The sequence below is a fragment of the Capnocytophaga sp. H4358 genome (assembly GCF_002302515.1).
Classification (GTDB): Bacteria; Bacteroidota; Bacteroidia; order Flavobacteriales; family Flavobacteriaceae; genus Capnocytophaga; species Capnocytophaga canis.
In genome coordinates this window covers 2,444,730-2,502,400 of record NZ_CP022380.1, presented here as the reverse complement: position 1 = coordinate 2,502,400, position 57,671 = coordinate 2,444,730, and the positions used below count along the sequence as shown (strand labels likewise).

Annotated in this window: 54 protein-coding genes and 3 tRNA genes (2 of these 57 cut by a window edge); 23 read left to right on the top strand and 34 right to left on the bottom strand. The window is 35.1% G+C overall.

Annotated elements, in window-relative coordinates:
* From CGC49_RS10530 to CGC49_RS10480, 12 genes are all read right to left on the bottom strand, one after another.
* Positions 1 to 1,185, bottom strand: the 5' portion of a protein-coding gene (locus CGC49_RS10530; RefSeq protein WP_042344391.1) for an ATP-dependent Clp protease ATP-binding subunit. It extends 1,326 nt beyond the left edge of the window; the window shows 1,185 of its 2,511 coding nt (coding positions 1-1,185); its start codon is at positions 1,183 to 1,185; its stop codon lies beyond the left edge, outside the window.
* Between the two features lie 105 nt (positions 1,186 to 1,290).
* Entirely contained in the window at positions 1,291 to 2,622 is a 1,332-nt protein-coding gene (gene ffh, locus CGC49_RS10525; RefSeq protein WP_042005644.1) for a signal recognition particle protein, read from the bottom strand.
* Between the two features lie 304 nt (positions 2,623 to 2,926).
* Positions 2,927 to 4,339, bottom strand: a complete 1,413-nt coding sequence (locus tag CGC49_RS10520) for a CCA tRNA nucleotidyltransferase (RefSeq protein ID WP_042005647.1) — start codon at positions 4,337 to 4,339, stop codon at positions 2,927 to 2,929.
* Between the two features lie 113 nt (positions 4,340 to 4,452).
* Positions 4,453 to 5,259, bottom strand: a complete 807-nt coding sequence (gene kdsA, locus CGC49_RS10515; protein WP_042005650.1) for a 3-deoxy-8-phosphooctulonate synthase — start codon at positions 5,257 to 5,259, stop codon at positions 4,453 to 4,455.
* A 4-nt stretch (positions 5,260 to 5,263) separates the two neighbouring features.
* On the bottom strand, positions 5,264 to 5,449 hold the full coding sequence (locus CGC49_RS10510) for a hypothetical protein (RefSeq protein ID WP_042005653.1): 186 nt from the start codon (positions 5,447 to 5,449) through the stop codon (positions 5,264 to 5,266).
* Between the two features lie 11 nt (positions 5,450 to 5,460).
* The gene (locus tag CGC49_RS10505; RefSeq protein ID WP_042005655.1) at positions 5,461 to 6,060 is read right to left on the bottom strand and encodes a MarC family protein; all 600 of its coding nucleotides are present in this window, start codon (positions 6,058 to 6,060) and stop codon (positions 5,461 to 5,463) included.
* Between the two features lie 794 nt (positions 6,061 to 6,854).
* Positions 6,855 to 7,007 (bottom strand): hypothetical protein, encoded by a 153-nt coding sequence (locus CGC49_RS11260; RefSeq protein WP_198540629.1) that lies wholly within the window; start codon positions 7,005 to 7,007, stop codon positions 6,855 to 6,857.
* Between the two features lie 11 nt (positions 7,008 to 7,018).
* A complete protein-coding gene (locus CGC49_RS10500) occupies positions 7,019 to 7,699 on the bottom strand; it encodes an ABC transporter ATP-binding protein (RefSeq protein WP_042005658.1) in 681 nt (226 codons plus the stop codon).
* 188 nt (positions 7,700 to 7,887) lie between these two features.
* Complete coding sequence (locus CGC49_RS10495; RefSeq protein WP_042005660.1) at positions 7,888 to 8,724, bottom strand: outer membrane beta-barrel protein; 837 nt, start codon at positions 8,722 to 8,724, stop codon at positions 7,888 to 7,890.
* Between the two features lie 94 nt (positions 8,725 to 8,818).
* The gene (locus CGC49_RS10490; protein ID WP_042005661.1) at positions 8,819 to 9,640 is read right to left on the bottom strand and encodes a Cof-type HAD-IIB family hydrolase; all 822 of its coding nucleotides are present in this window, start codon (positions 9,638 to 9,640) and stop codon (positions 8,819 to 8,821) included.
* A gap of 158 nt (positions 9,641 to 9,798) precedes the next feature.
* Positions 9,799 to 10,497: a 4-hydroxy-tetrahydrodipicolinate reductase gene (gene dapB / locus CGC49_RS10485; protein WP_095912585.1), complete on the bottom strand. Its 699-nt coding sequence runs from the start codon at positions 10,495 to 10,497 to the stop codon at positions 9,799 to 9,801.
* Positions 10,498 to 10,581: 84 nt separating this feature from the next.
* Positions 10,582 to 13,302, bottom strand: a complete 2,721-nt coding sequence (locus CGC49_RS10480; RefSeq protein ID WP_095912584.1) for a hypothetical protein — start codon at positions 13,300 to 13,302, stop codon at positions 10,582 to 10,584.
* A 191-nt stretch (positions 13,303 to 13,493) separates the two neighbouring features.
* Here CGC49_RS10480 and CGC49_RS10475 point away from each other — a divergent pair, with 191 nt between their 5' ends.
* The 3 genes from CGC49_RS10475 to CGC49_RS10465 all read left to right on the top strand — a co-directional run bounded on the left by CGC49_RS10475 (position 13,494) and on the right by CGC49_RS10465 (position 15,636).
* Positions 13,494 to 14,195: an IS1 family transposase gene (locus CGC49_RS10475; protein WP_095911610.1), complete on the top strand. Its 702-nt coding sequence runs from the start codon at positions 13,494 to 13,496 to the stop codon at positions 14,193 to 14,195.
* Positions 14,196 to 14,381: 186 nt separating this feature from the next.
* Positions 14,382 to 14,765 (top strand): START-like domain-containing protein, encoded by a 384-nt coding sequence (locus CGC49_RS10470; protein WP_042005667.1) that lies wholly within the window; start codon positions 14,382 to 14,384, stop codon positions 14,763 to 14,765.
* 16 nt (positions 14,766 to 14,781) lie between these two features.
* On the top strand, positions 14,782 to 15,636 hold the full coding sequence (locus CGC49_RS10465; protein ID WP_095912583.1) for an aminotransferase class IV: 855 nt from the start codon (positions 14,782 to 14,784) through the stop codon (positions 15,634 to 15,636).
* Between the two features lie 92 nt (positions 15,637 to 15,728).
* Here CGC49_RS10465 and CGC49_RS10460 read toward each other — a convergent pair whose 3' ends face one another.
* The 9 genes from CGC49_RS10460 to CGC49_RS10425 all read right to left on the bottom strand — a co-directional run bounded on the left by CGC49_RS10460 (position 15,729) and on the right by CGC49_RS10425 (position 21,681).
* Positions 15,729 to 15,944, bottom strand: coding sequence for a hypothetical protein (locus tag CGC49_RS10460; RefSeq protein ID WP_042005672.1), 216 nt, complete (start codon positions 15,942 to 15,944; stop codon positions 15,729 to 15,731).
* 58 nt (positions 15,945 to 16,002) lie between these two features.
* Entirely contained in the window at positions 16,003 to 16,956 is a 954-nt protein-coding gene (locus CGC49_RS10455) for a transketolase family protein (protein WP_095912582.1), read from the bottom strand.
* Between the two features lie 6 nt (positions 16,957 to 16,962).
* Positions 16,963 to 17,304: a DUF86 domain-containing protein gene (locus CGC49_RS10450; RefSeq protein WP_095894331.1), complete on the bottom strand. Its 342-nt coding sequence runs from the start codon at positions 17,302 to 17,304 to the stop codon at positions 16,963 to 16,965.
* Positions 17,288 to 17,599 carry a nucleotidyltransferase family protein gene (locus CGC49_RS10445; RefSeq protein WP_018279063.1) on the bottom strand — a complete coding sequence of 104 codons (312 nt, stop codon included), beginning with the start codon at positions 17,597 to 17,599 and terminating at the stop codon, positions 17,288 to 17,290. Before CGC49_RS10445 ends, CGC49_RS10450 begins: the two co-directional genes overlap by 17 nt.
* An 82-nt stretch (positions 17,600 to 17,681) precedes the next feature.
* Positions 17,682 to 17,846, bottom strand: coding sequence for a hypothetical protein (locus tag CGC49_RS11255; protein WP_172919842.1), 165 nt, complete (start codon positions 17,844 to 17,846; stop codon positions 17,682 to 17,684).
* A 212-nt stretch (positions 17,847 to 18,058) separates the two neighbouring features.
* On the bottom strand, positions 18,059 to 18,448 hold the full coding sequence (locus CGC49_RS10440; protein ID WP_095912581.1) for an HU family DNA-binding protein: 390 nt from the start codon (positions 18,446 to 18,448) through the stop codon (positions 18,059 to 18,061).
* Positions 18,449 to 18,585: 137 nt separating this feature from the next.
* Positions 18,586 to 19,839, bottom strand: coding sequence for a pyridoxal phosphate-dependent aminotransferase (locus CGC49_RS10435; RefSeq protein ID WP_095912580.1), 1,254 nt, complete (start codon positions 19,837 to 19,839; stop codon positions 18,586 to 18,588).
* Between the two features lie 79 nt (positions 19,840 to 19,918).
* On the bottom strand, positions 19,919 to 20,800 hold the full coding sequence (locus tag CGC49_RS10430; RefSeq protein WP_042344409.1) for a mechanosensitive ion channel family protein: 882 nt from the start codon (positions 20,798 to 20,800) through the stop codon (positions 19,919 to 19,921).
* Positions 20,801 to 20,835: 35 nt separating this feature from the next.
* Complete coding sequence (locus CGC49_RS10425; protein WP_095912579.1) at positions 20,836 to 21,681, bottom strand: transketolase; 846 nt, start codon at positions 21,679 to 21,681, stop codon at positions 20,836 to 20,838.
* Between the two features lie 428 nt (positions 21,682 to 22,109).
* On the opposite strand from CGC49_RS10425, the gene CGC49_RS10420 reads away from it, so the two are divergent.
* The 5 genes from CGC49_RS10420 to CGC49_RS10400 all read left to right on the top strand — a co-directional run bounded on the left by CGC49_RS10420 (position 22,110) and on the right by CGC49_RS10400 (position 28,069).
* Positions 22,110 to 23,879 carry an alpha-amylase family glycosyl hydrolase gene (locus CGC49_RS10420; protein WP_095912758.1) on the top strand — a complete coding sequence of 590 codons (1,770 nt, stop codon included), beginning with the start codon at positions 22,110 to 22,112 and terminating at the stop codon, positions 23,877 to 23,879.
* A 117-nt stretch (positions 23,880 to 23,996) separates the two neighbouring features.
* Positions 23,997 to 25,337, top strand: coding sequence for an MFS transporter (locus CGC49_RS10415; protein WP_095912578.1), 1,341 nt, complete (start codon positions 23,997 to 23,999; stop codon positions 25,335 to 25,337).
* A gap of 183 nt (positions 25,338 to 25,520) precedes the next feature.
* Positions 25,521 to 25,832 (top strand): NVEALA domain-containing protein, encoded by a 312-nt coding sequence (locus CGC49_RS11410; protein ID WP_095912577.1) that lies wholly within the window; start codon positions 25,521 to 25,523, stop codon positions 25,830 to 25,832.
* Between the two features lie 43 nt (positions 25,833 to 25,875).
* Positions 25,876 to 26,880, top strand: a complete 1,005-nt coding sequence (locus tag CGC49_RS10405) for a hypothetical protein (protein ID WP_095912576.1) — start codon at positions 25,876 to 25,878, stop codon at positions 26,878 to 26,880.
* A gap of 157 nt (positions 26,881 to 27,037) precedes the next feature.
* Positions 27,038 to 28,069 carry a BF3164 family lipoprotein gene (locus CGC49_RS10400; RefSeq protein ID WP_095912575.1) on the top strand — a complete coding sequence of 344 codons (1,032 nt, stop codon included), beginning with the start codon at positions 27,038 to 27,040 and terminating at the stop codon, positions 28,067 to 28,069.
* A 100-nt stretch (positions 28,070 to 28,169) separates the two neighbouring features.
* On the opposite strand, the gene CGC49_RS10395 is transcribed toward CGC49_RS10400, so the two are convergent.
* From CGC49_RS10395 to CGC49_RS10380, 4 genes are all read right to left on the bottom strand, one after another.
* Positions 28,170 to 28,244: transfer RNA gene (locus CGC49_RS10395), tRNA-Val, on the bottom strand.
* 29 nt (positions 28,245 to 28,273) lie between these two features.
* Positions 28,274 to 28,348 (bottom strand) — tRNA-Val (locus CGC49_RS10390).
* Positions 28,349 to 28,379: 31 nt separating this feature from the next.
* Positions 28,380 to 28,454, bottom strand: a tRNA-Val gene (locus tag CGC49_RS10385).
* Positions 28,455 to 28,532: 78 nt separating this feature from the next.
* Complete coding sequence (locus CGC49_RS10380; RefSeq protein ID WP_042005698.1) at positions 28,533 to 29,720, bottom strand: pyridoxal phosphate-dependent aminotransferase; 1,188 nt, start codon at positions 29,718 to 29,720, stop codon at positions 28,533 to 28,535.
* Positions 29,721 to 29,831: 111 nt separating this feature from the next.
* Between CGC49_RS10380 and rsmG the strand changes: the two genes are divergently transcribed.
* The 11 genes from rsmG to CGC49_RS10325 all read left to right on the top strand — a co-directional run bounded on the left by rsmG (position 29,832) and on the right by CGC49_RS10325 (position 40,995).
* Positions 29,832 to 30,452, top strand: coding sequence for a 16S rRNA (guanine(527)-N(7))-methyltransferase RsmG (gene rsmG, locus CGC49_RS10375; protein WP_095894321.1), 621 nt, complete (start codon positions 29,832 to 29,834; stop codon positions 30,450 to 30,452).
* A 273-nt stretch (positions 30,453 to 30,725) separates the two neighbouring features.
* The gene (yiaA, locus tag CGC49_RS10370; RefSeq protein ID WP_042345092.1) at positions 30,726 to 31,184 is read left to right on the top strand and encodes an inner membrane protein YiaA; all 459 of its coding nucleotides are present in this window, start codon (positions 30,726 to 30,728) and stop codon (positions 31,182 to 31,184) included.
* Positions 31,185 to 31,372: 188 nt separating this feature from the next.
* A complete protein-coding gene (gene cysS / locus CGC49_RS10365) occupies positions 31,373 to 32,842 on the top strand; it encodes a cysteine--tRNA ligase (protein WP_095912574.1) in 1,470 nt (489 codons plus the stop codon).
* An 875-nt stretch (positions 32,843 to 33,717) separates the two neighbouring features.
* A complete protein-coding gene (locus CGC49_RS10360) occupies positions 33,718 to 34,542 on the top strand; it encodes a purine-nucleoside phosphorylase (protein WP_042007921.1) in 825 nt (274 codons plus the stop codon).
* A 128-nt stretch (positions 34,543 to 34,670) separates the two neighbouring features.
* Positions 34,671 to 36,077: a TlpA family protein disulfide reductase gene (locus tag CGC49_RS10355; protein WP_369801086.1), complete on the top strand. Its 1,407-nt coding sequence runs from the start codon at positions 34,671 to 34,673 to the stop codon at positions 36,075 to 36,077.
* Positions 36,078 to 36,140: 63 nt separating this feature from the next.
* Positions 36,141 to 36,569: a DUF2147 domain-containing protein gene (locus tag CGC49_RS10350; RefSeq protein WP_095912573.1), complete on the top strand. Its 429-nt coding sequence runs from the start codon at positions 36,141 to 36,143 to the stop codon at positions 36,567 to 36,569.
* A 6-nt stretch (positions 36,570 to 36,575) separates the two neighbouring features.
* Positions 36,576 to 37,677, top strand: a protein-coding gene (gene prfB / locus CGC49_RS10345) for a peptide chain release factor 2 (protein WP_095912572.1) whose coding sequence is annotated in 2 segments (ribosomal slippage) — positions 36,576 to 36,638 and positions 36,640 to 37,677 — 1,101 coding nt in all. Because the reading frame shifts where the segments join, the coding sequence is not laid out codon by codon here.
* A gap of 189 nt (positions 37,678 to 37,866) precedes the next feature.
* Positions 37,867 to 38,283, top strand: coding sequence for a DUF2750 domain-containing protein (locus CGC49_RS10340; RefSeq protein ID WP_042007927.1), 417 nt, complete (start codon positions 37,867 to 37,869; stop codon positions 38,281 to 38,283).
* A gap of 151 nt (positions 38,284 to 38,434) precedes the next feature.
* Positions 38,435 to 39,313, top strand: a complete 879-nt coding sequence (folD, locus tag CGC49_RS10335; RefSeq protein ID WP_042346091.1) for a bifunctional methylenetetrahydrofolate dehydrogenase/methenyltetrahydrofolate cyclohydrolase FolD — start codon at positions 38,435 to 38,437, stop codon at positions 39,311 to 39,313.
* 11 nt (positions 39,314 to 39,324) lie between these two features.
* Positions 39,325 to 39,837 carry a hypothetical protein gene (locus tag CGC49_RS10330; protein ID WP_042007930.1) on the top strand — a complete coding sequence of 171 codons (513 nt, stop codon included), beginning with the start codon at positions 39,325 to 39,327 and terminating at the stop codon, positions 39,835 to 39,837.
* A 99-nt stretch (positions 39,838 to 39,936) separates the two neighbouring features.
* Positions 39,937 to 40,995, top strand: a complete 1,059-nt coding sequence (locus tag CGC49_RS10325; RefSeq protein WP_095912571.1) for a nucleoid-associated protein — start codon at positions 39,937 to 39,939, stop codon at positions 40,993 to 40,995.
* A 62-nt stretch (positions 40,996 to 41,057) separates the two neighbouring features.
* On the opposite strand, the gene CGC49_RS10320 is transcribed toward CGC49_RS10325, so the two are convergent.
* The 7 genes from CGC49_RS10320 to CGC49_RS10290 form a co-directional block, all read right to left on the bottom strand.
* Positions 41,058 to 41,744 carry a hypothetical protein gene (locus CGC49_RS10320; protein ID WP_095912570.1) on the bottom strand — a complete coding sequence of 229 codons (687 nt, stop codon included), beginning with the start codon at positions 41,742 to 41,744 and terminating at the stop codon, positions 41,058 to 41,060.
* A 289-nt stretch (positions 41,745 to 42,033) separates the two neighbouring features.
* Entirely contained in the window at positions 42,034 to 42,897 is an 864-nt protein-coding gene (locus tag CGC49_RS10315; RefSeq protein ID WP_042007932.1) for an RNA polymerase sigma factor RpoD/SigA, read from the bottom strand.
* 112 nt (positions 42,898 to 43,009) lie between these two features.
* Positions 43,010 to 43,645 (bottom strand): viroplasmin family protein, encoded by a 636-nt coding sequence (locus CGC49_RS10310; RefSeq protein ID WP_042344712.1) that lies wholly within the window; start codon positions 43,643 to 43,645, stop codon positions 43,010 to 43,012.
* 31 nt (positions 43,646 to 43,676) lie between these two features.
* Entirely contained in the window at positions 43,677 to 44,477 is an 801-nt protein-coding gene (locus CGC49_RS10305; protein WP_232745182.1) for a class I SAM-dependent methyltransferase, read from the bottom strand.
* Positions 44,478 to 44,486: 9 nt separating this feature from the next.
* On the bottom strand, positions 44,487 to 45,155 hold the full coding sequence (locus tag CGC49_RS10300; protein WP_095912569.1) for a DUF2461 domain-containing protein: 669 nt from the start codon (positions 45,153 to 45,155) through the stop codon (positions 44,487 to 44,489).
* 81 nt (positions 45,156 to 45,236) lie between these two features.
* Positions 45,237 to 47,978 (bottom strand): PD-(D/E)XK nuclease family protein, encoded by a 2,742-nt coding sequence (locus tag CGC49_RS10295; RefSeq protein ID WP_095912568.1) that lies wholly within the window; start codon positions 47,976 to 47,978, stop codon positions 45,237 to 45,239.
* A gap of 52 nt (positions 47,979 to 48,030) precedes the next feature.
* Complete coding sequence (locus CGC49_RS10290; protein WP_042344724.1) at positions 48,031 to 48,993, bottom strand: SIS domain-containing protein; 963 nt, start codon at positions 48,991 to 48,993, stop codon at positions 48,031 to 48,033.
* A gap of 86 nt (positions 48,994 to 49,079) precedes the next feature.
* On the opposite strand from CGC49_RS10290, the gene recQ reads away from it, so the two are divergent.
* Both recQ and CGC49_RS10280 read left to right on the top strand, forming a co-directional pair.
* The gene (gene recQ / locus CGC49_RS10285; protein WP_042346086.1) at positions 49,080 to 51,269 is read left to right on the top strand and encodes a DNA helicase RecQ; all 2,190 of its coding nucleotides are present in this window, start codon (positions 49,080 to 49,082) and stop codon (positions 51,267 to 51,269) included.
* 306 nt (positions 51,270 to 51,575) lie between these two features.
* Positions 51,576 to 52,946 (top strand): O-antigen ligase family protein, encoded by a 1,371-nt coding sequence (locus CGC49_RS10280; RefSeq protein ID WP_095912567.1) that lies wholly within the window; start codon positions 51,576 to 51,578, stop codon positions 52,944 to 52,946.
* Here the strand turns inward: CGC49_RS10280 and CGC49_RS10275 are convergent.
* Together CGC49_RS10275 and CGC49_RS10270 are read right to left on the bottom strand one after the other, a co-directional pair.
* Positions 52,938 to 54,014 carry a glycosyltransferase family 1 protein gene (locus CGC49_RS10275; protein ID WP_095912566.1) on the bottom strand — a complete coding sequence of 359 codons (1,077 nt, stop codon included), beginning with the start codon at positions 54,012 to 54,014 and terminating at the stop codon, positions 52,938 to 52,940. The genes CGC49_RS10280 and CGC49_RS10275 overlap by 9 nt on opposite strands.
* Positions 54,015 to 54,030: 16 nt before the next feature.
* A complete protein-coding gene (locus CGC49_RS10270; protein WP_198540627.1) occupies positions 54,031 to 55,194 on the bottom strand; it encodes a glycosyltransferase in 1,164 nt (387 codons plus the stop codon).
* A gap of 328 nt (positions 55,195 to 55,522) precedes the next feature.
* Here CGC49_RS10270 and pdhA point away from each other — a divergent pair, with 328 nt between their 5' ends.
* Complete coding sequence (gene pdhA / locus CGC49_RS10265) at positions 55,523 to 56,521, top strand: pyruvate dehydrogenase (acetyl-transferring) E1 component subunit alpha (protein WP_095912564.1); 999 nt, start codon at positions 55,523 to 55,525, stop codon at positions 56,519 to 56,521.
* 5 nt (positions 56,522 to 56,526) lie between these two features.
* Positions 56,527 to 57,671 carry the 5' portion of a pyruvate dehydrogenase complex dihydrolipoamide acetyltransferase gene (locus CGC49_RS10260; RefSeq protein WP_095912563.1) on the top strand. Its footprint extends 454 nt past the window's final position, so the window shows 1,145 of its 1,599 coding nt (coding positions 1-1,145); it begins with the start codon at positions 56,527 to 56,529; its stop codon lies beyond the right edge, outside the window.

Below are 57,671 nucleotides of genomic sequence, written 5' to 3'. Positions count from 1 at the left end.
TTCATCTGTATAGATTACATTGTGGTGGTCTTCATATTTTTTCTTGATATTTTGTAATATCTGGATAGTTTCATCAATCGAAGTTGGCTCAACGATAACTTTTTGAAAACGTCTTTCCAATGCACCATCTTTTTCAATGGATTGTCGATATTCATCTAAGGTAGTTGCTCCAATACACTGTATTTCACCACGAGCTAATGCTGGTTTGAACATATTGGAAGCATCTAAACTTCCACCTGCTCCTCCTGCACCTACCATTGTGTGAATTTCATCGATAAATAAGATGATATCATCATTTTTTTCCAACTCATTCATGATAGCTTTCATACGTTCCTCAAACTGCCCACGATATTTTGTCCCTGCTACTAACGAAGCTATGTCAAGGGTAACTACGCGTTTGTTGTAAAGTACTCTTGAAACTTTCTTTTGTATGATTCGCAATGCAAGACCTTCGGCAATGGCACTTTTTCCAACGCCAGGCTCACCTATAAGTAAAGGATTATTTTTCTTACGTCGGCTCAGGATTTGAGAAACACGCTCAATTTCTTTGTCGCGTCCTACCACAGGATCCAATTGTCCTTGTTCAGCTAATAGAGTCAAATCTCTACCAAAGTTATCCAAAACAGTTAGCTTTTTGGCTCCTCGTTGTGTTCCTGATTCTTGCTGTCCTTTTCCTTTGTCGGGGGTTGGTTTGTCACTTTTGTCAAACTCTTCAAATTCATTAGAAATATTTCCACGCAAAAAATGATCGCCTTGTGTAGGTTGGAATTTTGTTTTTACAATGTCATAACTAACTCCTAAACGATTGAAAATCTTTGTTGTAGGGTCGTTTTCGTTGCGTAATATACTCAGTAACAGATGCCCACTGTTCACAGTGTCGTCTTGTGAATTTCTGGCTTCTAAATGAGATGCATGCATAGCCCTTTCCGCCTGTTGGGTAAAATGCATGGTGTTATGACTACCAGGATTTAATCCTCGCATTGAAGTTAAACCATAAATTTGCTGACGTAGGCGTTCCAAATCAGTGTTTAAACTCAGTAGAACATCTATGGCTCTTCCTTCTCCCTCTTGTAATAAAGCTAAAATGAGGTGTTCCGTCCCGACTACGGATTGCCCTAATCGAATGGCTTCATCATTGCTATAGGCGAGAATTCTTTTTACTCTCGGCGAAAAATTATCATTCATATCAATTATAATCTATAAACTTGGTATTATATGACAAAAATCATTCCTTTTGTTCAAGTACTGCCCTTTTGTCATTTATTTTGAAGGGATATACAAAAAAAGAAGTTATCTTCGCATTCCTTGCATCATTTGCATCATTTTCTTACCGCCTCCTCCTTGCATCATTTTCATCATTTTACTCATCTGGGAGAATTGTTTCATGAGTTGGTTAACCTCTTGAATGTCTCTTCCACTTCCTTTGGCAATACGACGTTTTCGATTGGTATCAATGATGGATGGGTTGCTACGTTCTTTTGGAGTCATTGAATAAATAATCGCTTCGATGTGTTTGAAGGCATCATCATTAATATCCAAATCTTTAACAGCTTTTCCAACACCAGGAAGCATCCCCAAAAGGTCTTTCATGCTTCCCATGCGTTTGATTTGTTGTATTTGTTCCAAGAAATCATCAAATCCGAATTGGTTTTTAGCGATTTTCTTTTGTAATTTTCGAGCTTGTTCTTCGTCAAATTGCTCTTGAGCTCTTTCTACCAGCGAGACCACATCACCCATTCCCAAAATACGATCGGCCATACGCTCAGGATAGAAAACATCTATAGCGTCCATTTTCTCTCCCGTACCGATAAATTTGATAGGTTTATCCACCACCGATTTGATAGAAATCGCAGCACCACCTCTTGTGTCTCCATCCAATTTGGTAAGGATAACACCGTCAAAATTAAGCACATCGTTAAAAGCTTTGGCGGTGTTTACGGCATCTTGTCCTGTCATTGAATCCACAACGAAAAGAGTCTCTTGAGGATTTAATGCTTTATGGATGTTGGAGATTTCATTCATCATTTGTTCATCCACAGCCAAGCGTCCTGCCGTATCGACGATTACAACGTTGTATCCGTTGGATTTGGCATACTGAACCCCTTTTTGAGCAATATCCACAGGATTGTTGTTTCCTCTATCCGAAAAAACTTCAACTCCCACTTGTTCTCCTACAATGTGAAGCTGGTCAATTGCCGCAGGACGATATACGTCACAGGCAACTAACAGCGGTTTTTTGTTTTTTTTCTTTTTAAGGAAGTTAGCTAATTTACCAGAGAAAGTCGTTTTTCCAGAACCTTGTAAACCTGACATCAAAATCACAGAAGGGTTACCTGATAGATTGATTCCCGTAGCGTCTCCCCCCATCAATTCGGTAAGTTCGTCCTTGACGATTTTCACCATTAGTTGACCAGGTTGTAGAGATGTTAGTACGCTTTGTCCTAATGCTTTTTCTTTTACTTTCGAAGTAAAATCTTTAGCTATTTTATAGTTGACATCGGCGTCCAATAAGGCTCTACGTACCTCTTTGAGCGTTTCAGCAACGTTGATTTCCGTTATTTTTCCGTGTCCTTTAAGATTGTGTAACGCTTTCTCTAACTTATCACTTAAATTATCAAACATAATTTCCTCATATTATATTAATATGCAAAGGTAGAAAAATAATTAGAAATGCCAAAAAATAGTTTTTGGTTCATAAAGCAACGGTAGGAGATTTCGTAATTGTTTACGAGAAAGAGTTCTATATAGAAAACCTACCCAAATCACGAGTGAGTGAAATGGGAGAATTTACCTTTCATTATCTCTAAGGAATTGATCAACTTACAGTTTCGAGTGTAATGATATTTACGATAATGTAATTTGTAATTATACTCCTTGAATATGATTGAGTTAGAAGATGTATAAGTTTGTTGTTATACTTTATGATTTACTTTACTAAGTTCATTTTTTTTGCTTTTTCAAACATGAAATCTTTCGCCGCAGTGTAATCATTCGGGATTTTACCTTCCAAGATAGCTTCTTTGATAGCATCTTTAAGAATGCCTATTTCTCGTGAAGGTTTTAAGTTGAATACTTCCATGATTTCTTCCCCTGAAATAGGAGGTTGAAAGTTGCGAATGTGATCTTTTTCCTCTACTTCTACCACTTTTTGGCGTACTATCTGGAAATTGTCGCGATATTTTTTGATTTTTTTAGGGTTTTTCGTGGTAATATCAGCCTCACAAAGCGTCATCAAATCTTCAAAATCATCACCTGCATCAAAAACCAAGCGACGTACTGCTGAATCTGTTACGATATCCTCTGCAATTATGATAGGTCGTGAACTCATACGGACTATTTTCTGTACGTATTTCATTTTTTCGTTCAGAGGCATCCGCAGTCGTTTGAAAATTTGGTAAACCATTTTACTACCCAAAAACTCGTGTCCGTGGAATGTCCAACCAATTTTCTTGTCGAAACGCTTTGTGGGAGCCTTCCCCACATCGTGTAGTAATGCTGACCAACGTAGCCACAAATTATCGGTATTTTCGGCAATGTTGTCTACAACTTCAAGTGTATGCCAGAAATTGTCTTTATGGCGTTGCCCATCCTGTTCTTCAACCCCTTTTAAATCAATGAGTTCAGGAAGTATGTGATGTAGTAGCCCTGTTTCGTAAAGCAATTTCAGTCCTATGGAAGGTTTTGGTGAGGCTAGAATTTTGTTGAGTTCGTCTACGATACGCTCGTTGGAAATGATTCTCAAACGATCTTTGTTTCGAGCAATAGCTTGGAGAGATTCTTTTTCAATGGTGAAGCCTAATTGTGTTGCAAACCTAATAGCACGCATCATTCTGAGAGGGTCATCGGAATAGGTTATATCAGGGTCAAGTGGAGTTCGGATGATTTTATTCTCAAGATCAGAAAGACCATTGAAAGGATCAATAAGCTCACCAAAATTTGATTTTGAAAGTGATAATGCCATTGCATTAATGGTAAAGTCACGGCGATTTTGATCGTCTTTTAATGTACCACTTTCTACATAAGGTTTTCGAGAATTCGAGCTATAACTTTCTTTTCTTGCCCCTACAAATTCAATGTCTAGTCCGTCACATTTAATCATTGCTGTACCGAAATTTTTAAATATTGACACTTTTGGATTGTCAGGCAATTTTTCGGCTACTTTTTCCGCCAATGAAATCCCACTTCCAATAGAAACAATGTCAATATCTTTTGGAAGTTTGCGTTTGAGGATATAGTCCCTAACGAATCCACCAATGACATAACTTTCTAACGAAATTTCTTCAGAAATATCACTAATTAATGTAAAAATAGGATTTGAAAGAGCTTTTTCGTGATACATACTTATTCTTGTCGAGATTATCGACATATCTCATTTTATATTATTTTCTACTAAATTTTAGTTGCCAACTCAAGGACTTAATTGCAAACAGATACCAAGGCAGGTTAGTTTGACTACTCATTGAATGAATTGATTGTTTTTCGAATTGCTGTGAGCCTTGTTAAAAGTCCCTCAAGTAAGTCGAGGTGAAGCATATTTGCTCCGTCACTTTTAGCGTTGATAGGGTCGAAATGGGTTTCTATAAACAATCCATCAACGTTGTTTACAATAGCCGCACGAGCTATGGTTTCAATCATGTCAGGTCTGCCCCCAGTAACACCACTCGTTTGATTGGGTTGTTGTAGTGAATGTGTAACATCCATAATAACAGGTGCATAGCTTCGCATAGTTGGAATGCCTCTGAAATCAACTATCAAATCTTGATAGCCAAACATGGTTCCTCGATCAGTGATTAGAGCGTTATTATTTCCGCTGTCTTTTACTTTTTGTACGGCATGTTTCATGCTTTCAGGACTCATAAACTGTCCTTTTTTCAGATTTACGACCTTACCTGTTTTAGCGGCAGCAACTACTAAATCGGTTTGTCGAACCAAAAACGCAGGTATTTGAAGCACGTCCACATATTGAGCGGCTAATTCCGCATCGCTCACTTCATGAATGTCCGTAACTGTTGGTATTCCAAAAGTTTTACCTACCTTTTCAAGGATTCTTAACGCTCTTTCATCACCAATACCCGTGAAAGAGTCAATTCTACTGCGATTAGCTTTCTTGAAACTACCTTTAAATACATATGGTATATGTAATTTTTCTGTAATAGACACTATCTTCTCGGCAATTTTCATCGCCATATCCTCTCCCTCAATAGCACAAGGTCCTGCAAAAAGGAAGAAATTATTTTCTTTACTATTTAACTGAGCCATTTTTTTATTTTCGAATACGTTTTGCTACCAAAAATATCAACAACAGCAAAAAAGCTATCAAAGCTATTCCTGCCGAAATCAATGCAATAAAACTACGCCCCTCCAACGAATTGGAAAAATCAATCAGATAAATATTAACCCCGATGCTGATCACCGAAAGGATTAGTAGTATATAAATTAATATCCTCATTTTGAATGTTTTTAAAATAATGAAGCTACTCCCTCTGTAGCAAAGAGCCCTTTTATGTTGGTTGCAAATAATTTAACAGCAATGGCTAATAATATTACACCAAATATTTTGTGAATCACGCTGATACCTTGCTTACCTAATATTTTTTCTATCTTTTTTGAAGATTTTAGAACAAAATATACGAAAATAATATTAATAAGAATTCCTGCAATTATGTTTTCCACTTGGAATTCAGCTCGTAAGGACAAAACAGTGGTGAGAGATCCAGCACCTGCAACTAAGGGAAACGCCAACGGAACGATTGAAGCTGTTTGAGGTTCCTCGTCACGGTAAAGTGTTATTCCCAAAATCATTTCCAAAGCCAGAAAGAATAAAATAAAAGCACCCGCCACGGCAAAGGACTCTACTGTTACTCCAAAAAGGTTCAGAATCTCCTTTCCTAAAAATAAAAACAAAATTAGTAACAGTCCTGCTACAATAGCTGTTTTTTCTGATTGAATATGCCCCACTTTTTGGCGTAAATTAATGATTATCGGAATACTACCAATGATGTCAATCACAGCAAAAAGTACCATTGTAGCAGATATAATTTCTTTAATATCAAAATTCATCGGTTAATTTTTTGGCAAAAGTAGTAAAAAAAACTCTGAAGTAGAAGTGTTGTTACGTAGGATTATGGGTAAAAATTAATTTAACACTTTTATTCTTAGTTTAATTTATTGATTTTCATACAAAAAATACTTTATGTAAAGTGTTTGGTAAGTTATTTATTTTTCTATTCCACGTATGGAGAAAAGTGTAGTAAATGTCATTTTGTAGTAGGACGTTTTGTTTTTTCGTGAAAGTAACTAGTTACCTTTGCAATGTACCTGAAGTACTCGTTTATTGCAAAATAGGTTTAAGTTCATTTTCTAATTTAGTTTTTCAGTCGTTTAATTTATTTCTCATGAAAACGATAAAATACGCATACATTTTCTTGTTTTTTGTTTTTGTTTCTTGTCAGATACAAAATAGTGTAGATAAAATAGATGTTTTTTCTATTTTGGAAGAAAAAATTACGTCTATACAAGAAATAAAATCAGATTCTATTATCTTTCCTGCCGAGATTTATTCTTTCGGGTAGTGGATTGTCAGGATAAATCTTTCGAATTACTCTCAAAATATGTTTGATTTCATAAAAAATTATAAATTACAGATTATCAGTCGACACTTTCACTCAACCAAAGTCTTCTGAGATCTACTCCCATCGTAAAAAACGAAAAAACACTTTTTGACAGAGATTATTCCGCAGGGTTTCAAGGATTGTCTTTTTAAATCAAATTAGTTACAAAAAGAAACATCTGAAAAGTCAAAGATTTTTGGGCGAGAATGACAAACACTATCAAAAATGAACTTTTACTAGCTCTTATTTTTTAACTTTTTCTTTTTTTTGCTCGTAATTTTGTCTGAAATTCCTATTTTTTCGACTACTCAACTTTTTTCGGTTGTTTTTATTATTCCAAACAACCAATACAAAAGCGACAGCCAATCCGATGGTTACATAAATAAATAATTCCATGATTAATTACATTATTTTCGGGTGTCATTATCAATAAGTCCATCTCTCAAACGAATAATTCGATGTGCATGTTGAGCTATATCCTCTTCGTGAGTTACCAAAATGACGGTGTTTCCTTTGCTATGAATTTCGTCAAACAAGGCCATGATTTCATAGGAAGTCTTAGAATCTAAATTTCCAGTAGGCTCATCAGCTAAAATAATAGAAGGAGAATTTACCAAAGCTCTAGCTACAGCTACACGCTGTCGTTGCCCTCCGGAGAGTTCATTGGGCTTGTGCATCATGCGGTCACCAAGTCCAACAAGTTGAAGTACTTCTTTGGCTCTCTCACTACGTTTTTCTTTACCTACACCAGCATATACCATCGGTAAAGCAACATTATCCAAAGCCGTGGTTCGTGGCATTAAGTTAAATGTTTGAAATACAAAACCAATTTCTTTATTACGAATATCGGCAAGTTCCGCATCCGACATTTTACTCACATCTTTCCCGTTGAGAATGTATTCTCCCGATGTAGGTGTATCCAAACAACCTAAAATATTCATCAACGTGGATTTTCCAGAACCTGAAGGCCCCATAAGAGCAACATATTCACCTTTTTCAATGATTAAATCAATCCCCTTTAGTACGTGAAGAATTTCACTACCCAATTTGAAATCACGTCTTATATCCTTTATTCTTAGTAAACTCATTAGTTAAAATTTGAAATAATAAAGCTACAGGCAAATATACTACTTTTTTTAAAAACTTTGCATAAATGAAAACAGCTTTAAAAATAAAAAAACTTCGGAAAGTTATCTAACTGAATGTTAGAAACTTCCCGAAATTGTTAATAGCTAAATCCTCTTCTGTATTCAAAAAATCAGCTAAAAAATATTTCTTATAACGTGTATGTCAATCCAAAATTAACTCCTATTGATGAGTAAGGCGCTGCAGGTGGATTTTTATCAGACCAATCGTATTCTTGTTCAATAAGTGGTAATAATGATTGGAAAGTAGCCCCAGCAGGAGTCTGAGCCATGGCTGTTGCCATTGTTTTAAATTGCTCATAAGAAATTGATTTGCCCGCAATAGTTGCTGAAAAATTATCCAATTTTGATGTTTTTCTACCTACATTGACCATTAGATATTCCCCTTCAACAAAAAGTGAAACATTATCACTGAGTTTAAGTCTGTATCCCAAACCTCCTATAAAACCAAAAGGAACTTTTCCGTGAAAATCAGTTTGGAAATCAACTTTTAAAGGGACCATAGGTATGAAAGAACTTGATGGAGTATGTGGTATTCCAGGAATTGTTGCATTTAAACTGGTAAAACTTTCTGTTTTTCCACCAATTTTGGTAACACCTCCTGCCCTTAGATATATATTTTCAGTCACATTAAATACTGCCGATAGCGAAGCTCCAAAAGCTCTTCCACGTGCTTTCATATCCACCAAAGGAGATTTGTTTGTTTTAACATCTTCTCCGTGTAGGTATCCTACAGATAACTCGACTCCTAAACGTTTTGTAAAAAAATAACCTCCTCGCAATTGTGTCTGAAGACCAGCTCCGTAGCTCCCTTTTAATTCGCTTACACCACTTGCCGTTACTTCACGTCCAACCACTTTTTTGTTGGCTTCAAATCCATAACCTCCGCTAACAGAAATGTACGCTTGTCCATAAACCGCTGTCATTCCGAAAAGTAAGGTTACTACTGTTAAAAAACTTTTTCTCATTTTTGTAATATATTTTTTGCAAACATATAAAAATAAATAATATCTGCAAAATTTATGTTACAACGAAACCTACTTTTTTGTGAAAAAATATCCATTAACTGTGAAAAAAAGAAGCTAAATACCGTGCAACTCCATCTTCTTTATGATGAAATGTAACTCCATAAGCTATTTTTTTCACCTCCTGACGTGCATTTCCTACGGCAATTCCATATTTTACCCCTTGAAGCATTTCCAAATCATTATAATTATCACCAAAAGCCATTGATTCATCCAACGTAAATGGATATTTATGTTCCAAAAGCACTCGAATACCTGTCAATTTTGACACTTTTAAGTCAGAAACTTCGATATACGTATCTTTAGCACGATAAATATGTAAATTTTGTCCAAATTGTGAGTTTAATATAGTGAACATCTCCTCAATCAGCATAGCATCCCCCATTAACATAATTTTATGAGCTCCTATATTTTGTTCCTTCCAATCGGTAATAACTTGAGAATTTGAACGTATTTCTGGAGTAGTTTTCGTATTGTTTTCCTCACGTTGAGCCCAAAAATCATAGTCAGGTACATACCATAAATCATTATGATACAAACTAATATGTATCTTGCCGTTAAACTGTTGTTCATTGAGTTGGACAATTTGCTCAACCAGAGTGATATCTATTTCAGTGGAATGAAGTACCTGACCATCATCGGACAATACCAAAGCTCCATTGTACGCTATCATAGGATAATCAATGGTTTTCAACAAATTTTGTAAATAACGCATCTGCCGAGGCATTCGTGAAGAAACCAATATAAAAGGTACCGTGTCTTTCAAGCGATTAACTTCATAAATAGTTGATTCAGAAATAGTTCTTTCACCATTAAGTAGCGTTCCATCAACATCTGAAAATATAATTTTGCAATCCATTTTAGTTGTTTAATTTTTTGTATATTCTTCTTTACTATGCGATTATCTACTGTGCTTATTTGTTGCACCTTTATGGTTCATCTTCTTAATTTATTCCTATATTTTTATGTATTATAGATAGATTCTATTTGAAATACACAAACCTAATTATTAACACATTACACTCCCAAAACATCACTCATAGAGAAAACTCCTTTTTTGTCTACGATCCATTCGGCAGCAAGTACGGCTCCAAGAGCAAATCCATTCCGATTATGGGCTGTGTGTTTTATTTCAATGGTATCAACTTCACTTTCATAGATTATCGTATGCGTTCCTGGTACGTTTTCAATACGTTTCGCCTTTATTGGGATCTCATTTTTTGGGGCAGTATCTAATTTCCATCCCGTTTTATCTGATTTTTCTATGATCCCTTCTGCCAGAGTAATTGCGGTACCACTGGGTGCGTCTAATTTTTGTGTATGATGAATTTCTTCAATGGAAACAGCATACTCTTTACGTGAAGCCATCAACTTAGCCAAGGTTTTATTGAGAGCAAAGAACACGTTGACGCCCACACTAAAATTTGAAGCATATAAGAAAGTTCCTTGATTTTCAGCACACATTGCTACGGCTTTATCATAATCTTTCAACCAACCTGTGGTTCCTGCAACTACGGGAACTCGGTGCTTAATACAATTACTGATATTGTTAAATGCACTGTCAGGCGTACTAAATTCAATTGCTACATCAACAGTAGAAACATCGTAAACCGCATCCGCACTATCAATTTTCAAAACTATTTCGTGTCCTCTTTCTAAAGCTATTTTTTCAATGGTTTTTCCCATTTTACCGTATCCAAGAAGTGCTATTTTCATAATATGGTCATATTTTGGTCATTAAGATTCTGAACTACAAAAGTACACCTTTACAAATAATATCAAAAGTTTTAGAAATATATTTTAGTATATTTCCAAAATTCGCTCTTCGTCAAAGCCTCCTTCAACAGAAAAAACAATTGTATATTCTCCTTTTGGCAAATAAACCCTTCCATCAGAAGCTGTTTCTAAAGAAATACGTTTGGCAACTCGTTCAAACATCACCTTCCCTACCGATGAAATGGTCATGTCGTACGGAATGTAATTAAATCCTTTTGAGGTCTTGTAGGTAAATGATTGTAAAGTTACTTTTCCTTTCATAATTTTGATTTGCAACTTCATCTCTTTGGACGCAAAAACTTCAAAATGGGTTATTGGCAATTCAGCAGATTCCCAATCACTCCAAGTATTCCCCCAACGATTAGAATGTTCAACCCGAACTTTTTCTCGTAGCGGAAAGAAATCTTGTGCAACAATTGCAACACGAAGCGGTTGAATTACCTCAAGTGATGATTTGAATACCCCATATCCTGCCGTGGACACTAAAATCTCACTCGTACCATCGTTAATAAATACATCTAAGATACCTGTCGCTGGTAAACTTCCAAAAGAGTGCCAACTCTCCCCTAAATTGAAAGAAACATATAACCCACTATCAGTACCTAAATAAATAATTTGCTCATTTTTAGGATCTTCCTTAACGATATTAATACGTCCATCGGGCAAATTGCTACGAAGTTCAGTCCACGTAACTCCCTGATCTTCACTCATAAATATCAGAGGCTCTGGATTCGTTTTGTTAGGGTGAGAAAAGGTTGCAAACACACGTTTTTGATGATGTTTAGACGCAACTAAATTATTAACTTTAAATGCATTAGAGTTAGAATACATGCTTTGCCATGTAGTCCCTCCATTGCCGGTTATATGAATCGTACCGTCGTCGCTACCTACATAGAGCAATCCAACACTCAAAGGCGATTCGGCAATAGCTGAAATAGTAGCATAAATATCGTTCCCTTTTTTCGAACCAATAGTCAAATCTTCAGAAATAGTACGCCAATTTTGTCCTCTATCTGATGAAAAACGCATTTTATTACTTCCTACATATAGTACATCACTGTTGTGCTGAGAAACCAATAAAGGAGTCTGTTTACCAAAACGTAAAGGGGCTTTATTTTCTGAAGTATATAAAGACTTCAAGCGTAAAAAAGTATTCTTTTCTACATTATAACGATAAAAAATACCATTTCCACTGCCTACATATATATCGTTTTCAGAGCCAAAAAGCTGTCGCTGTGATGATATTTTTGTCCAAATATTATTTTTACTCATAAAAACACCTTGCTCACTGGCTAAAAACAGCGATTTTTGATGCTTATCATATCCTATCTTAGTGAATGAAACAGATTGAGGCACATTCCTAAAAATCCAATCTTTACCTTGAGTATATGAAATTGCTAAACCTTTTTTAGACGTTGCGTAAAGCGTATTATTTCGATAATAAATCTTTTCAAAACTATCGTCGAGAGAAACGTTATGTTTACTTTGCCACGACTTTCCCCCATCAAGAGATTCCAATAAAGGATAAGCCCCAATAAAAAGATGCTTATCATTATTAGGATCAACAGTAATAGCTCCAAACTGGTTTCCATTTTGATAAAAAACATCTTCCAAAGGTTGAGAATGTGTTTTTTGCCATGTTTTTCCACCATCGGAAGTTACATAAACCTCAGCTCCTATGACTTCCTGTTGACGAATTCCCAAAAAAATCATCAACCGAGCAGGTGAAGTTATTTCAGCCGAAATCATATCTTTCAGATTTTGAGCAGTATATTTTTTATCTTGCCCTATGGCATGTAAAAAAGCATTGAGTTTATTGTCATCTAAATTTAAAAAATCTGTTTTATTCATTGCTTCGAAATCGCGTTCCAATAAATGTATATTGGTTATTTTAGCAAGATTCCGAGTGGCTACAGACCTTGTTTTTGAACCTCTATTATCCACCACTGCATAGACCTTCTCATCACCATGAGCAGCTAATCCTATTTTACCGATAAAGTTGCCACTCAAAAATCCATCTGTAGACACCTTTGACCACGAAGTCCCAAAATCTTCACTCTTATAAACAGCACTCATACTTCCGTAAGAAATTGATTTCCAAGTGGTAGATTCGTCATGCCACACCGAAGCAAATAGTGTTTGCCCATTAGGAGTGTCTATAATTTGGCTAACACCTGCTCTATTTCCAACAAACAAGCTATGTTGCCACGTTTTGCCTTCATCCGAAGTTTTGAAAACACCTCGTTTTTCATCTGCATCAAACGGATTTCCCAAAACTGCAACCACTACTTCATCCGTATTCCGAGGGTTTATGTGAACAGATTCAATGGTTTTAAATTCGGGCAATCCACCAAAAAACCATGAGTTACCTTTATCCTTTGAAGTAAAAAGTCCATAGGGAGTTGCCACCCAAATAATACCTTTACCCCAATGCACAGCAAAAGTTTTTATCTGTTGTGTAGGCTGATTTTGAAAGATATTTTCATAAGTAATCCCTGCATCTTTACTGAGCCATAATCCGCCCGAAGCAGGTGCCACCATCCATTCCAATGGATTATCCTTCCGAATATCAAAATGGTTGATTTGATTACCTATTTCAGGGGTATATATTCTTTCAAATGGGACATTTTTGACCCATGAATTCTGATCCAATTCATTTTTTTGTTGAACAGCCAAAGGAAGAGATTCTTGTGCTAAACTACACAATGAAACGCTCAGTAATCCTATTAAAAAATATTTTTTCATCCTATAAAATTAATCCAAGTTTTTGTTTGTTACTATAAAAATACGGAGTGACCTTCAACATCGGCTGAAAGTTTTATACCGCAGAATACCACTATTAGAGGTGTTGCAAAATTAAAAATTATGGTCGTGTTTTAAAAAGTATGATGGTATAAAAATTTGACAATCAGGGAATAAAGTTGTATTTTTGTTGAATGCTAATAACAATTAAACTCCATTGCCCCAATTGTCAAAGCACAAAGATAGTCAAAAATGGGAATAAAAAGAACAAAAAACAAAACTATCTTTGCAAAACCTGTAAACGCCAATTTATCGGCGATCATAATCTGACCTACAAAGGTTGGGCTTCGCATATTGCTGCGAAAATTCTCTTGCTTTTGGCAAGAAATGTAGGTATTCGTGATATTGCTGAAATTGAAAAAGTTAGCATCAAAAAAGTACTTTCGGTTTTGGTAAATTTCAATCGAGAAATCAAACCCAAACAAAACAAATACAAATCGTTACAAGTTGATGAACTTTGGACTTTTGTGGGAAAAAAGAAGAATAAAAAGTGGTTGATTTATGCTTATTCTGCTGAAACAAAGGAAATTGTAGCGTGGGTATGGGGCAAACGAAACATAAAAACAGCCCAAAAACTTCGTGAGAAATTGAAGAAATTGGGCGTTAGTTTTGATGAGATTTGTACAGACAATTGGGAAGCTTTTGCGTCTGTTTTTCAAGAATATACACATAAAGTAGGTAAAAAATACACTACTGATATTGAAGGAAACAACACACTTTTGAGACATCGGATACGCCGAGCGGTGAGGAAAACTTGTTGTTTTTCAAAAAAGTTTGAAAACCATATAAAAGCCTTTGAAATTGTGTTTTTCTACATCAATTTTGGGTGGATTTGAGTATCATACTTTGGGAAACACTACCAAAATTATTTTATTACGATAAAAAATAAATCGGTAAAAGATTGAAAGTGTGATTGAAATCACCGTGTCTACACAAAAATCACAAAATTAAATGTTAAAAAGTTGGTATATTAAATTAAAAGACATATATTGCCCTCATTAATATCTTATCACATAAACAACATGCAGAAAAAGGTAAAATATGAAATGGAATTTGTCATTCAGGTTTCTCCACAAATGCTGTATCAGTATATTTCCACACCTTCTGGACTTTCGGAATGGTATGCTGACGATGTAAATTCAAGAGGTGAGATTTATACTTTTATTTGGGATGACACTCAGGAAAAAGCCCGATTACTTCGCAAAAAAATGGATGAATCAATCAAATTCCGTTGGTTAGACTGCGGTGACGACTCTTATTTTGAACTAAAAATTATGGTCGATGAATTAACTCAAGATGTTTCATTAGTCGTGGTAGATTTTGCCGAACCCAATGATTTGGAAGAATCTAAAATGTTGTGGGAAAACCAAGTAACCGAACTTCGACACGCCTTAGGTACTGCTTAGAATTAATTATAACTATATGAAAATAAACTACAACGGGACATTTCTATCTTCCGAGGAACTTATTTTGTCATGTGAAAACAGAGGTTTCAAATATGGCGATGCTGTTTTCGATACTGTTAAATATACTAATCAAAAATTAGTCTTTTGGGAGGAACACTACCTACGATTAATGGCAGGTATGCGTATCCTACGAATGGAAATTCCTATGAATTTTACTTTAGAATTTCTTGAAAATGAAATTCTAAAAACATTAAATATCAATGAATTAAACAACACCCCCACACGAGTTAGGATGACCGTGTCTCGAAAAAATGGCGGACTTTACACTCCCCATACAAATGATGTTGACTACCTCATCGAAGTACATCCTATCTCGTCTATTTTCTATGAATTGCATGAAACACCCTACGAGGTAGAACTTTTTAAAGATTTTTACCTACAACCTGATTTATTAGCTAATGTAAAACACACGAATCGGATTATTAATATCATAGGAAGTGTTTTTACCAAAGAAAACGACTATCAAAATTGCATCTTACTGAACAGTAACAAGAATGTTGCAGGAGCATTGAACGGTAACTTGTTTATGGTGGAAGGTAATAAACTCAAAACTCCTCCCCTAACCGACGGTTGCATCAATGGTATTACTCGGAAAGTACTTCTTAATTTGCTAAAAAAAATCCCTGAATTTGAAGTTATTGAAACATCAATTTCTCCTTTCGAACTACAAAAAGCGGATGAACTTTTTATCACAAATAGTATCATAGGAATTCAACCTATCACAAAATATCGAAAAAAAACATACACTAACTTAGTGGCTAAAAGCCTTATCGGAAAACTCAATACAGCCGCTCGATTTGGTGTAAGTTAATAAAATTCTTTCGCAAAATGTACCAATTTAAAATAAACGGGCTGAGGGTATTAACTCTCAGCCCGTTTATGACTTCAATAAATTAGTGATGTTTATTTTTTTCTTGATAAAAGAACTATACCTCCAACAAGAGCAGCTACACCAAGACCTAAATAAACGTACCCCATTGTTTTAGAGTCTTTGTCTTCAGCTTTAATTTCAAACCCTGCTAACTCTATTCCTTTTGAGCTATCATCAATTACTTGATAACCTTTATAACCGCCGAAAATACCGACAATCAATAATACAATTGCAAAAATCTTCTTCATAACATATTTTCTTACTTGTTCAGTCGCAAAGTTAAAAAGTATAAACTTAAAAAACAAACTATTTACGTTTTAATACTTTTTCTACAGCTTTTAGTACGCCATCTTTGTCGAGTCCGTATTTTTTCATTAGCTGGGAAGGTGTTCCTGATTCTCCGAATGTGTCATTCACCGCTACGAATTCTTGTGGAATAGGGAACCTTTGTGTAAGTACACGAGCTACGCTTTCGCCCAATCCTCCATAGTAATTGTGTTCCTCACAAGTAACGATACATTTGGTTTTCTTTACGGAATTTAAAATAATTTCCTCGTCCAAAGGCTTGATAGTATGAATGTTAATTACTTCAGCGGAAATACCTTGCTTTTCCAATTCATCGGCAGCAAGTAAGGCTTCCCAAACCAAATGTCCTGTAGCAACAATAGTTACATCTTTCCCTTCTGTGAGAAGAATACCTTTTCCGATTTCGAATTTTTGGTCTTCCGGAGTAAAATTTGCTACAGTCGGACGCCCGAAACGTAAGTAAACCGGACCTTGATAATCAGCGATGGCAATAGTAGCCGCCTTGGTTTGATTATAATCACACGGATTGATAACTACCATTCCGGGAAGCATTTTCATCAGACCGATGTCTTCTAAAATTTGGTGTGTTGCTCCATCTTCCCCCAAGGTAAGTCCTGCGTGTGAAGCACAAATCTTTACATTTTTGCCCGAATATGCAATCGACTGACGGATTTGGTCATACACCCTTCCGGTTGAAAATGCGGCAAATGTACCCGTAAACGGAATTTTTCCTCCTATGGTAAGTCCTGCTGCGATGCCCATCATATTGGCTTCTGCAATACCAATTTGGAAGAAACGCTCAGGGTTTTCTTCAATAAACTTCTCCATTTTGAGCGACCCGATAAGGTCAGCACAAAGTGCCACTACGTTAGGATTGGTACGCCCAAGCTCAGCCAATCCCGCCCCGAAGCCGCTTCGAGTATCCTTTTTTCCTGTGTCTGTATATTTCATAATCGTATTTTATTCATTTTTAATTAATAATTTTATTTCTTCTTTCAGTGAAGGAATGTTTTTGATGACTATCCCCCAAATGATTTCGTCCTGAATATTATCGTAAGCGTGTATAATTTGGTTGCGTAATCCAACGATATTTCTTGCATTAGTAATTTCTGTATTTGGTGCTACTTTTAATATTCGATTTACAGCTTCGCCTATAATTTCTAAGTCTCTTTCAATGGCACGTTTCAACATTCCATTACTTGAAAAGTAATCAAAATCCTTAGGATTTTCATCAAAATACGACTCAATTTCTTCTATAGCTGTAAGAATATCATAAAGCCATTTATTAACTTGCTTCGGCATAAATAAGTTGTTTTGTTTTATTTATTTCTTCTATAAAGTAAGGATTTTTCAAGGATTTTTCGGTAACTAAATCTACTTTCCGATTGAAAATACCTTGCAAAACAAACAATAAATCGAAATAATTATCGGCATAATCAAGTAAATCAATAGGCTGAAATACCACTAATAAATCAATATCACTTGACTGCTTAGAAAAATCCTCCCGAGTTACTGAACCAAAGGCATATAAAGAACTTACTTTGTATTTCTTACAAGCCGCTACAATATCCTCTTGATGTTTTTGTATTTCTTTCATTGTTATATTAAAAGACTTTATTTGTCCTTTATAATTATATATGTTATTTACAAAAAATCATTATACAAATGAGAACTAAAACTTAATATCCATTGGCAGAGTTTCTCCGTTTCCTTACTTTTGTTTTGCTCTTTTCTTTCAACCATTGTACTTGTTTCCGAGCTTCTTCTAAGGTAACAGGCGATTGTTTGGATAGATTCTCCATACTTAACCTTGCTCTTTCTTGAAAGGATATTTTGTAACTCATTTTTAATCATTTGTATTTATTATTGAACATAAAAAACAATCAAACTTACAACTTAAACATATAAGTTATATATTTTATATATAAAACTTAGTCAACTTGTATATATATTTTCAGAAACTTATATATACTTTTTTGATAAGATATATACATATAATTTTAATAATATATCTATCTGTATAACAACAAATCTATACTTCTTTCCGAAAAGAAAACTATTTTTTATATTTTTCGTACTTGATAACGCGTTGCATTTCCTTTAAATCCACTCCGGGTGTAAACTGAATTTTATTGCTTTTAATTAAAGCAGGATTAAATTTCTCCGAGGATTCTGCACCTTCACTTGAGATAGTAATTCTGAAACTCCCGAAGTCGCCTAACCGAACGATACGTCCTTCCGAAAGATGTTTTACTAATACTTTGGTCAAATCATTTAATACTGCTAAAACATCTGTGTCCGACACGGTTGATGAACCTGTCGCAATTTCTTTAGCAAGAGCACGGAAAGATATTTCGCCGTCTGCTTTTGCACTTGCATAAAATTTAGGTTTAGCTTCTTTGTCTAAAAGGTTTTTTCTTTCTACGATATTGTATTTTACTGCCATAATAATAAGTTTTTTAAAGTTTATAATATATATAAGATGTGATGATTTTAGTTGAGATTTGAAACCAATAAGCGGAGCAAAGTCTGATTTTATGCTTTTTTTCGTTGAAAACTTTGCTCCGTTTGATTGTTGTTTTTCTATTTCAATTCGCTTAAGGCTTTCTCTAATCTTGGGAGAACGTCCTTAATATCTTGCAACGAACATCCGCCCGCCGAAGCTCTAAACCAAGGCATTGTTCGGCTATTTCCAAAGGCAGAAAACGGAACTAATGCCATTCCTGCTTCCTTAATCAGATAGAAAACCAAGTCGGTTGTATCGTTAAGTTTGTCGCCTTTCGGTGTAGTTTTCCCAACATAATCCAACTGAATGGTCAAATACAAAGCTCCCATCGGACGAATACTCTCCACCGCATATCCTTTTTGTTTCAATACTTGAATGCCTTCGTGCAGGGTTTCTAAACTATGTTTTATCTTCCCTTTGAAATCATTTACGAACGCGTCAACCGCTTTTGTGTTAGTAAGGAACTGAGCCATCGCCTGTTGTTCAGGTTTTGGAGCCCACGCCCCAACGTGTGTAAGTAGAGCCGCCATCTTTCCGATGATTTCCGAAGGACCAAAAGCCCAGCCCACGCGAACGCCCGTAGCCGCAAAACATTTGGAAGAACCGTCGATAAATATGGTATAAGGCTTCATCTCAGGGACCAAACTTACCGGATTAAAGTGTTTTTCTCCGAAGGTAAGCATCGCATAAATTTGGTCATACATCAAGTAAAGGGGCTTTTCGTCGGCTCCACGTTTGCGGTTTTCTTCCACAATAAGTTCGCAAATTTCTCTGAGTTGATGCTCGGAAAACATCGTTCCTGTCGGATTAAGTGGCGAACAAAGTGCTAACAGAACGGCATCTTTCAGGTGCGGACGTAGCTCTTCCGCCGTAGGTAAGAAGTTATTTTCAGGCTTAACTTCCAGTTCTATTTTCTGAGCAGAATTCAAATACGAATAGTGATTGTTGTTCCACGAAGGTACAGGATAAATCACTTTATCGCCCTCATCTACAATGGTTTTAAAGGTTGCGTAAATCAACGGACGCGAACCTCCCGCGATAAGAATATCTTTCGCCGAGTACTCCAATGCGTAACGTTGTTTGAGGTCTTTTGAAACATTTTCCCGAAGCGAAAGGATACCACTCGCAGGAGGATAGTTCGTAAGATTGTCGGCATACGCTTGTTGAATCCCTTTTTTAAGCTCATTGGGAATGGGATAAATATTCGAATCCAAATCCCCAATGGTTAAATTTGTGATTTTTTCGCCCTTGGCTTTGAGATCGTTTACTTCGTTTCCAATCTTTACAATCTCAGAACCGATTAAATTTTGTGCTAATTTTGATACTTTCATAATGTTTTTACATTAAAATTTATTCAATGAAAACTAAGTTTTTTTATATTTTTATGTTTCTGTTATAAACATCTAATGTTTAAAGTTGCTTTGAGTTTTCTAAGCCCGAACGGATATGAATGTCACGTTGCGGGAAAGGTATTTCGATGTCATGTTTAGCGAATTCCTCAAAAATAATGTAATACAATTCACTTTTGAGTACTACAGGTTTCTGTATGTAAGTAGATGTCCATACAACTAATTCAAAATTGAGGGAATTATCTCCATACTCTACAAACCAAAGAGCAGGAGCAGGTTCTTTAAGTACCCCATGGTGATCATTAGCTATCTTTAGAACGATATCTTTAACTTTTTGCGGATTTTCTTTGTAAGAGACCCCAATCGGATAATGAAAACGAACCAATCTATCATTGTGCGACCAATTGGTTACATTGCCATTAATAAACTGAGAATTAGGTACAATTACCGAAATATTATCATTTGTGATGATTCTGGTGGAACGCATAGAAATAGCGACTACATCTCCTGAAATATCCCCCACTTGGATTCTATCACCTACCTTTATAGGTCGTTCAAACAAAATGATGATTCCTGAAATGAAATTATTAGTTATATTCTGTAAACCAAATCCCAAACCGACCCCCAAAGCTCCTAAAAGCCAACTAAACGCTCCTAATTCAAACCCTGCTGATTTAAAAATGAATAAGAATCCAAAGACTAAAATTAAGTATCTGATAATAGTAACAATAGCCGACCGATTTCCTCTCTCAGCAATACGAGTAGCAAAAAACCTGTATTCCAAAAAATGAGTCAGCCTTTTAGCCAGAAACACGAGTAGTACACTCGACACAATCAAATACACCAAAGTTAGTAACGTGAAAGTGCTACCTTTAATATCAAAGATAACAAAGTTCATTACTCCTTTCAGTTTTTCTAAAAAATCGAATGTTGTTTCTTTCATTTCAAATAGAAGTCATATAAATTATGGTGAGGTTTTTAGTAATCCCCTAATGTTTCAGGATTTTGTGCGAGAGCTTTGGCGAGTTGTTCATCATTCGGAGCTTTTCCGTGCCAAGCGTGAGTTCCCATCATAAAATCAACACCATTGCCCATTTCGGTATGTAAAAGCACACATACAGGTTTTCCTTTGCCTGTCAATGATTTGGCTTTTTTCATTCCTTCCAAAACAGAAGTGATGTTGTTTCCTTTCTCAATATCAATTACTTGCCAACCAAAGGCTTCAAATTTAGCACGTAAATCACCTAAAGGCAGAACGTTATCCGTGCTTCCGTCGATTTGCTTTTTGTTGTAATCAACAGTAGCAATCAGGTTATCAACACCTTTTCCTCCAGCATACATTGCAGCTTCCCAGATTTGTCCTTCTTGCAATTCGCCATCACCATGAAGAGTGTACACCAAATGTGTATCGCCGTTGAGCTTTTTGGTCAGTGCTGCTCCAATCCCAACTGAAAGCCCTTGTCCTAAAGATCCTGAAGCAATACGAACGCCTTCCAATCCTTCGTGTGGCGTTGGGTGTCCTTGCAAACGAGAATTTAGCAAACGAAACGTGTTTAATTCGCTAATAGGAAAATAACCTCTTCGAGCTAAAACGCTGTAAAATACAGGGGAAATATGCCCGTTTGAAAGGAAAAAGAGATCTTCATTTTTGCCATCCATCTCAAAATTGGTGTTGATTTCCATCAATTCGTTATAGAGGCAAACTAAAAATTCAGTACAACCTAACGAACCGCCCGGGTGTCCTGAATTTACCTTGTGAACCATTCTTAAAATATCTCTACGCACCTGCGTAGTAAGGTCTGTTAACTGTTGAATATTTGACATTATTTATCGTTTTTGTATTTCTCGACAAATATAGTTTTTTTCATGGTTTATGCAAAAAGATTTAGAAAATATTTGACTTCAAAAATGGAGTCCAAACCACTGTATACAGGTATTATATTCGAACTTTGATACTTATCCTCTGTCAATGGATTAAATACTTTCTAATGTGTAGCGTGAGAAATTTGAGATTAAATCTCCAAGGTTTAATGATTAAAATAAAACATTGGGAGCATAGTTTAGTTGCCTCTTTAAATTTATTACAAGAAGAATCAAATCAACCTCAAAAACAAAAATTAAAATCCGTATCTTTGCCTACAAAAAATCTATTTATGAAAAAAAATACAACCGCAATTGTGTTTGCTACACTAATTTTTCTTTTTTTTGCAACCGCTTGTAAAAGCACAATAGAAGAAAAAGCAACAAAAGAGATGAAAAAAAACGAGAAAAAGGTAGTCTATCAGGTATTTACGCGTCTGTTTGGAAACACTAATACCTCCAACAAACCTTGGGGAACAAAAGAAGAAAATGGAGTTGGGAAGTTTTCTGATTTTACTGACAAAGCCTTAGAGGAAATCAGGGATTTAGGAGTTACTCACATTTGGTTTACGGGCGTCCCACATCATGCCTTAGTAAATGATTACACGGCTTTTGGAATCAGCAATGACGATCCAGAAGTAGTAAAAGGACGTGCAGGTTCGCCCTATGCTGTTAAAGACTACTACAATGTAAATCCCGACTTGGCAGAAAATCCTGAAAATCGATTACAGGAATTTAAAGATTTGGTAGAACGCACCCACAAACACGGATTGAAAGTCATTATTGACATTGTTCCTAATCACGTAGCAAGAAAATATGAAAGCGTTTCAAAACCCAAAGGCGTAAAAGGATTCGGAGAAGATGATGACACTTCGGTAGCATATCACGTAAACAATAACTTTTACTACAATCCAAACGAAACTTTCGAACTTCCAAACTATGCAACTGGCTACGAGCCTCTTGGAGGAGAAAAACATCCGTTGATTGACGGAAAATTTCATGAATTTCCTGCCAAATGGACTGGCAACGGTTCTCGAAAATCAAAACCAGATTTCAACGATTGGTATGAAACAGTAAAACTCAATTTTGGAGTTAGACCTGATGGAATTAAGGATTTTCCAGAACTTTCGGACGATTTCAACGATAAAAATCACCACGAACATTACCAATTTTGGAAAGATAAAACGGTTCCGAATACTTGGATAAAATTTAGAGACATAACCTTATTCTGGTTAGATTTAGGAGTGGATGGGTTCCGTTTTGACATGGCTGAAATGGTTCCTGTAGAATTCTGGAGTTATCTCAATTCAAATATCAAAAATAAAAATCCGGAAGCTTTTTTATTAGCCGAAATCTACAATCCAAAAGCATATCGTGATTATATTCATAAGGGAAAAATGGACTATCTCTATGATAAAGTTCAATTGTATGACACCCTACGGGGTATCGTTTCCTATGGCCGATCCACTGATGCTATTGCTCCTATCCAACACGAATTGGCGGACATTGCTAAAAATATGCTTCACTTTTTGGAAAACCATGACGAACAACGCATCGCATCACCAGAGTTCGCAGGTTACCCTGAAAAGGCAAAACCAGCAATGACAGTTTCAACGCTCATCAGCGATGCTCCAATTATGATTTACTTCGGACAAGAAGTAGGTGAAAAAGGAGCTGAAAAAGGTGGTTTTGGCAGTCCTTCCAGAACTTCTATTTTTGACTACGTTGGCGTACCTGCTCACCAGCGATGGATGAACAACAAACAATTTGACGGAGGACAACTATCTGACAATGAAAAACATCTGCGTGATTTCTACAAACGACTATTGCACATTCCCGTTACAGGATTTTACGCCGACATTCATAAATATAACCGCGAAAACACTGAATTCTATAACGATAAGGTCTACGCCTTTGTACGTGGCGATGAAGAAAATCAATGGATTATCATCGTTAACTTCAGTGAAAGCGATAGCTTTGGGTTCGATTTGCAAATTCCTCAGTTCATCATCGGAAGTTGGTTTTTAAATGACGGTAATTACTCCCTAACAGATGATTTATATCAAACAAAACAAACCACACTAAACGTGGCCAATGGCTTTGGAAAAATGCGGGTAGATATCGCTCCGCTGGAGTCACTTGTGTTTAAAGTGAAAAAATAATGGTTAATCCTTTTGAAAATTACATACCACCACATGAAATCATTAAGAACTATCTCGACTTTTTACTGAAAAAGAACTCTTTCGAAAGTCGAGATGGTTCTTTAAATATAAAAAAATATGGAGCAACATCCCAGAGGACATAAAAAGCTACTAAAAGCGTGGATTTTTTACGATTGGGCAAACTCGGTATATAGTTTATCCATAGTATCGTCAATTTTCCCGATTTTCTACGGCTTACTATTCAAAATTGCCAATATAACTCACATTGATTTATTCGGATTTAGTGTTAAAAACACTGCAGCAATTACTTTTGTTACAGCTTTGGCTTTTTTGATAGTTGTAGTAATTTCACCCATTTTGAGTGGTATTGCCGACTACTTAGGGAAGAAAAAAACATTCATGAAATTTTTCTGCTATTTGGGGGCTATTTCTTGTATTGGTTTGTATTGGTTTTCATTAGAAAATATTTATTTTGGATTGCTATGCTATCTGTTCGGAGTCATTGGTTTCTGGGGAAGTATCGTCTTCTACAATTCCTATTTGCCAGATATTGCTTTGCCTGAACAGTACGATGAAGTCAGTGCAAAAGGCTTCATCATGGGTTATATAGGTTCGTGTATATTGCTGATATTCAACTTAGCGATGGTCATGTTTCCTTCTGTTTTTGGAATCGAAGGCTCTGAGGAAGAAGCCACCTTAACGGCAATGAAAATTTCGTTTGTAACGGTAGGCTTTTGGTGGATTATTTTCAGTCAGTATTCTTTCCGTCATTTACCTAATTTTGAAACTGACCGCAACAAATTCAGCAAACGATTTCTGTTGAATGGCTACAAAGAATTGCAAAACGTACAACAGCAACTCAAAGAAAACAAACTCCTAAAAACATTTCTTTTAGCGTTTTTTGTATATAGCATGGGCGTACAAACTGTGATGCTTGTCGCTACCTACTTCGGAGAGCAAGAAATTCAATGGAAAGATACAGAAGAACGCACCATAGGATTGATAGTCAGCATTCTGATAATTCAATTAATAGCCATTGTAGGAGCAAAATTGACAGTTTGGAGCGTAAAAAAGATGGGGCAAATCCTCACTCTCATCGTATTAAACTGTGTTTGGATTTGTATCTGTTTGATTGCATATTGCATCTATCTACCTTGGCATTTTTACGCTACAGCCACCTTAGTAGGGTTGGTCATGGGGGGCATTCAAACACTTTCACGCTCCACCTATTCCACATATTTACCAAAAACAAAGGATACAACTTCTTTTTTCAGTTTTTACGACGTTTCAGAAAAGATTGGTATTGTTATCGGTATGGGAATTTACGGTATCATTGACCAAATGACCAACAATATGCGAAATTCGGTGGTATTTTTAGTCCTTTTCTTTGGAATTGGAGCCTTAATTTTATTCCAAATACACAAAAAGAAGTGTTTTTCTAAAAAAAGCCAGTTTTAACATTTTAAATAGCATTTAAAAATTTGAATAACTAAAAAAAGAAGTAATCGAAAATCCATAGATGCAAAATTCATAACAACACTTTCGTTTGAAACACTTTTTAAACAAATATTTGTTAATTAAAAAATATTTTGTAACTTGCGAGCCATAAAATTAAAAATCAATTTCTCATAAAAAAATGTTTTGAAAAGCCTATTAGTTATTGGGATTGTAGCGGTAGGCGGTTATGGAATTAGTGAGAGTGTCAGTAAGGATACTACTGAATTGAATGAGTTAACATTAGCTAATCTGGAAGAGTTGGCTCAAAGCGAAAACGGGGAAGAAGACGATTCTGATACTCCGCCTAAAGAGTGTTATAGAAAGTATCAACTAAGTCCAGGTATATTTGGACAGCATTCATTGACACGATTTATAACGTGTGATGGATGCAAGTACGTACGGGGATATAATCCCCAGACGAATAAGTATTTGTCCTTAATAAGTAAAAGAAGCTGAGGTTTAGCCTATGCTTTATTCCTTAACTTTAAATTGAAAAACAATGAAACTCATATATGCTATAGTATTCTTGGTGTTTTTTTCCTGTCAGAAAAAAAATGACATAAATAGAATAGATGTTTTTTCTATTTCGGAAGAAAAAATAACGTCCATACAGGAAATAAAGTTGGATTCTATTATTTTTCCTACCGAAATTCATTCTTTTGGGCAATGGATTGTAGGAATAAATCTTCCAAATTATTCTAAAAATGTATTTGATTTCATAAATAAGACAACTTTGCAAAAAGATTTTTCTTGTATGAAATTTGGTAACGGAGTAAATGAGTTTCAGGAGTGTAATCCTTATTTTTTTAAATGTAAAGATAATCTTATTCAGGTTAATGCTAACGTATTTGATATAAAAACTTTAAGACTTAAAAATGGTGATTTATCGGTATTAAGCTCTAAATCGTTGAGTGTAGCCCCAAACAAAATAATTGAAATAGACACAGAAAAAATTGCTTTTAAACCATCGTTTGAAAAACCTAATTACGCAATATATAATATTGGTAAACAAGAATTCGTTTCAAATTTTGGTAATTTTCCTAACGTTGAACTGTCTGAGGCAGGAGAAGATGTTGATTACGCCATTTTTTTTCAAGAAACTACCGTGTTTGATTCTGAAAAAGATCAATTTTTCTCTTTTTACTCCAATATTCCTTTAATTCGTATTTACAAAAATTTTAAATTGGCAAAAGAAATTTGGACAACAGATGATTTTAATACCAATATTACCGATTTTTATGATGAAAAAACAAAAATATTTTACGGCAAACCATTGATACGTCAGGGAAAAATCTATGTTACTTATCTGAATAAAAATCCAGAGGAATTTTCTAAAAATTCAAACGTAAATTTACTAATTTGGGACACGGAAGGAGAGTTGCTTAAAAGGTACGTAATACGTAATACGTTTCAAACCTACACGATTTCAGAAGATGGAACGGAGTTCTACGCAATAGATAATAGTAATACGGATTATAGCACTGTATTTAAGTTTAAATTGTAGGTTTAAACGTGTATTTTTGTTAAATTTATAAGTTATTCTGATTTTTTATAGCGTACGTTTGACCTTTTTGTAGTTTTAGTTTGTTATCGCTTTTTTAATTGCTATCCTAAATATTTTTAAAGAACTGAAATAAAAATGATTTTTTTAACTGTACACAATGAATAAATATTTTATTTTACCGCTCTTTTTTGTTTTTCTTTCCTGTTCTAAGGAAGAAAGGGCAACCGTACTACCTGAGAAAATTAAGGTAGAAAATATAGAAAAAGTCCAAAGAATCAAACCGAAATCAAAAGTGTTGATTGATAGCGTTTTAGGAGCTTTTAGCATAGCTAATGACTCAAAGTATATTTTTCTGAGAGTGCCAGAAAGTTCAGAATCCAAAGGGTTGCTTCAAATTTTCAATAAAAAAGGAGTTTTGGAAGCCTCTGTATTAAATAGGGGAGGGGGGCCAAATGATGTAATCAATGCTCGAATCATTAAGCAAAGAAACGAAAAGAATAGTTTATGGATAAACGATGTGACTTCTCGAAAGTTGAAATTGTTAAATGTTTCGGAATCAATATCAAACCAATCTGCAAAGATAGATGAGGTAGTTCGTTTTAACGAGGCTTCTGCCTACGCTTTTTTTATAAAAGATTCTCTTTTCGTGTTAGAAACGATGAAAAATAGTAACTATTGGCTTACGTTTTTTAATCCTATAACTGAAACTACCGTTTTTGACAAACCTATATATCCAAACTCATCAAAGCATTTTACAGTTTTATACCAAAGTATTTGGGCTGCTAAAAATGATAAAACTTGGATAGTTGGGGCTATGGAAGCCTTAAATCAAATAAATTTTGTTTCTTTGGTTGATACCGAAAAATCGTTTTCCGTATGTTTAGGCTCAGTAACAGAGGCTGAAAAAGCAATAGACAGTGATGGTGTAGGAAAACACGTTTACTACTGCGATGTAGACACGTCTTATAATCATATTTTTGCTTTAAAATTAGACCAAGTGGAGGAAGAATCTTATGAAATTCCCAAGCCTGTCACAATTGAAATTTTCGATTGGAACGGAAAACCACAATATATTTTGGAAATTGAGGAATACATACTGGGCATTTCAGTAGATGAAGAGTTAAAAAAAATATACGGACTTAGCAGTGATGATACCATATATGAATATGAATTGAACGGTATTTTGTAACACCTAAACAACTAAAAATTAAACAAATAGATAAAAATAACAAAATAATCTACGATTATAAACAAAAAAATCTTCAAGCAAACTTGAAGATTTTTTTCTGTGGGTCCTACTGGATTCGAACCAGTGACCCTCTGCTTGTAAGGCAGATGCTCTGAACCAGCTGAGCTAAGAACCCGATATAACGAACAAATTTTGAGATTTTAGTGGGTCCTACTGGATTCGAACCAGTGACCCTCTGCTTGTAAGGCAGATGCTCTGAACCAGCTGAGCTAAGAACCCTAAAATAACATTAAATAAATTTATGACTAAGTGGGTCCTACTGGATTCGAACCAGTGACCCTCTGCTTGTAAGGCAGATGCTCTGAACCAGCTGAGCTAAGAACCCTTAGTGCTTGAATGCGGATGCAAAAGTAGCACTTTTTCTCAAACTACCAAAAAATTATTCAACTTTTTTTTGAAAAAATTATTGTAACGATTCCTTAATTCGGCGAATCGCTTCTGTAAGTTCCTGTTCTGAAGCAGCATACGAAATACGAATACAACGTTCATCACCAAAGGCTTCACCCGTTACGGTGGCAACTCCTGCTTCTTCTAACAGGTATAACGAAAAATCAGATGCAGTTTTGATTTCTTTTCCTCGCAATGTCTTACCAAAGAAATACGAAATGTCCGGAAAAACATAAAACGCTCCTTCTGGAACATTCAATTTGAAACCTTCAATTTCGCCGAGCAAACGCAACACCAAATCTCTTCGATTTTTAAACTGATCAATCATGTATTGAATATTGCTCACAGGAGCTTTCAATGCAGCAATTGTAGCTCGTTGAGCAATTGAGTTAGCTCCGCTGGTAATTTGTCCTTGCATTTTCGTACAGGCTTTAGTTATCCATTCTGGAGCTCCTATATATCCTATTCTCCACCCTGTCATAGCATACGCTTTTGACACTCCATTCACGGTGATAGTTCGCTCATACATACCTTCAATTTCAGCGAAACTGGTATGTTTACCAACAAAATTGATATATTCGTAAATTTCGTCGGACAAAATAAATATATTTGGATGTTTTCGCAACACCACAGCCAAAGCCTCCAACTCTTCACGGCTGTACACTGAACCACTTGGATTGCAAGGCGAGTTGAACCACACCATTTTAGTTTTTGGAGTAATCGCTGCCTCTAATTGCTCGGGAGTCATTTTGAAATCATTTTCAATCGTAGTATAAACCTCTACTGGCACTCCTTCCGCAATTTTCACGATGTCCTTGTAGCTTACCCAATAGGGAGCAGGGAAAATCACTTCGTCTCCCGAGTTAATCATAACCAAAGCTACATTGGCTAAACATTGTTTTGCACCCGTAGCTACAGAAATTTGCGAAGGCTTATAAATCAAATTATTATCACGCTTAAATTTTTGACAGATGGCTTCTTTCAAATCAGCATATCCATCTACAGGAGAGTATTTACTGTAATTTTGATGAATGGCTTCGATGGCGGCTTCCTTTATAAAATCAGGAATATTAAAATCAGGCTCTCCCAAACTGAGACCTATAATATCTTTGCCCTGTGCCTTCAGCTCACGCGTTTTAGCAGCCATTGCTAAAGTAGCTGAAGTTTCCATATTGATGATGCGTTCCGATAAAAATTGTTGCATAGAAATAAAATTGTTAATTACTGGCTACAAAAATACTAAAATATTTGGATGTATTAGATTAAAATCGGTCGTTTTTTCATACATTTGCCTCTGAATTTGTTATAAAAGTTTATGGAACATATTCTTACCTACTTTAAAGATTTAACTCTGCAACAGAAAGAACAATTTGCAGCACTAAAATCGGTTTACGGAAGCTGGAATACGAAAATTAATGTCATTTCACGCAAAGACATGGATTCTTTTTATGAACGTCACGTGCTGCATTCGTTAGCCATTGCTAAAGTTCAGGTCTTCAATCCCTCCTCTGACATAATGGATGTAGGCACAGGCGGTGGCTTCCCTGGAATTCCATTAGCTATTTTGTTTCCTGAAGTGAATTTTACGCTGGTAGACTCCATTGGAAAGAAAATAAAAGTGGTTAAAGAAGTTGCGAAAGAAATTGGATTAGAGAACGTTACTGCTATAAACTCTCGTGTAGAGCTGATTGATAAAAAATTCGACTTTATCGTAAGTCGAGCCGTGACCCAAATGCCTGAATTTGTAAAATGGATCAAGGGCAAAGTTAAAAAAGATGGCAAACATGAACTTCCAAACGGAATTTTATACCTAAAAGGAGGAGATTTGAGCGAAGAATTAGCTACATTCACAAACGTTCAACTGTACAACATATCCGACTTTTTTACCGAAGATTTTTTTGAAACTAAAAAGGTTGTATATTTGAGAATCAAATAAATCAAAAGATTTTGAGCATTTGCCAAAGTGTCATCTGATACAGTAAATCATTCCTTGTGCCATAATTTTGGAAGAGAAATGTTTTTCCTATCAAAAATCACGCTATTTAAATTCACTATCAAAACGAAAAAAATAAAAAATAAAATATTAAATTTCAAACGGTTAATGTTTCAATTTATATTTTTAAAAAATTTTACGCCTTGCATTTTACAAAATAAGTTTGTTTAATTTGAGAAAAATTATACATTTGCCGTAATATAAAATGAATTTATTATGAATCAAAAACCTTCAAGTGCCTTCATTGGGGCATCGTGGATTGCATTAGGAATTGGTTTTTTAGGCTATATGATTGGTCTTTGGAGAGCCGAAATGCTTTTAAGTGAAAAGGGCTACTACTTTACGGTACTGATGTACGGACTATTTGCCGTAATTTCAGTACAAAAAAGTGTTCGCGACCGATTGGAAGGTATTCCTGTAACCGATATTTACTACGGAATAAGTTGGTTTTCAACCATTTTATCAATTGTTTTACTAGTTGTAGGGTTATGGAATGCCGACACATTATTGCCAAGCGAAAAAGGATTTTACGCATTTTCGTTTATATTGGCTATTTTTAGTGCAATTGCCGTTCAGAAAAACACTAGGGACAGTAAAAATTTTGACCTAGATTTCTCATCTCATTCCCCAAAGAAAGAGGATGATTTTCACATTAAAAACGAAAGTAATTCCTAACAATAAGAAAACACTTTCCCCTATTTGGAGAAAGTGTTTTTTAAACTTTATTTTCGATATGGTTAGTAGCTTTTCTATTCTGAATTTTTCGTTTTTGACAATCCGAAAAAACTGATTTTTCTTAAGGTATCGTACACTTTTGTACCAAATTTCAAAATAGATAAAAAAACGAACAAGAATTTACAAAAATGCAAAAACTTAACATATACAACTCCCTTACGGGTGAAAAAGAAACCTTTACGCCTTTGAAAGACGGACACATCGGGATGTACGTCTGCGGACCGACCGTTTATAGCAACGTCCATTTAGGAAATTGCCGAACCTTTATGTCGTTCGACCTGATTTTCCGCTACTTAAAACACATCGGCTATAAGGTTCGCTACGTGCGGAACATTACCGATGCCGGACACCTAACGGACGATGGCGACGTAAATAACGACCGTTTCGTAAAACAATCCCGTTTGGAAAAGTTAGAACCGATGGAAATCGTACAAAAATATACGGTCGATTTCCACAAAGTGTTGGAACTATTCAACACCCTGCCGCCGACCATCGAACCCACCGCAACGGGGCATATCCTCGAACAAATACAACTGACCGAAAAACTCATCAGCGACGGGTTCGCCTACGAAAGTAACGGCTCGGTGTATTTTGACGTACAGGCGTACAACCAACGCGGACTGAATTACGGAGAGCTTTCACGCAGAAATATAGAGGAGCTGTTCGCCAACACTCGTGATTTAGATGGGCAAGGCGAAAAGAAAAATCCGCAGGACTTCGCCCTCTGGAAGAGAGCCTCACCTGCTCATATTATGCGGTGGGCATCGCCTTGGGGAGATGGTTTTCCGGGCTGGCATTTGGAGTGTACCGTAATGAGCACTAAGTACTTAGGTGAAGAGTTTGACATTCACGGAGGCGGAATGGATTTGAAATTCCCACATCACGAATGCGAAATCGCTCAAGGCAAAGCCGGACACGGACACTCACCCGTACGCTATTGGCTACACGCCAATATGCTGACAATGAACGGGCAACGAATGAGCAAATCCACAGGAAATTACATTTTACCAATGCAGCTTATTTCAGGAGAAAATGACTTCTTCGAGAAACCCTTTAAGCCTTCGGTGGTGCGTTTCTGCTTTATGCAAGCCCATTACCGCAGCGTTTTGGATATTTCCAACGAGGCAATGCTCGCAGCCGAAAAGGGCTTTAACCGACTTATGGAGGCAGGAAAAATCCTTTCGTCCTTGCCAGTTTCGAAAAACTCTTCGTTCGATGTACAAAATTGGAAGCAGCAATGCTACAACGCAATGAATGATGACTTCAATAGCCCCATACTCATTGCTCAACTCTTTGAGGGTGTTCGCATTATAAACTTAGTGAAAGACGGCAAAGAAACCCTAACCGAGGCCGACCTTCGTGAGTTGGAAGCCACTTTCAACGCCTTTGTTTTTGAGGTATTAGGACTAAAAGATGAACAACAGGCTACTGAAAATAATGATAAATTGGACGGCGTAATGCAGATGCTCATTCAGATGCGTATGGAAGCTCGTGCTAATAAAGACTGGGCGTTGTCCGACAAAATCCGTGACGAACTGAAAGCCATCGGTATTCAACTCAAAGACGGAAAAGACGGAACTACGTATAGTTTGGAGTAAACAACATTGACAATAGGCTCAAAATAATCGTTCCATCACATGGTAAGTTTCAAAATGAGGCTATCTAATTACTAAAAAAGAAAACTACCTAAGGAAAAACCTTGTTCCTAGGTAGTTTTATTTAGGAAATTACTAAAATTTTCGTGTTGGTTCTACGGAAAAGATACTGTATTTTTTATACTCTTATCCTATTTTGAAGTATCGTAAACAAAAACTCAAGATTTGGTACGCCTTACTAAAAATTCAATATTGTAGATTTCGCTAAAAAAATAACTTTCATACAATCAAATTTGAAGAGAAACAACAAATAAAAATAGGCTGTCTTCCCGACTGCCTATTTAATTTAGAGAGATGATAAAGCCCTCATACAGAGGGATATTTTAACGGATATTTAGTTATCGAAAAAAACTGTAAAACTACCCTTTCTCTACCCAAACTTTATCCGGTCTATTACTATTTTGTATAACAGAATTTTCAGACTTTTTTACTGTCTATCCTCCTAACGGATAGCAAAATAAATGTTTTTTTTTGATATAAGCAAATTTTTTTCTTACTTTTATTTATTTGTTATAAAAAAAACAATTCGTGACACATAAAATATTGATTTACAAAGCATTAATTATTTTCAAAGAAAAAATACTTTCTTCACCATCTTATATTTCTAATAAAAATTTCACTCTTTTACTTTCCTGAATACTACAGCTTTATCCTTGTGGTACTTCTGTAGGAATGTGATGAAACACACAAAGAAACAAACAATATGACTGATACAATTCCTAGCGAATTTTCAAGCAAAAATTTGAGATAGTTGTATCAAATTTATTTGTTTAAATGCTTATTTTTTAGTATATTTGCCAATAAAAGATTAATTTACTATGGATATTTACGAAAAAATAAATGAAACGGCGCGTATCATTCAATCGTATATTTCGGAACATACGCCTGAGTTTGCGATTATTTTAGGATCTGGTCTGAGCCGTTTGGAAAACGAAGTGGAGGTGATTTCTGAAATCAAATATTCAAACATTCCGAATTTTCCTAAATCAACAGTAAGTGGGCATAAAGGTAAGCTCATTTACGGGAAAATAGAAGGACGCTATGTTTTGATGATGGCAGGCAGAGCTCACTACTACGAGGGCTATTCGATGCAAGAGGTAACTTTCCCTATTCGAATTTTTAAGCAGTTAGGAATTAATCGGCTTATTGTATCGAATGCATCGGGAGGGGTGAATCCTAATTTTGAGATTGGCGATGTGATGATTATTCGCGATCACATTAACATGTTCCCCGAACATCCGTTACGAGGCAAGAACTTGGATCAGTTTGGAACACGTTTCCCTGATATGAGTAAACCATACTCGTCCGCAATGATTACCGAATTAGAGAATATAGCCAAAGAAAACAACATCAAGGTTCAAAAAGGAGTGTATGTTGGTTTGCAAGGTCCTTCTTTTGAAACACCTGCTGAATACGGTATGGTTCGTATCTTAGGAGGCGACGCCGTTGGAATGAGTACGGTACCTGAAGTTATTGTAGCTCGACATCAGAACATGGAAGTGTGTGCACTTTCTGTAATCACTGATTTGGGAGGGCCAGAAATAGCTCCAAACGTGTCGCATGAGGAAGTTCTAAATGCTGCAAACAAAGCAATGCCAAACGTAATTTTATTGGTGAAAAACCTTATAAAACGATACCGATAATCAGAGAATTTGCCTGAGAAAGCTGTCTGAATAATGTTTTCAGACAGCTTTTTTGTTTTAACTACTTCTTAACAGAGTTCTATTTTATTTTTCTTACCTTTGCCTCAGAGATGATGATAAATGTGGTGATGAATCGAATAATATACTTTCTTTTTTTGATATTTTTAGTGTCTTGTGATAACACTGAAAACCAGCAGTTAACCTACATAAAAGGCTTCTTACCTAACACTAAAGAAAAGGTGGTTATTCTCTATGAAAATGACAAAGCTATTGACTCCATAACGCTTGATGAAAACAAAAAGTTTTTACTTGAAATGGATATTAAGGAAAAAACTTTGTACAATATTGAAATAGATCATCAGTATGTTTATGTCTACGTAGAGCCTAAAGATAGCTTAGTTTTTACGGGAAATATTTCTAACCTATCTGAAAGCTTATCCTTTTCAGGAAAAGGTGCTAATATCAATAATTTTATGCTTTCTCAATGGATTGAGAATGAAAAGGTAACTGCTTTTATCAAAAGAAATAATGCTCTTGAACCAATCGAATTTAAGAAAAAAATAGATTCTATCTACGAACAAAAACTGCAACATTATCAACTTTTTGTAGAAGAAAACCCTTCATTGTCTGAAAATGCAAAAAAAATTGCATTGGTAAGTGCTACTTATCCTTTATTTCGTGAGGTAGAGTCCTATCCATTTATTTATCAACGAAATAGCAATAACTCGGTAGCAAACTCATTGCCCAAAGATTTTTACAATCACCGCGATTTTATTGAGTTTGACAACAGCTCATTGGAATATTACCGTCCCTATTACAGCTACATGGTGATGTTAATCAACAATTTAACTTTTAAAAAATACAATCTAACACACAACGCTCCCGATATTAACAAAGACGAAGAGTTTCACTTGAAAAAAATACAAATCATAGACAGTCTTTTCCCTTCAGGAATGATGCGCGATAATCTGTACAGAAATGCCGCGTATGCTTATATTTTTAACATACAGAATAAACAGGATTGTCAATGCTATATGGAGGAATTTTACAAATACAATGAAAAAAACATTCATAAAGCAGAGTTAGAACAAGTGTTCATCCGAACAATTGATCTACAAAAAGGACGCACTCCACCTGAATTTGAAATCATCGACTTGGACGGAAATTACTACAAATTATCAAATATTGTTCGACCTAAAGTGACCGTCGTTTATTTCTGGTCTGTAAACCAAAGAGAAATGTCAAACCTTATTTTCAACAGAATTTTACAATTGAAGGAATTATTCCCCAATGTGGAATTTATCGGCATTGATGTTGGACAAAATGTTTCTGAATGGTGTAATACGGTATTCACATCTTCAAATCGATTAGTAGGACAGCAATTCCATTCTACAAACTTCGATGATTTATCTCGAAAATTATTAATAAACAATATTAGTAAAACACTGATAATTAGTGAGGATTACAGCATCATATCTGCTTTCGAAAACATATTCAGTCCAAACGTGGAGCGATTTTTAGTCTTAGGAGAGTAAATCTATTCCGTAAATACTATTTTTTTCATATATTTGTCCCAACAACTAAAAACACAATTGTATATGAAACGAATAGTATTTTCTTTTGTAGTTGTTTTATTACATACGGTAATGCTTCAAGCGCAAAGCATTATGGGCAAGTGGAAAACAATTGATGATGAAACAGGAAATAAAAAGTCAATTGTTGAAATATTCGAGGAAAACGGAAAAGTTTACGGAAAAATTATTGAACTTTTCGAAGAGAAAAACAAAAATGCAATTTGTTCCAACTGTTCAGGTATCAATAAAAATAAACCTTATTTGGGATTGATTATTATCAATGACCTAAAAAAAGATGGTAATGAGTGGAGTGGAGGAACTATTCTGGATCCAAAAACAGGTAAAGAATATAAATGCTTGATTGCATTAGAAAGTACTAACAAACTGAAAGTTAGGGGATATGTTGGCTTTTCCCTAATAGGAAGAACCCAATATTGGCAACGTATAAAATAAAGAATAATGACAAATACAGAACAAGTTAAGGATTTAGTGAATCGCCTGGGTGCGTTAAGGAGGTATCTTTGACGTAGATGGTAAACGCATCGAAATTGCGAATGAAGAAGAGAAAACATTCGCCCCCAATTTTTGGGACAATCCAAAGGAAGCTGAAAAAATAATCAAAGAACTTCGATCTAAAAAAAAATGGGTAGAGGATTATGAGGAGTCAGAATCATTAACCTCCGAGTTGGAGATTCTCTTAGAATTTCAAAAAGAAGGAATTGCCTCTGCTGATGAAGTAGATACGCAGTACGCTAAAGCACTACATCATATTGAAAATTTGGAATTCCGGAATATGCTTTCTGATGAAGGTGACTCCATGAGTGCTGTTTTGCAAATCACTGCAGGAGCTGGAGGTACAGAGAGTTGTGACTGGGCTTCAATGCTATTGCGCATGTACACAATGTGGTGTAACAATCAGAAATACAGCGTAAAAACTTTAAACTTTCAAGAAGGGGATGTCGCTGGAATTAAAACAGTCACCATCGAAATTGAGGGAGAGTATGCTTTTGGGTATTTAAAAGGAGAAAATGGTGTACATCGATTGGTGCGTATTTCCCCTTTTGATAGCAATGCAAAACGACACACTTCGTTTGCTTCGGTATATGTGTATCCATTGGCAGATGATACTATCGAAATAGAAATAAACCCTTCGGATATCAGTTTTGAGACAATGCGTTCGAGTGGAGCGGGTGGACAAAATGTGAACAAAGTAGAAACCGCTGTTCGATTGCGACACCATCCCACTGGAATTATCATTGAAAATTCCGAAACGCGCAGTCAATTGGACAATAAAAACAAAGCTTTACAACTCTTAAAATCACAGCTTTACGAAATTGAATTAAAAAAACGCCAAGCAAAACGTGATGAAATCGAAGCTGGAAAAATGAAAATCGAATGGGGATCACAAATACGAAACTATGTGATGCACCCTTACAAATTGGTGAAAGACGTACGCACTGCTCACGAGTCTACGGATGTTGATAGTGTCATGAATGGAGAAATAGACGCTTTTTTAAAGGCTTATTTGATGTTGATGGGACAATCGGAAGAATCTAATTAGTTAGCGACGGAGTTAATTTGTATGTATTCTGAAAAATATCAAAGAGTTTTATTAAAAGAGAACTCTTGTAAATACAAACTACAGGAGAAGAAATAGAACTGAAAATGAAGTTACATTCTGTAATTTATCTAAAAAATCAATTGTAAAAAGTTTTATAACTTGAAAGTTTTTAAAAATTAGAACGAAAGAATGTATAAAAATTTTATAGAGCAAATCGTTAAAAATCAAGTCGTTTTCGCCTTAAAGAACAAAAAAGAGGTTGCCGTATGTCCCTCTGCGGAGTTTTTTGTTGAGGAAACGGGTGAGGCGATTGCTGTTTTCCCATTTTGGTCAGAAGAAACGATGGCTAAAAGCTGTCAAGAAGACGAATGGAGCGATTATCAAATAGAAAAAATTAAACTATCCGAATTCATGGAATTTTGGTGTTTGGGAATGTATGAAGATAGCGTTGCTGTAGGGATTAATTTTGACGCTAATTTGTCTGGAGCCGAAGAAACCCCAGACCAATTATTAAAGGACATTATCAAAGAGATAGAAAGAACGAATACACAAATAAAATTTCAAAATTTTGTATCGTTAAACCAATTACGAAATTTTTTCTTATAGTACAAAAAATAGCGATTTATATCAATATAAAAACAAAAAGGTTGTACGAAAAGTTGAATACTTATTAGTTTGAACCTACAAAAATCTTGAAGTAATTCATAGATTTACACATGTTCCTTTCGTACACTTACTATACCAAATATACAATGTTATGAAATTATTAGACGGAAAAAAAACATCAGAACAAATCAAGCAAGAAATTGCTGAAGAAGTAAAACAAATCAAAGCTAAAGGTGGTAAAGTTCCTCATTTAGCAGCGATTTTGGTAGGCAACGATGGTGCGAGTTTAACGTATGTTGGAAGCAAAGTTAAAGCTTGTGAGCAAGTCGGTTTTGAATCTACTCTAATAACCCTTCCTGCAGAAATCACTGAGGTGGAGTTATTACAAAAAATCAACGAATTAAACAAAAATCCTGAAATTGACGGATATATCGTTCAGTTACCATTACCGAAACACATCGACAGTCAAAAAATATTGTTAGCCGTTGACCCTGAGAAAGATGTTGATGGATTTCACCCTGCAAACTTCGGAAAAATAGCTTTAGACATGGAGGCTTTCATCCCTGCGACACCTTTTGGAATTATGGAACTACTCAAACGCTACAACGTAGAAACCAAAGGAAAGCATGTGGTAGTGGTTGGACGTTCACACATTGTTGGTCGTCCAATGAGTATTTTGCTTAGTCAAAAAGGAAATCCAGGAAATGCAACTGTTACTCTAACGCATAGTTATACTCCTAATATCAAGGAAATTACAAAACAAGCTGACATTATTGTAATGGCATTAGGCATTCCTGAATTTTTAAAAGGAGATATGGTTAAAGAGGGCGTAACTGTTATTGATGTAGGAATTACTCGCCTTGAAGATGCAAACGCTCCAAAAGGGTATCGTATTGTAGGAGACGTTGATTTTCAACAAGTTAAAGACAAGGCGGACTACATTACCCCAGTTCCAGGAGGTGTAGGCCCAATGACAATTGCTATGTTATTGAAAAACACGCTTTTAGCAAGAAAATGGAAGGATAAATAATTAATAAACGAATGATATATAAATTTAGAATTATACTTGATGTAAAAGAAGATGTTTTTCGAGACATCGCCATTGAAGGAGATGCCACACTGGAGGATCTTCACAACATTATCGTGCAGTCTTTTGGATTTGCAGGAGATGAGATGGCTTCGTTTTACTTGACTGATGAAGACTGGAATCAAGGTGAAGAAATTACTCTTTTTGACCTTTCAGAAAGCGGAGAAATTCGTCTGATGGAGGAAACCTCTATTGATTCTGTAGTGAGCGAAGAAGAACCTAAATTACTCTATGTATATGACTTTTTCTCAATGTGGACATTCTTCGTAGAACTGGTTGAAATTGCGGATGAGTATGAAAATGGAGTGTCATATCCTGCATTGCTTTTCTCTCATGGAACAATTCCTGCAGAAGCTCCTGAAAAATTATTTGAAGCTGAGAATTTTAATGAATTCGATGATGAATTCAACGATTTTGATATGGATGAGGAGGATTATGAAAACTTCAGAGAGGAAGATTATTATTGATCATTGCTTCTAAACTAAAAAATAAAGCAATATTTAGCTATTTTATAACCAAATATTAATCAAAAAATCTGTTTTGTTTCAGAAAAGTATTAAAAATTTATGCTAAATCTTTACACCACTCACATTGACAGCCTTTCTATACATCGCGTTGGAAATCAAAGCAAAAATGAACCGCTATTTTTATCGGAACAACCTTATTCATTGAATGACGAAATCATCGGGTTATTAAAGGAATATTTTTTCAAGCCTTTCCGTGAGAAAGAGGAAAATTACTTCCGATTTTCACATGAATCGGACGTGGAATTTAATGAATTGTTCCAACTTGTATCCAAAATTTTTGACAATGAAAATACAATACACCAAGTATCTAAAGAGATAGCTCAGCATTTATACAGACAATCAAGTCATCCGCATATTAAAAGCGGTGAGTTGTATGTATCTTTACTACATGACATCTATCTGGATAACCAAAAGGTAACCGCTGTTGGGATTTTCAAATCGGAGATGAAACACAGCTTTTTACAGTTTGAAGAAAATCAGAACCAATTGGATATTATTATCCAAGAGGGGGTAAATATCCACAAGTTGGATAAAGGTTGTATCATTTTCAACGTCAACAAAGAGGAAGGATATAAGGTACTTTCGGTGGATAGCAATCGTTATGACACCAAGTATTGGCTGGAAAATTTCTTAGGGGTAGATGCTCTTATCGATGAAAATTTTTACACCAAAAAATATTTGAAATTCAGCCAAGATTTTGCTAAAGATGTAATACTACCTGCCGAAGACAAGCAACAAGAGGTACTTTTCATGAATAGAGCCATCAACTATTTCGCAAAAAATGACGAGTTTGAAGAAACTGCTTTTATGAACGAAGTTCTTGACAATCCTGAGTTTATACCCGAATTTAAACATTATAAGGTGGAAAAAGGACCAAAATACAATATCGAAGACGTATCCAACTTTCCTATTGCGAATAAAGCCGTTACAGAAGCACGGAAAAAAATTAAAAACGTAATTGATCTGGATACCAACATTCAAATTCGTATGGATTTTGTGAATCCTGAATCGGCTGAAAGGTTTATCGAAAAGGGCTGGGACGAGGAAAAACAGATGTATTACTATTTGGTTTATTTTAATAAGGAGCAGAAAAATTAATTACAAACAAAGGTTATACGAGAATTCTGTATAACCTTTGTTTAATTTCATAAAATATTTTTTCAATCTGTTGATGAAGCAACAATGCCTATATAGATATTTTGAATTGGGTTGTAAACGGTATAAAAAAACGTTCCCCACCATTCTTTTCCTGCATCAAAAAAATTGGAAGTATCATCACTCCATTGATAAATTTCCAGTCTTTCTATATCTGTGAACAAAGTTTGACAGAAATCTAAAAAGTAACTTCCTTTCTCAAAAATATTTTTCCCTACTTGAAGAGAATGTGGCGGATTCAAAACCGCATAAGCAAAACCATCAGGTAAGTGAGTAAAAGTTTTAACGATATTTTCACTCGATTCTATAGTGTCATGAAAAAAATAATTATTTAAGAAATACTTTTGACCTCTTACAAGTAATTTTTGCGTGGTTATGTCATATTGCCATCCCATGAACTCAGCTGGAGTTATTGGGTTCCCTGAATGCTCAAGTCGTTGTAAATCAAGCGTAATTTCAAAAAAATCAGAGCGTTGCCCTCCTTTTTCTAAAGCCTTTTTTTCGTAATACACATCTGATTCTTTCTTAACTTCCAAAAGAGTATGCCGAGCTACTTCCAAATGTTTTTTGTATTTCGAATAAGTATGCATATCCACCAAAAAGATCTTGCAGATCACTACCCCAACAGTTTGTAAGTGTTTTGTTTTCTGAGTCAAAATAGAATCCGTTATAAGTTGAATATCTGCATCCATTATTTTCTTTTTTATGGCATTAGTAAAATTTTTGTGGTGACCTTTCAAAAAAATAGTCCTTATAATTTTAGTGATTTTAGTTTATTGAAAGCATATTTGTGAAAATTTGTGTGTATTTGTGGTTTGAATTTGACCACAAATGTACAGAATGAACACAAATTTTTAAAAATCAAAAAATACAGATTTAATAATCTTCACAAAAATTTTAGTATAGCCTTTTTTATTAATTTTGAGGAAAATAAAAAACCAAGTAGATATGTATTTCATTACTTGGCTTTCTATTGTTTTATTATCCTAAATATGTTTTTAATATTTTACTTCTTGAAGTATGTTTGAGTCGCCGTATAGCTTTTTCTTTAATTTGTCGTACACGTTCTCGGGTGAGTTCAAAGGTTTCACCAATTTCTTCCAAAGTCATTGCATGTTGGTCTCCCAAACCAAAATAAAGACGAATAACATCTGCCTCACGAGGTGTTAATGTTTCCAATGCGCGTTCAATTTCGGTACGTAACGAATCTAAAATAAGCTCTCTGTCTGGATTTGGTGACTCATTGCTTCGCAATACATCGTACAAATTTGAGTCCTCCCCTTCAACCAAAGGAGCATCCATAGAAATGTGGCGACCTGCATTTTTCATTGATTCTTTCACATCATTCACCGACATATCCAATTCTTTGGCAATTTCCTCAGCCGATGGCACTCGCTCATGAGCTTGTTCCAAATAGGCATACATCTTATTGATTTTATTTATAGACCCTATCTTGTTCAACGGTAATCGAACGATTCTGGACTGCTCTGCCAAGGCTTGTAATATAGATTGACGAATCCACCAAACGGCATAGGAAATAAATTTAAAACCACGTGTTTCATCAAAACGTTGTGCTGCTTTGATGAGTCCCAAATTCCCTTCGTTAATCAAATCAGGAAGTGTAAGCCCTTGATTTTGATATTGTTTAGCTACAGAAACAACAAAACGCAAGTTTGCTTTGGTCAGTTTCTCCAAAGCAATTGTATCGCCTGCTTTAATGCGTTGTGCCAACTCTACTTCTTCATCGGCTGTAATCAAATCTACTTTTCCAATTTCTTGAAGATATTTATCAAGAGAGGCTGTCTCCCTATTGGTTACCTGCTTGGTGATTTTTAACTGTCTCATTCTGATTAAGGTTTAAAAAACATATCCATTTACTTCGTTATACGTAACTTTCTTTAAATAAGTTACAAAAAAAATAAACTTTAACTAACTTTAACTTTCGTACACTCCTACCCTAGCCTTTTCTTCCAAAATCAGCAGGAATTTCTCCCCAAAATTTAGTTTCCCATTTCAGGATAGGATTTAGATAGGTATTTTGTTCCAACCAACATTCGGCTCGATCAATAAGTTCAAAAATCTTTTCATTTTTTGGAGTTTCTTTGAGTTTTGTTTTACATTTTTTTTGGTGAATCCATTTAATTGCTATCTGACTATCAGTGTAGATAGGCATTGTTTGATTATTTTTCTTCATCAATGCTAATGCGTGAACTATAGCGAGGAATTCTCCAATATTGTTAGTCCCGTCTTCCATTGGTGGCAATCTAAAAATTTCTTCTTTTGTAGCTGTATGAACTCCTCGGTATTCCATCACTCCTGGATTGCCACTACAGGCAGCATCCACTGAAATGGAAGGAAGTTTCGGCTTTCCAACATTTGCCATCGCTACCTGGGATACAGTTGATTTTGCCAATGTACTTTTCTTATACACTTGATACCCCATAAGAAAGGCTTGTTGAGCTAACTCTTTGGTTACAAATCCTTTATATTTAGCTTTTGGATAGTTCTCTACCGCTTTTTTACATTTATCCCATGAAGAAAAAATACCCTTCTCTCTACCTTCCCAAACTACATAAAATTTATTTTTCGACATATTACTTCTCTCTTAAATCTCAGTGTATGAATCATAATTTCCTACAAATTGGTAATATTTCATCTTTCACAATGCGATATTTTTCAATTTCGGACATACTCAATCGTTGGGCGTATCTATTTTCCTCAACCTGAAAACCAATTTTTCGCAACGTATCAAAATAATCCATGCCATAGATTCGAACATGGTCATACTGCCCAAAAATACGTGTACGTTCAACAGGATCCGTAATGCTATCATCCTGAAATGTAAGAGTTCTGTTTACATCCAACGGAATCTGAAAAATTCCCATTCCCCCTTTTTTCATTATTCTAAACAATTCATTCATAGCCTTTATGTCATCAGGAATATGCTCCAAAACATGATTACACAAAACCAAATCAAACGAATTGTCTTCAAAAGGTAAATTGCATAAATCTGCTTTCACATCAGCAAGAGGCGAGTACAAATCAGTGGTTACATAATCCCAATGTGGATTTTTTTTAAATCGTCTATAAAAAGCTTGTTCAGGAGCTACATGCAAAACTCTGATTTTCTGCTCTAAAAGATTTGTTTCATTGGTCAAATAGAGCCACAACAACCGATGTCGCTCCAATGAAAGTGTTGATGGCGAGAGCACATTAGGTCGCTGAACGCCGTAACCATAAGGTAAAAATTTACGAAATCTTTTACCGTCGATAGGATCTTTGTACCGATTGCCTCGATACCATAAACTCAAAAAAGGACGTACCCAATAACTCATTTTGATGAGCCACGGACGAGGAATTGTATTTAATATCCAAGAAATCAAAATAGTAGTTTTTTTAATCTCTAACAAAATTATAAAAGACATTGGTTTTCACTATAAGACACTTTCTCCATTCAAATCAGTGGTTAACACCTCACTCATATAGTCAAACCACGGACGCATTGCCAAAAAAGTATCTATTACTTCGTTTAAAAAATATTCATTTTCAACATCTTGATCTGAAAAATTTCGTTTTACCACCCAATGTTTCATCCTAATAAGATCAATTGCTGGGAGGTCTTTCTCAAAACCTTTGGGAGCTGTTTTTAGAGTGTCAAAAGCTTGAATATTACCAAAATATTTTTGAAACTTCATGTCTGCTATTATTTCACGAATGGGTTGGTCATCCATCTCAAATTCCTTACGAATGCGAAAAGTATCTTCTTTATTCGGATTCCAAAATCCACCTCCTACAAATGAGTTATTAGGCTCTATATGAATATAATAACCACCTCTAAGTTCAGGCTTTCTTCGAGTAAATGAAGCTCCAAAATTAGTTTTATAAGGTGATTTATCTTTTGAAAAACGTACATCTTTGTAAATTCGGAAAATATGCATATCCGTAATGTCATCATGCTGTCGCAATCGTTGTAAAATCTCTTGAAAAAAGATTTTATTATCCTTAGCAATAGCATCATATTCCGATTTATGTTCAGCAAACCACTCTCGATTGTTATTCCTTGATAAATCTTTTAAAAATTGTATTTTAACATTTTTATTCATTTAATTTTCAGTTTTTTATATTCTAATTTCATATGACCTACGATTGTATTCGCTACCAAGCTGTAAAATTCAGCTCCTACCCTACTCTTTTTCTGTAAAAGGAATTGATATATCGAAAATCTCAGCTAATAAAGCTTCTGTATATTCTTTGTAACTGTCTAATATAAAAGAGTTTATATTATAATCTTTCACATATGTTCTTCCTACTTTTTCTTTAGTATGGAACTTTATCAACCCCATATTGAGCCTCTTAAAAGAGATATTTCCTACAATCATACATTCCTGATAGCCAAAACGTTGCTGATACATGTATGCATAACTCAATAACTGAAATGCTTTGCTATACTTGAAATCAGTTACTAGCAAATGCCAATCAGCAATTCCTACAGCGTTTTCTTCTACTATACCTGTCTTATAATCAATAATATGCAACACGCCATCACGCATATCAATACGGTCAATAATTCCTTTTATATAAACAGGGAAAGGTAATTTATCACTCACAAAAGGCACTCTGATTTTTTCTTCCAAATGCAAAACAACCAATTCGGTACCTTTCTCAACTTCTTGCTGTTCAAGATCTAAAAACCGTTTCAAATAACTATGTATTACATTGAAAATCAATAAGTTTTTACCTAATTTAAAATCTTCATTTTTGTAATATTTAACGAATTTCTCTTCGATTAGAGCCTCCAATTTCGATTGCATTTCAATATAATGATGCTGTTTAAGAGGTGTATTTAAAAAAGGTTTGTACAGCGTTTCTAAAACTTCGTGAACAATATCCCCAAAAGTTCGAGCTTCGATAGTTTCTTCTACATCACGCTCTTCATAAACTTGCAGTACATTTTGTTGGTAAAATATTCGTGGGTTTAATATATAATTTGTTATAGCTGAAGGAGATAACCCTTTATCAGCCATTTCCCTCAACCGCTGAAAAACAGCTTCAGTTTTCGGTATCTGTAACATAGAACCTTTTGCGGGATACACCTCAGGAGCCTTCACCTGATATTGAATCCTGTGGTTAGGATTCCTTTCTGACAACAATTGCAGGATAAATCGGCTTTTTTCTTTACTTTTCAAACTACCATTTTCAGTGTCATAAATTAAATATATGTTTTTGGCACTCTGTAACATACGATAAAAATTATAACTATAAATAGCATCCTTATCTTTGTAGGTAGGCATCTCTAAATGAAATTTTACGTCATAAGGAATTAAGGAATTCCCACTCTTTCCCATTGGCATAACCCCTTCATTTACAGATGTTATTATAATATTATCGAAATCCAAACTACGACTTTCCAATACCCCCATCACTTGTAAACCTTCCAATGGTTCTCCTTCAAAATTTAAGGAACTTTTTTGCAATATGTCCAAATAGAAATGATACAAGGTTTTTACAGAATCTATATAGCCATATTTCCCTTGTAAAGTCTGTAACTGATTGAATAACTGATAAAAACGATAGGCGTATTCCAAACCAAGTATATTCTCATTCTTATCAGATTCTACAGCGTTCTTAATTCTGTATATTATATTTAAAGCACTGTTTATCAAATCAGTAACATAATCATCGGTTTTCTCTGGAAAAAGAACTTCCATAATTTCCTTGTCTTCATCAGGAGTGATTTCCATTAATTTTGCTTTCGACAAATATGTCAGATTTTTTTCCTTGATATGTTGAATAATTTTAGAAATTCCTTTGCCTGAAAACACTTCTTGAAGAAATGGTTGTGTAAGTAGATGTAATACATCTTTGTAACGGTAACTTTTCGATAGGTGTAGCCTGAAAAAAGCAACAAACAAATCATTCAACGGTGTTTGTTGCAAGGGGTATCCCATCGTTACGTTCACTGGAATATCCGAACTAATAGACTGTAGTACAGGGATTAATAAATGTTCATCTCCAATGACTAAAGCTGTTCGTTCCATATTACTGTGAGGTATTTCTCGTAGCAATCCAGCTACTGTATGAGCCTGATTAACACTCTTAGGAACTCCTATAATTTCAATATTTTTAGACTCTTCATAACTGCTAGTGAGCCATTTAAACTCTTTCTTTCTTTGATTATAATACCTCCAGTTGTTCTTATATTTACGAATGAAATATCCTGCATCATGGTGAACATTATCCATGAAGTACTTGTCTATGTCCCAATATATCTCAGATTCGGTATCCATTAAAATGGATTGGACTACTTGCTGTTCTGCTTTTGAAAGAGCATTAAATCCAACGAAAATATGTATTTTATGGCTGTTTTCTTGTATGTATTTAGGTAATTTTTCGACTGCTTTTTTTGCAACAAAACCTGCATATCCGTGATTTCTATCGTTTAATTTTTCATTAAAAGCGAAATAATAATCGCCAAGTGTATTCCAAAAATCCAAATATTTTTGTTGCATTTCGGTTTGTTTTTCAAAACCAGACCAATGTTCTGCTTCTTTCAAAGCGTGAATATATGGGAAAATTTTCTCGGATTGAACCAAATAATGGTCAATATCACTAAAATCTTTCAATAGTGTTTGTCCCCACCCTATAAAGGTTTCAAAATCATCGGGAGTTGTTTGACAGGTATTTCGGTATGTTTCATAAAGCTCAAACAAAAGTTGCTGATTACCAACCTCTTGAACTCCTGAAATTTGCTGTAACAATTCAGCAATACTGATAAATTCTGGAGCTATTGAGACCTTTGTGGTTTGTTCAGCAAAATATTTTTTTAGAAATAATGCCGGACGCTTACCAGATGTGACGAAAATAATTCGCTCTGTCACCATTGCATATTGCTCCAAAACATCAGTAATTACATTTTTTAAAAACATAGTTCCGTTGTAGTTAATTAAAATACATCAAAATAGTTCGAATTTATCAAACCTAAATGATTCCCTCTTGAATCAGATTATGTAAATGCACTACACCTATATATATATTACCTTCCGTAACTAACAATTGTGTGATTTTATTGGACTCCATAATCTCAAGAGCATCAATGGCTAAAGTATCAGCTTGAATTGTTTTTGGGTTCAAAGTCATGACATCCTGAGCTGTAAGTCCGCTTACCGTATCAGTTTTGCTGAGCATTCGGCGTATATCCCCATCGGTAACTATTCCCATAATTCGCTCATTTTCAACGACTGCAGTCACACCTAACATTTTTTCGGATATTTCAACAATCACTTTTTTGATGTCAGTAGTTGGTGACACCTGCGGTTTTTGATTGTTAACCACAATATCGGACACTTTCAAATAGAGTCGTTTGCCTAAAGCTCCACCAGGATGATATTTAGCGAAATCACTACTACCAAAGTTTTTCATTTTTAATAAACATACAGCCAAAGCATCTCCTAAAACCAATTGAGCAGTGGTACTAGTTGTAGGAGCCAAATTGTTCGGACACGCCTCTTTTTCAACATGAGCATACAAAATAGCATCTGCTTGTTGAGCTAAAATGGAAGTTTTATTTGAAGTAATCGCTATGAGTTTATTTTTCCCTCGCTTAAGCAAAGGTACAAGCACTTTGATTTCGGGTGTATTTCCACTTTTTGAAATACATATAACCACGTCATCCTCCTGAATGATTCCCAGGTCACCATGAATGGCATCGGCAGCATGCATGAATATAGCGGGAGTTCCTGTTGAGTTCATTGTTGCTACAATTTTACTGGCAATAATAGCACTTTTACCTATTCCTGTAACAACAACCCGTCCCTTTGATTTTAATATATAATCGACCGATTTTACAAAATTTTCATCTACAAAATCATATAATTTTAGAATAGATTTCGCTTCTTCTTCAATTGTTACTCGAGCGATTTCAATAATTTTATCTGTATCCATTAATTTTTTTCGTTTTTTTATTGTCAATTAAAAAAAAAGTTGTACTTTTATGTTTGCAAAGTTAGATAAAATATAGATACGATTAAATGGAATTAGCTAAAAATGATTTACAGAGTGCTCTAAAGCATTATTTTGGGTTTGATAGTTTTAAAGGACATCAACAAGAAATAATACAAAGTGTCATCAACAAAGAAAATACTTTCGTTATTATGCCCACCGGTGGTGGGAAATCTTTGTGTTATCAACTTCCTGCCTTGGTTTTAGAAGGTACAGCTATCGTAATTTCTCCTTTGATTGCATTGATGAAAAACCAAGTAGATGCCATTCGTGGAGTTTCGTCGACCGATAGTGTGGCTCACGTTCTAAATTCATCTTTAACAAAAGGCGAAATCCGAGAAGTTATGGACGACATCAGTAGCAAAAAAACTAAATTACTTTATGTTGCTCCAGAATCATTAATCAAAGACGAATATGCTAACTTCTTAAAAACCATACCAATATCTTTTGTTGCCGTGGACGAGGCTCATTGTATCTCAGAATGGGGACATGATTTCAGACCTGAATATAGAAACATACGAACCATCATTGACCGTTTAGGAAATGGCATCCCTGTAGTAGCTCTGACAGCCACCGCAACACCTAAAGTTCAGGAAGATATCTTGAAAAACTTGGGTATGTCCGAGGCAAATGTGTTTAAATCATCTTTCAACCGACCCAATTTATATTACGAAGTACGCCCAAAAACCAAAAATGTAGATACGGATATCATACGTTTTGTAAAACAAAACAGTAAAAAATCGGGAATTATTTACTGTTTAAGCAGAAAAAAAGTGGAAGAACTGGCTCAAATGTTACAAGTAAATGGCATTACCGCTGTTCCATATCACGCAGGATTAGATGCTAAAACACGAGCGAAACATCAGGACATGTTTTTAATGGAAGAAGTAGAAGTAGTCGTAGCAACCATCGCCTTCGGTATGGGAATCGACAAACCTGATGTTCGTTTTGTAATTCATCATGACATTCCGAAAAGCATCGAAAGTTACTACCAAGAAACGGGACGTGCTGGACGTGATGGAGGCGAAGGACATTGCTTGGCTTTCTATTCCTATAAGGATGTTGAAAAATTAGAGAAATTCATGGTCGGCAAACCCATCGCTGAACAAGAAATTGGACAGGCTTTGCTGCAAGATATCGTTGCTTATGCCGAAACCTCAAGTTCAAGACGTAAATTCATACTCCATTATTTTGGGGAAGAATTTGACGAAGTAAATGGTGAAGGTGCTAATATGGATGATAACGTCCGCTATCCAAAGACTAAAATTGAGGCCAAAGATGATGTGGTTAAATTACTAAATGTTATCCTTTCTACCAAACAAAAATTCAAGGCTAAAGAATTGGTTAATGTCCTAGTTGGGAAAGTAAGCGCATTGATTAAATCTCATAAAATTGATGAACAGCCATTCTTTGGTATCGGAAAAGAAAAAGACGACCTATACTGGATGGCTTTATTACGCCAAGTTATGGTTAATGGACTTATATACAAGGACATAGAAAGTTATGGAGTCATGTTTGTCACTGAAAAAGGAAAAGATTTTTTAAAAAACGTTCCTTCATTTATGATGACAGAAGACCATGTTTACGAGGAAGAACCTGAGGAAAATAACAATTCGAGTAGCGGAGTAGCTGACGAAGTGCTTCTGGGTATGCTCAAAGATTTACGCAAGAAAGTAGCTAAGAAGAAAGGAGTACCTCCTTTTGTAGTATTCCAAGATCCTTCGTTAGAGGATATGGCGTTGAAATACCCTATCACAATTTCAGAACTTACTAACGTTCACGGTGTTGGAGATGGAAAAGCCAAAAAATACGGTGCTGAATTTGTAGAACTTATCGCCAGATATGTCGAAGATAACGACATCTTACGAGCTGATGACCTGATCGTTCGTACAACAGGTTCCAATTCATCGCTAAAACTGTATATCATCCAAAATGTTGACCGAAAACTACCATTACCCGACATTGCAAAGGCAAAGGGCTTGGAGATGGACGAATTCCTGAAAGAATTAGAACAAATCGTTTACAGTGGCACGAAACTGGACATCAACTATTGGGTTGACGAAATCTTTGATGAAGAACAACAAGAAGAGTTGCACGACTATTTCATGGAGGCGGAATCGGATAAAATTTCGATCGCATCGAAAGAATTTGACGGTGATTATGAAGATGACGAACTACGAATCTATCGAATTAAATTTATTAGTGAAGTAGCCAATTAGTTCAGGCATGTGATTAACCCTCAATGTCGAATTATAAAAGCTATCATAAAGTTTTTTTGATGTAATTTTGCTAAAAGTTCCTGAAACTCGATATTTTTAAATTCAAATACAAAATATTTCACGGAACTTTTTACTTTTTAAAAAGATTACACAAATCCAATTTATAAAACTAAAAGCTGAATGAAAATATCAGTAGTTATTAACACATACAATGCCGAAAAACACTTACAAGCAGTCTAAATTTTTATACGACTTTTAGCGTAGTTTCATTCTCTTATCACATATTCACCCAAATAATTCGAAATAATGAACTTTTTAACACAAAAAAATAGTTATTTCGCAGGAATCATTGCGTTTCTGATATTAACGTTAATTCTTCCTCTTATTAAGGAAAACTTTTGGAATGAAGAACATACCAAAGATTGGTTTTTCCGCATAAGTGCAGGATATTTCTTTCTGATGACGACCTTTTGGAGTTATTTTAACAAAAGCCTATTATTCAGCAAGTCACTCATTCGGAACCTAATGCTCATCGTAGCGGCTTCTATTTCCATTTTATGGACGTACAAAATGAAAATCACCTATCGTTTTGATATTATTTTAGTTTTTTTGGGCATATTACACTCCGTTCTATACAGAAAATTCATTAAGCCGAATGCGATTATAATTGGCTTTTCATTTTTTACTTTATGGAGAATCATAGGACTTTTATGGAGTCCTGATATTGCTTATGCTTTACAAATCACAGGATGGGAGATGACGACACTGATGATACTTACCTGTATTTTTGGTCTCAATTTTAGAGCAACTCCAAAAGAAACCAATGCTTTTATTGCCATATCATTCAAACTTCTTTTAGGATTGTTAGCCGTAAATATTGCAATATATCATCTATATATCAACACTTTAGAGAAATCTTTTTTTTCTTTTTTCACACTCAACAAAGGGTACTTACCTTATTACGAAGTACTCCGATGGAGCGTTTTCAAACATCCGAGTTTTATTACCTGGCTATTGCTTTTGATAGGTGGATTAGGTTTTTTGGTGCATAAAGAAAATAAGAAACTTATTTCGATTTACGAAGTAGTTTTGTATGCCATTCTGCTTTTATTTTTGATGCTTATCGTTCAAGCGAGGGTTACAATTCTGAGCTATGTTTTAAGTTTGTTATTCTTCTTTTGGTTGCACATTTCTAAAAATTGGAGTTTCAAAAACAAAGCCATCATCATTATCAGTGCCGTTGCGTTGGGCATATCTTCGATTACTTTTTTGGTTCAAAATACTATCTATTTTTCTGACCCCATACGAGCTAATATGTACGAAAAAGGATTTGAAAAGATTAAAGAAAATCCTATTTTGGGGAATGGAACAAGTACTCAGTCTGTACTTCTAAAAGATATTGGACACCCTCATTTACATAATGATTTTTTGGCATCTTGTGTTGATTTAGGCATTATCGGATTGCTACTTTTAATAGGATGGATTATTTCTATTTTTTATATTGGGACACGGGATAAAAACACAAAAATAATATATACCATCTGCATATTTTTACCAATGATGAATACCGAAACCATCCTATTTTCTGATTTTGGAGCGATAGGAGGAACAATCCTAATTCCCTTTTTGATATATTTATTTTTCGTTGAGGAAAAATCTATCGAAGAACTACCCTAATATTTTTTTATAAATCTCTAAATAATTAGAAGCCATTACTTGATAATCAAATTGAGCTACCCATTTCTTAGTTTTTTGCAAAAATTCATCTATGTTTTCATAATATGTTTTTAAGCCTTTTTGCAAAGTATTTGCCATTGTTTTTGGGTCAAAGTTTTCAAAATAAAAAGCAATTTCGCCACCAATCTCTGGCAAACTGGTACTGGTACTCAAAAAAACAGGTTTCCCAAAAGCCATTGCTTCGATAGGCGGAATACCAAATCCTTCGGCTAAAGAAGGATGGCACATCGCTTGACAATGTTGTATAATTGCATATTTTTCTTCCTGTGAGATATTATTCAAAATATGTACTCGGTCTTGTAGATTCAGTTGCTGTATAGTATTTTTTATTTCACTTTCGTATTCTTTTTTACTACCAGAAGCCACCAAAACTAAATCTTCTGAAAGATAAGGCAACATTTCAATGAGTGTCTTTTGATTTTTCTTTGCAAACAAAACTCCTATGTTCAAAAGGTATTTTCTGTCCTTCAAAAAATCGTATTTCCCCAATGAATATGACCTTTGTTCAGGTAATTCTATTCCGTTGTGAATTACGAAAATATCTTTTAAATGATTCAAATTCAATATATTTTGATGTTTTAAAACATCTTGCTTCACAAAATCAGAAATACATACCAGATAATCTACATTTTCCAATGTTTTGTTGACTCGATTATGTATCTTAACCTTTTTTCGCGGACTTAAAGGTTCGTGCAGAAAATTCAAATCGTGAAGCGTTAGTAATTTAGGTGTATTTTTGTATTTCTTTCTAAAATAAGGAGATCCCTGATTGCTTATGTGAATTAAATCGAACTGTTGGCTAAAATTTTCGTAGTATTTGTGCCATTTTCGGTAAGAAACAATTTTTGAATTAGGAACTATTTTTATCAGCTCCTTTTCAGGTCCAAAATATGAAACAGAAAACAGACAAGATTGATTTTCAATCCCTTGTGCAATATTAGAAAAAACATTAGCTAATCCCGTATTAGGATAACGAAGTCGTTCCAAATCAATAAGTATTTTTTTCATTATGATATTTTATAAATTAAGAATTAAGAAGCTTTTGAAACAAATCATCCCACTGTTTTCCTACGGAATTTATATCATATTCTTTAGATTTTTCAAGAATATTTGTTTGAATATATTTACGTTTTTGTTCATTTTCAATAAGCTCACGAAGTTCAGATTCGTATTTTTGCATATCATAACAAGGAATCAGAATTCCATTTTTTGACGATGGAGCAAGAATCTTGGATACGCCTGCAGAACATTCAAACGCCATAGGAACAACCCCTGCTTGCTGTGCTTCCATCAAAACTAATGGCCAATTTTCGGTCTGGGAAGTTAAACACAATATAGAAGCTTTATTGTAAAAAGTGTGAGGGGTTGAGGTCGCTTCAAAGAATGTTACTCTCTCTAACTGCTGTTTTTTAACGCTTTGTTCTAAAAATGCCTTATCGCTACCACTTCCTACTATTTTTAATTTCCAATTGGGGTAATCCTTGTATATACGTTTCCAAATTTCGATAAGCCTCTCTACTCTTTTGTCGGAATACTCTACTCGCCCCATATAAAGAATGACATTCTTCTTATCTAAATCATAATGAACTGGTGCAGAAAGTAAAGGGTTGGGGATAATTGTAATCTTGTCAGAGGTTGTTCTTAATTTCTCTAAAACATTTTTTTTATATTCTTCGCATAACAGAACAAAAGCATCAGCATATTTTAATATATTTCTATAATCCTGTTTAACTCTTTCATCCTCTCTTAATTGATTATGGAGTTTGAGTAATATTTTATATTTTAGCCTGCTGAAAAAACTACGTGTTTGAATTTTTCTTTTAATTATTTCAATTTTAATGTTAGCTTCCCAAAATGGTTTTACATGATCTACACAAATATATTTAACACCACTTTTTTTTGAAATTTCAATTTGTTGCTGTGAGATAAAACCACAAGTAGTAGAGAAAATTAATAAGTCAATATTAGCGGATTTTATCTGTTCTATAAAATAGCTTATTTTTTTTTCTATTGTGATTATATTCAGAAAATCGTATGTTGAATCAAGTAATTCTGTTTTTATTTTTTGAGTGAATATAAACACGTTATATCCGTTTTTAATCAGATATTTTGAAACATCTATGGTTACTTTTTCTGCACCTCCAAAAGGGAAACTTATGTGAACGAAGCCTACATTTTTTGTTTTCATAATCATGCCTCTTTTATATACTTTGAAAATATGTGAAAAATTAGATATAAACAAAACGAAAAGTTACGTCATATACTAATACTGAAAAATCAACTTTTTACTACATAAATAACACAAGAATGTATAGATAACAACTCGGAGGCAAATATACAAAATACTTCAATAATTACATCCTCTAATAACGCCAAGCAATACTTTTTTTATGTTTTATTTTGAAACAAAATAGATTTTTCTCATCTTTGCAAATGTTTTCGATTAGTGGGATTTTATTATCTCTTTTTGAGAGAAAACATTTGGAAAAATAACATCACATTTTAATAAATAACAAATGAAAAAAATTGACAAAGATGTGTACCTGAAATGGTATGAAGAGATGCTTTTTTGGAGAAAATTTGAGGACAAACTTGCCGCTGTTTATATCCAACAAAAAGTAAGAGGTTTTTTACATTTATACAATGGACAAGAGGCAATTGTTGCAGGGTGTATGCACGTGATTGACCCAACGAAAGATAAAATGATTACCACGTACAGAAATCACATCCAACCAATTGCTTTAGGGGTTGATCCACGTCGTGTTATGGCGGAGCTTTTTGGAAAGGCTACTGGAACCTCGCAAGGGTTGGGTGGCTCAATGCACATTTTTTCAAAAGAACACCGTTTCTACGGTGGACATGGAATCGTTGGAGGACAAATTCCTTTAGGAGCAGGTTTAGCTTTCGCCGATAAGTACTTCAACAGAGATGCCGTTACCTTAACTTTTATGGGAGACGGAGCGGTACGTCAAGGTGCTTTGCACGAGACTTTCAATTTAGCAATGCTTTGGAAACTTCCTGTGGTATTTATCGTTGAAAACAACCAATATGCGATGGGAACATCAGTAGAAAGAACTGCTAACCACACAGACATCTGGAAACTTGGATTAGGCTATGAGATGCCATGTGCTCCAGTTGACGGAATGGATCCCGTGAAGGTTGCGGAGGCTGTTTACGAAGCAGTAGAAAGAGCCAGAAGAGGCGATGGACCTACACTACTCGACATTAGAACATACCGCTATAGAGGTCACTCTATGTCCGATGCTCAGCTATATCGCACTAAGGATGAAGTGGAAGAATACAAAAAATTGGATCCGATTACGCAGGTGTTAAACGTCATCAAAGAAAATAATTATGCAACGGAGGCTGAAATTGAGGCTATCAATGAGCGTGTTGCTAAATTAGTGGCTGAATGCGAAAAATTTGCAGAAGAATCACCATTCCCTGAGAAAGAAGTTCTATATGACGTGGTGTACGAACAAGAAAACTATCCTTTTTTACCTCATAAATTATAAAAAAAATGGCAAAAATCATTAACATGCCACGTTTGAGCGACACTATGGAAGAAGGTGTTGTTGCAAAATGGCTTAAAAAAGTTGGAGATAAAATTCAAGAAGGTGATATTTTAGCCGAAATCGAAACCGATAAGGCTACTATGGAATTTGAATCGTTCTATGCGGGTACGTTGCTTCACATCGGGCTGCAAGAGGGAGAAACCGCTAAGGTAGACACACTTCTCGCTGTTATTGGAAAAGAGGGCGAAGACATTTCAGCTCTAATTTCACAAGGTGCAGCACCTGTACAACCCGTAGCAGAAAGCAAACCAGAACCAATCGAAACATCAGAACCTTTAGCTTCGATTCCTGCAGGAGTTGAAATTGTTACAATGCCTCGTTTGAGCGATACCATGACCGAAGGAACCGTAGCTACATGGTTGAAAAAAGTTGGCGACAAAGTACAGGAAGGTGATATTTTAGCTGAAATTGAAACTGACAAAGCTACAATGGAGTTTGAATCGTTCTATTCAGGAACGCTTTTGCATATAGGTATAAAAGAAGGTGAATCAGCTTCTGTTGATGCTCTCTTAGCTATTATCGGGCCAGCTGGCACCGATGTAAGTGCTGTGATTGCGGGAGGAGGCTCTGCCAAACCAGCTTCAACACCTACAAAATCTGAAGTAAAAAAAGAGCAAGAAAAACCAGTGGTCAGCACCCCTGTTGTTACAACTGCTGATAATAATAGCGATCGTGTATTCGCATCTCCTTTAGCCAAGAAAATTGCACAGGATAAAGGTATAAATCTTTCGCAAGTGAAAGGTTCAGGCGAAAACGGACGTATTGTAAAGAAAGATGTAGAAAACTTCACTCCATCAGTTCAATCACAAAATGCAGAAAAACCAACTGCTACATCGGTGACTTCGTTCGTACCTGCAGGTGTGGAAAATGTTGAAGAAGTGAAAAATTCACAAATGCGTAAAACAATTGCTAAACGTTTATCCGAATCGAAATTCACAGCTCCACATTACTACCTGACTATCGAAATTGATATGGAAAATGCAATAAACTCACGCTCAGAAATTAACAAATTGCCTGACACCAAAGTATCGTTTAACGATATGGTTGTGAAAGCGTGTGCAATGGCATTGAAAAAACATCCACAGGTAAA

Bases quoted from the DNA above. Each gene is read 5' to 3' on its own strand.
- CGC49_RS10430 (WP_042344409.1), bottom strand. From the start codon at position 20,800: ATGAAAGAAACAACATTCGATTTTTTAGAAAAACTGAAAGGAGTAATG.
- CGC49_RS10490 (WP_042005661.1), bottom strand. From the start codon at position 9,640: ATGGATTGCAAAATTATATTTTCAGATGTTGATGGAACGCTACTTAAT.
- CGC49_RS10320 (WP_095912570.1), bottom strand. From the start codon at position 41,744: ATGGATGCAGATATTCAACTTATAACGGATTCTATTTTGACTCAGAAA.
- CGC49_RS10360 (WP_042007921.1), top strand. From the start codon at position 33,718: ATGGATATTTACGAAAAAATAAATGAAACGGCGCGTATCATTCAATCG.
- rsmG (WP_095894321.1), top strand. From the start codon at position 29,832: ATGGAACATATTCTTACCTACTTTAAAGATTTAACTCTGCAACAGAAA.
- CGC49_RS10520 (WP_042005647.1), bottom strand. From the start codon at position 4,339: ATGTATCACGAAAAAGCTCTTTCAAATCCTATTTTTACATTAATTAGT.
- CGC49_RS10415 (WP_095912578.1), top strand. From the start codon at position 23,997: ATGGAGCAACATCCCAGAGGACATAAAAAGCTACTAAAAGCGTGGATT.
- CGC49_RS10280 (WP_095912567.1), top strand. From the start codon at position 51,576: ATGAACTTTTTAACACAAAAAAATAGTTATTTCGCAGGAATCATTGCG.
- CGC49_RS11255 (WP_172919842.1), bottom strand. From the start codon at position 17,846: ATGAGTTACAAAATATCCTTTCAAGAAAGAGCAAGGTTAAGTATGGAG.
- CGC49_RS10355 (WP_369801086.1), top strand. From the start codon at position 34,671: ATGAATCGAATAATATACTTTCTTTTTTTGATATTTTTAGTGTCTTGT.
- CGC49_RS10425 (WP_095912579.1), bottom strand. From the start codon at position 21,681: ATGTCAAATATTCAACAGTTAACAGACCTTACTACGCAGGTGCGTAGA.
- CGC49_RS10460 (WP_042005672.1), bottom strand. From the start codon at position 15,944: ATGAAGAAGATTTTTGCAATTGTATTATTGATTGTCGGTATTTTCGGC.
- CGC49_RS10330 (WP_042007930.1), top strand. From the start codon at position 39,325: ATGATATATAAATTTAGAATTATACTTGATGTAAAAGAAGATGTTTTT.
- CGC49_RS10435 (WP_095912580.1), bottom strand. From the start codon at position 19,839: ATGAAAGTATCAAAATTAGCACAAAATTTAATCGGTTCTGAGATTGTA.
- CGC49_RS10295 (WP_095912568.1), bottom strand. From the start codon at position 47,978: ATGTTTTTAAAAAATGTAATTACTGATGTTTTGGAGCAATATGCAATG.
- CGC49_RS10340 (WP_042007927.1), top strand. From the start codon at position 37,867: ATGTATAAAAATTTTATAGAGCAAATCGTTAAAAATCAAGTCGTTTTC.
- CGC49_RS10275 (WP_095912566.1), bottom strand. From the start codon at position 54,014: ATGAAAAAAATACTTATTGATTTGGAACGACTTCGTTATCCTAATACG.
- CGC49_RS10440 (WP_095912581.1), bottom strand. From the start codon at position 18,448: ATGGCAGTAAAATACAATATCGTAGAAAGAAAAAACCTTTTAGACAAA.
- CGC49_RS11260 (WP_198540629.1), bottom strand. From the start codon at position 7,007: ATGGAATTATTTATTTATGTAACCATCGGATTGGCTGTCGCTTTTGTA.
- dapB (WP_095912585.1), bottom strand. From the start codon at position 10,497: ATGAAAATAGCACTTCTTGGATACGGTAAAATGGGAAAAACCATTGAA.
- CGC49_RS10305 (WP_232745182.1), bottom strand. From the start codon at position 44,477: ATGTCTTTTATAATTTTGTTAGAGATTAAAAAAACTACTATTTTGATT.
- CGC49_RS10495 (WP_042005660.1), bottom strand. From the start codon at position 8,724: ATGAGAAAAAGTTTTTTAACAGTAGTAACCTTACTTTTCGGAATGACA.
- CGC49_RS10300 (WP_095912569.1), bottom strand. From the start codon at position 45,155: ATGAATAAAAATGTTAAAATACAATTTTTAAAAGATTTATCAAGGAAT.
- CGC49_RS10315 (WP_042007932.1), bottom strand. From the start codon at position 42,897: ATGAGACAGTTAAAAATCACCAAGCAGGTAACCAATAGGGAGACAGCC.
- CGC49_RS10470 (WP_042005667.1), top strand. From the start codon at position 14,382: ATGCAGAAAAAGGTAAAATATGAAATGGAATTTGTCATTCAGGTTTCT.
- cysS (WP_095912574.1), top strand. From the start codon at position 31,373: ATGCAAAAACTTAACATATACAACTCCCTTACGGGTGAAAAAGAAACC.
- CGC49_RS10445 (WP_018279063.1), bottom strand. From the start codon at position 17,599: ATGAAAGAAATACAAAAACATCAAGAGGATATTGTAGCGGCTTGTAAG.
- ffh (WP_042005644.1), bottom strand. From the start codon at position 2,622: ATGTTTGATAATTTAAGTGATAAGTTAGAGAAAGCGTTACACAATCTT.
- CGC49_RS10380 (WP_042005698.1), bottom strand. From the start codon at position 29,720: ATGCAACAATTTTTATCGGAACGCATCATCAATATGGAAACTTCAGCT.
- CGC49_RS10420 (WP_095912758.1), top strand. From the start codon at position 22,110: ATGAAAAAAAACGAGAAAAAGGTAGTCTATCAGGTATTTACGCGTCTG.
- CGC49_RS10270 (WP_198540627.1), bottom strand. From the start codon at position 55,194: ATGAAAACAAAAAATGTAGGCTTCGTTCACATAAGTTTCCCTTTTGGA.
- CGC49_RS10290 (WP_042344724.1), bottom strand. From the start codon at position 48,993: ATGGATACAGATAAAATTATTGAAATCGCTCGAGTAACAATTGAAGAA.
- CGC49_RS10500 (WP_042005658.1), bottom strand. From the start codon at position 7,699: ATGAGTTTACTAAGAATAAAGGATATAAGACGTGATTTCAAATTGGGT.
- CGC49_RS10510 (WP_042005653.1), bottom strand. From the start codon at position 5,449: ATGAGGATATTAATTTATATACTACTAATCCTTTCGGTGATCAGCATC.
- CGC49_RS10350 (WP_095912573.1), top strand. From the start codon at position 36,141: ATGAAACGAATAGTATTTTCTTTTGTAGTTGTTTTATTACATACGGTA.
- CGC49_RS10325 (WP_095912571.1), top strand. From the start codon at position 39,937: ATGCTAAATCTTTACACCACTCACATTGACAGCCTTTCTATACATCGC.
- folD (WP_042346091.1), top strand. From the start codon at position 38,435: ATGAAATTATTAGACGGAAAAAAAACATCAGAACAAATCAAGCAAGAA.
- kdsA (WP_042005650.1), bottom strand. From the start codon at position 5,259: ATGGCTCAGTTAAATAGTAAAGAAAATAATTTCTTCCTTTTTGCAGGA.
- CGC49_RS10465 (WP_095912583.1), top strand. From the start codon at position 14,782: ATGAAAATAAACTACAACGGGACATTTCTATCTTCCGAGGAACTTATT.
- pdhA (WP_095912564.1), top strand. From the start codon at position 55,523: ATGAAAAAAATTGACAAAGATGTGTACCTGAAATGGTATGAAGAGATG.
- CGC49_RS10475 (WP_095911610.1), top strand. From the start codon at position 13,494: ATGCTAATAACAATTAAACTCCATTGCCCCAATTGTCAAAGCACAAAG.
- CGC49_RS10400 (WP_095912575.1), top strand. From the start codon at position 27,038: ATGAATAAATATTTTATTTTACCGCTCTTTTTTGTTTTTCTTTCCTGT.
- CGC49_RS10310 (WP_042344712.1), bottom strand. From the start codon at position 43,645: ATGTCGAAAAATAAATTTTATGTAGTTTGGGAAGGTAGAGAGAAGGGT.
- CGC49_RS10505 (WP_042005655.1), bottom strand. From the start codon at position 6,060: ATGAATTTTGATATTAAAGAAATTATATCTGCTACAATGGTACTTTTT.
- CGC49_RS10480 (WP_095912584.1), bottom strand. From the start codon at position 13,302: ATGAAAAAATATTTTTTAATAGGATTACTGAGCGTTTCATTGTGTAGT.
- CGC49_RS10450 (WP_095894331.1), bottom strand. From the start codon at position 17,304: ATGCCGAAGCAAGTTAATAAATGGCTTTATGATATTCTTACAGCTATA.
- yiaA (WP_042345092.1), top strand. From the start codon at position 30,726: ATGAATCAAAAACCTTCAAGTGCCTTCATTGGGGCATCGTGGATTGCA.
- recQ (WP_042346086.1), top strand. From the start codon at position 49,080: ATGGAATTAGCTAAAAATGATTTACAGAGTGCTCTAAAGCATTATTTT.
- CGC49_RS10405 (WP_095912576.1), top strand. From the start codon at position 25,876: ATGAAACTCATATATGCTATAGTATTCTTGGTGTTTTTTTCCTGTCAG.